At 70.2% G+C, this 55471-nt stretch carries 51 protein-coding genes and 1 tRNA gene (2 of these 52 cut by a window edge); 17 read left to right on the top strand and 35 right to left on the bottom strand.

The features are described from left to right. From KGD87_RS16245 to KGD87_RS16230, 4 genes are all read right to left on the bottom strand, one after another. Positions 1-3017 carry the 5' portion of an FAD-dependent oxidoreductase gene (locus KGD87_RS16245; RefSeq protein WP_284668318.1) on the bottom strand. The gene continues 763 nt to the left of window position 1, outside the view, so the window shows 3017 of its 3780 coding nt (coding positions 1-3017); the start codon lies at positions 3015-3017; its stop codon lies beyond the left edge, outside the window. 88 nt (positions 3018-3105) lie between these two features. Beyond that, the gene (locus KGD87_RS16240) at positions 3106-3918 is read right to left on the bottom strand and encodes a glycosyltransferase (RefSeq protein ID WP_284668317.1); all 813 of its coding nucleotides are present in this window, start codon (positions 3916-3918) and stop codon (positions 3106-3108) included. Between the two features lie 99 nt (positions 3919-4017). Then, complete coding sequence (locus KGD87_RS16235; protein ID WP_284668316.1) at positions 4018-4797, bottom strand: hypothetical protein; 780 nt, start codon at positions 4795-4797, stop codon at positions 4018-4020. Beyond that, positions 4794-7034: a glycosyltransferase family 4 protein gene (locus tag KGD87_RS16230; RefSeq protein WP_284668315.1), complete on the bottom strand. Its 2241-nt coding sequence runs from the start codon at positions 7032-7034 to the stop codon at positions 4794-4796. Before KGD87_RS16230 ends, KGD87_RS16235 begins: the two co-directional genes overlap by 4 nt. 47 nt (positions 7035-7081) lie before the next feature. On the opposite strand from KGD87_RS16230, the gene KGD87_RS16225 reads away from it, so the two are divergent. Then, entirely contained in the window at positions 7082-8167 is a 1086-nt protein-coding gene (locus KGD87_RS16225) for a glycosyltransferase family 4 protein (protein ID WP_284668644.1), read from the top strand. 8 nt (positions 8168-8175) lie between these two features. Next, on the top strand, positions 8176-8730 hold the full coding sequence (locus KGD87_RS16220; protein WP_284668314.1) for a hypothetical protein: 555 nt from the start codon (positions 8176-8178) through the stop codon (positions 8728-8730). A gap of 3 nt (positions 8731-8733) precedes the next feature. On the opposite strand, the gene ybiA is transcribed toward KGD87_RS16220, so the two are convergent. Further along, positions 8734-9255 carry a riboflavin biosynthesis intermediates N-glycosidase gene (gene ybiA, locus KGD87_RS16215; protein WP_284668313.1) on the bottom strand — a complete coding sequence of 174 codons (522 nt, stop codon included), beginning with the start codon at positions 9253-9255 and terminating at the stop codon, positions 8734-8736. Positions 9256-9339: 84 nt separating this feature from the next. Here ybiA and KGD87_RS16210 point away from each other — a divergent pair, with 84 nt between their 5' ends. Beyond that, positions 9340-10080, top strand: coding sequence for a hypothetical protein (locus KGD87_RS16210; protein ID WP_284668312.1), 741 nt, complete (start codon positions 9340-9342; stop codon positions 10078-10080). Between the two features lie 192 nt (positions 10081-10272). Here KGD87_RS16210 and KGD87_RS16205 read toward each other — a convergent pair whose 3' ends face one another. The 3 genes from KGD87_RS16205 to KGD87_RS16195 form a co-directional block, all read right to left on the bottom strand. Continuing rightward, positions 10273-10908 (bottom strand): metallophosphoesterase family protein, encoded by a 636-nt coding sequence (locus tag KGD87_RS16205; protein WP_502888028.1) that lies wholly within the window; start codon positions 10906-10908, stop codon positions 10273-10275. Positions 10909-10974: 66 nt separating this feature from the next. Continuing rightward, a complete protein-coding gene (locus KGD87_RS16200) occupies positions 10975-11766 on the bottom strand; it encodes a hypothetical protein (protein WP_284668311.1) in 792 nt (263 codons plus the stop codon). A 449-nt stretch (positions 11767-12215) separates the two neighbouring features. Then, entirely contained in the window at positions 12216-12356 is a 141-nt protein-coding gene (locus tag KGD87_RS16195; protein WP_284668310.1) for a hypothetical protein, read from the bottom strand. A 163-nt stretch (positions 12357-12519) separates the two neighbouring features. Between KGD87_RS16195 and KGD87_RS16190 the strand changes: the two genes are divergently transcribed. Next, positions 12520-12906 (top strand): antibiotic biosynthesis monooxygenase family protein, encoded by a 387-nt coding sequence (locus KGD87_RS16190; RefSeq protein ID WP_284668309.1) that lies wholly within the window; start codon positions 12520-12522, stop codon positions 12904-12906. Between the two features lie 107 nt (positions 12907-13013). Here KGD87_RS16190 and KGD87_RS16185 read toward each other — a convergent pair whose 3' ends face one another. Further along, positions 13014-13286, bottom strand: a complete 273-nt coding sequence (locus tag KGD87_RS16185) for a hypothetical protein (protein WP_284668308.1) — start codon at positions 13284-13286, stop codon at positions 13014-13016. Next, positions 13283-15124: a ribonuclease R family protein gene (locus KGD87_RS16180; RefSeq protein ID WP_284668307.1), complete on the bottom strand. Its 1842-nt coding sequence runs from the start codon at positions 15122-15124 to the stop codon at positions 13283-13285. Before KGD87_RS16180 ends, KGD87_RS16185 begins: the two co-directional genes overlap by 4 nt. A 173-nt stretch (positions 15125-15297) precedes the next feature. On the opposite strand from KGD87_RS16180, the gene KGD87_RS16175 reads away from it, so the two are divergent. Both KGD87_RS16175 and KGD87_RS16170 read left to right on the top strand, forming a co-directional pair. Next, positions 15298-15753, top strand: a complete 456-nt coding sequence (locus tag KGD87_RS16175) for a PP2C family protein-serine/threonine phosphatase (protein ID WP_284668306.1) — start codon at positions 15298-15300, stop codon at positions 15751-15753. Next, entirely contained in the window at positions 15750-16793 is a 1044-nt protein-coding gene (locus KGD87_RS16170) for a nucleoside monophosphate kinase (RefSeq protein ID WP_284668305.1), read from the top strand. The genes KGD87_RS16175 and KGD87_RS16170 overlap by 4 nt, the downstream gene beginning before the upstream one ends. A gap of 122 nt (positions 16794-16915) precedes the next feature. On the opposite strand, the gene KGD87_RS16165 is transcribed toward KGD87_RS16170, so the two are convergent. The 11 genes from KGD87_RS16165 to gmd all read right to left on the bottom strand — a co-directional run bounded on the left by KGD87_RS16165 (position 16916) and on the right by gmd (position 28262). After that, the gene (locus KGD87_RS16165) at positions 16916-17980 is read right to left on the bottom strand and encodes a glycosyltransferase family 9 protein (RefSeq protein WP_284668304.1); all 1065 of its coding nucleotides are present in this window, start codon (positions 17978-17980) and stop codon (positions 16916-16918) included. Between the two features lie 18 nt (positions 17981-17998). Further along, positions 17999-19324: an aminotransferase family protein gene (locus KGD87_RS16160; protein WP_284668303.1), complete on the bottom strand. Its 1326-nt coding sequence runs from the start codon at positions 19322-19324 to the stop codon at positions 17999-18001. 8 nt (positions 19325-19332) lie between these two features. After that, the gene (locus tag KGD87_RS16155; RefSeq protein ID WP_284668302.1) at positions 19333-19908 is read right to left on the bottom strand and encodes a P-loop nucleotide/nucleoside kinase family protein; all 576 of its coding nucleotides are present in this window, start codon (positions 19906-19908) and stop codon (positions 19333-19335) included. After that, positions 19905-20756: an inositol monophosphatase family protein gene (locus KGD87_RS16150; RefSeq protein WP_284668301.1), complete on the bottom strand. Its 852-nt coding sequence runs from the start codon at positions 20754-20756 to the stop codon at positions 19905-19907. The genes KGD87_RS16155 and KGD87_RS16150 overlap by 4 nt, the downstream gene beginning before the upstream one ends. After that, a complete protein-coding gene (locus KGD87_RS16145; protein ID WP_284668300.1) occupies positions 20746-21405 on the bottom strand; it encodes a D-sedoheptulose-7-phosphate isomerase in 660 nt (219 codons plus the stop codon). Before KGD87_RS16145 ends, KGD87_RS16150 begins: the two co-directional genes overlap by 11 nt. Continuing rightward, positions 21406-21969: a D-glycero-alpha-D-manno-heptose-1,7-bisphosphate 7-phosphatase gene (locus tag KGD87_RS16140; RefSeq protein ID WP_284668299.1), complete on the bottom strand. Its 564-nt coding sequence runs from the start codon at positions 21967-21969 to the stop codon at positions 21406-21408. Beyond that, on the bottom strand, positions 21960-23186 hold the full coding sequence (locus tag KGD87_RS16135) for an FAD-dependent oxidoreductase (protein WP_284668298.1): 1227 nt from the start codon (positions 23184-23186) through the stop codon (positions 21960-21962). The genes KGD87_RS16140 and KGD87_RS16135 overlap by 10 nt, the downstream gene beginning before the upstream one ends. Before the next feature lie 3 nt (positions 23187-23189). Next, positions 23190-24680: a bifunctional D-glycero-beta-D-manno-heptose-7-phosphate kinase/D-glycero-beta-D-manno-heptose 1-phosphate adenylyltransferase HldE gene (gene hldE / locus KGD87_RS16130; RefSeq protein WP_284668297.1), complete on the bottom strand. Its 1491-nt coding sequence runs from the start codon at positions 24678-24680 to the stop codon at positions 23190-23192. Continuing rightward, entirely contained in the window at positions 24677-26149 is a 1473-nt protein-coding gene (locus KGD87_RS16125; RefSeq protein ID WP_284668296.1) for a hypothetical protein, read from the bottom strand. Before KGD87_RS16125 ends, hldE begins: the two co-directional genes overlap by 4 nt. Positions 26150-26360: 211 nt before the next feature. Beyond that, the gene (locus KGD87_RS16120; protein WP_284668295.1) at positions 26361-27287 is read right to left on the bottom strand and encodes a GDP-mannose 4,6-dehydratase; all 927 of its coding nucleotides are present in this window, start codon (positions 27285-27287) and stop codon (positions 26361-26363) included. Next, on the bottom strand, positions 27288-28262 hold the full coding sequence (gene gmd / locus KGD87_RS16115; protein WP_284668294.1) for a GDP-mannose 4,6-dehydratase: 975 nt from the start codon (positions 28260-28262) through the stop codon (positions 27288-27290). 142 nt (positions 28263-28404) lie between these two features. Between gmd and KGD87_RS16110 the strand changes: the two genes are divergently transcribed. The 3 genes from KGD87_RS16110 (at position 28405) to KGD87_RS16100 (ending at position 32111) form a co-directional block, all read left to right on the top strand. Continuing rightward, a complete protein-coding gene (locus tag KGD87_RS16110) occupies positions 28405-29658 on the top strand; it encodes a myxosortase-dependent phytase-like phosphatase (RefSeq protein WP_284668293.1) in 1254 nt (417 codons plus the stop codon). Positions 29659-29703: 45 nt separating this feature from the next. Then, entirely contained in the window at positions 29704-31491 is a 1788-nt protein-coding gene (locus tag KGD87_RS16105; RefSeq protein ID WP_284668292.1) for a bifunctional metallophosphatase/5'-nucleotidase, read from the top strand. Positions 31492-31712: 221 nt separating this feature from the next. Further along, the gene (locus KGD87_RS16100) at positions 31713-32111 is read left to right on the top strand and encodes a hypothetical protein (RefSeq protein ID WP_284668291.1); all 399 of its coding nucleotides are present in this window, start codon (positions 31713-31715) and stop codon (positions 32109-32111) included. A gap of 74 nt (positions 32112-32185) precedes the next feature. Here KGD87_RS16100 and KGD87_RS16095 read toward each other — a convergent pair whose 3' ends face one another. The 4 genes from KGD87_RS16095 to KGD87_RS16080 form a co-directional block, all read right to left on the bottom strand. Further along, positions 32186-34963 (bottom strand): Hsp70 family protein, encoded by a 2778-nt coding sequence (locus KGD87_RS16095; protein ID WP_284668290.1) that lies wholly within the window; start codon positions 34961-34963, stop codon positions 32186-32188. A 26-nt stretch (positions 34964-34989) separates the two neighbouring features. Next, a complete protein-coding gene (locus tag KGD87_RS16090) occupies positions 34990-36852 on the bottom strand; it encodes an Hsp70 family protein (RefSeq protein ID WP_284668289.1) in 1863 nt (620 codons plus the stop codon). Between the two features lie 61 nt (positions 36853-36913). Continuing rightward, positions 36914-37540 carry a DUF2760 domain-containing protein gene (locus KGD87_RS16085; RefSeq protein WP_284668288.1) on the bottom strand — a complete coding sequence of 209 codons (627 nt, stop codon included), beginning with the start codon at positions 37538-37540 and terminating at the stop codon, positions 36914-36916. A gap of 106 nt (positions 37541-37646) precedes the next feature. Then, positions 37647-37722: transfer RNA gene (locus KGD87_RS16080), tRNA-Ala, on the bottom strand. A gap of 193 nt (positions 37723-37915) precedes the next feature. On the opposite strand from KGD87_RS16080, the gene KGD87_RS16075 reads away from it, so the two are divergent. The 5 genes from KGD87_RS16075 to KGD87_RS16055 all read left to right on the top strand — a co-directional run bounded on the left by KGD87_RS16075 (position 37916) and on the right by KGD87_RS16055 (position 44284). Then, the gene (locus KGD87_RS16075) at positions 37916-40273 is read left to right on the top strand and encodes a tetratricopeptide repeat protein (protein ID WP_284668287.1); all 2358 of its coding nucleotides are present in this window, start codon (positions 37916-37918) and stop codon (positions 40271-40273) included. 319 nt (positions 40274-40592) lie between these two features. Continuing rightward, positions 40593-41477 (top strand): heme o synthase, encoded by an 885-nt coding sequence (gene cyoE / locus KGD87_RS16070; protein WP_284668286.1) that lies wholly within the window; start codon positions 40593-40595, stop codon positions 41475-41477. 29 nt (positions 41478-41506) lie between these two features. Then, positions 41507-42499 (top strand): ABC transporter ATP-binding protein, encoded by a 993-nt coding sequence (locus KGD87_RS16065; RefSeq protein WP_284668285.1) that lies wholly within the window; start codon positions 41507-41509, stop codon positions 42497-42499. After that, a complete protein-coding gene (locus tag KGD87_RS16060) occupies positions 42496-43353 on the top strand; it encodes an ABC transporter permease (protein WP_284668284.1) in 858 nt (285 codons plus the stop codon). The genes KGD87_RS16065 and KGD87_RS16060 overlap by 4 nt, the downstream gene beginning before the upstream one ends. 100 nt (positions 43354-43453) lie before the next feature. Then, the gene (locus KGD87_RS16055) at positions 43454-44284 is read left to right on the top strand and encodes a carboxypeptidase regulatory-like domain-containing protein (protein ID WP_284668283.1); all 831 of its coding nucleotides are present in this window, start codon (positions 43454-43456) and stop codon (positions 44282-44284) included. A gap of 9 nt (positions 44285-44293) precedes the next feature. On the opposite strand, the gene KGD87_RS16050 is transcribed toward KGD87_RS16055, so the two are convergent. From KGD87_RS16050 to KGD87_RS16035, 4 genes are read right to left on the bottom strand one after another with little or no spacing between them, the layout of a single operon-like run. After that, positions 44294-45694, bottom strand: a complete 1401-nt coding sequence (locus KGD87_RS16050; RefSeq protein WP_284668282.1) for a sensor histidine kinase — start codon at positions 45692-45694, stop codon at positions 44294-44296. Then, positions 45691-46371, bottom strand: coding sequence for a response regulator transcription factor (locus KGD87_RS16045; protein ID WP_163785193.1), 681 nt, complete (start codon positions 46369-46371; stop codon positions 45691-45693). The genes KGD87_RS16050 and KGD87_RS16045 overlap by 4 nt, the downstream gene beginning before the upstream one ends. A gap of 15 nt (positions 46372-46386) precedes the next feature. Then, entirely contained in the window at positions 46387-46608 is a 222-nt protein-coding gene (locus KGD87_RS16040; protein WP_140794422.1) for a hypothetical protein, read from the bottom strand. Positions 46609-46654: 46 nt separating this feature from the next. Continuing rightward, positions 46655-47218, bottom strand: coding sequence for a periplasmic heavy metal sensor (locus KGD87_RS16035; protein WP_284668281.1), 564 nt, complete (start codon positions 47216-47218; stop codon positions 46655-46657). A gap of 351 nt (positions 47219-47569) precedes the next feature. On the opposite strand from KGD87_RS16035, the gene KGD87_RS16030 reads away from it, so the two are divergent. Continuing rightward, entirely contained in the window at positions 47570-47770 is a 201-nt protein-coding gene (locus KGD87_RS16030) for a cold-shock protein (RefSeq protein WP_163782507.1), read from the top strand. Positions 47771-47960: 190 nt separating this feature from the next. Then, positions 47961-48335, top strand: a complete 375-nt coding sequence (locus KGD87_RS16025; protein WP_163782506.1) for a cupin domain-containing protein — start codon at positions 47961-47963, stop codon at positions 48333-48335. A 44-nt stretch (positions 48336-48379) separates the two neighbouring features. Here KGD87_RS16025 and KGD87_RS16020 read toward each other — a convergent pair whose 3' ends face one another. From KGD87_RS16020 to KGD87_RS16005, 4 genes are all read right to left on the bottom strand, one after another. Next, positions 48380-48964 carry a hypothetical protein gene (locus KGD87_RS16020; protein WP_284668280.1) on the bottom strand — a complete coding sequence of 195 codons (585 nt, stop codon included), beginning with the start codon at positions 48962-48964 and terminating at the stop codon, positions 48380-48382. Between the two features lie 370 nt (positions 48965-49334). Beyond that, a complete protein-coding gene (locus KGD87_RS16015; RefSeq protein ID WP_284668279.1) occupies positions 49335-49589 on the bottom strand; it encodes a YdeI/OmpD-associated family protein in 255 nt (84 codons plus the stop codon). A 19-nt stretch (positions 49590-49608) separates the two neighbouring features. Next, positions 49609-50160, bottom strand: a complete 552-nt coding sequence (locus KGD87_RS16010) for a GNAT family N-acetyltransferase (protein ID WP_284668278.1) — start codon at positions 50158-50160, stop codon at positions 49609-49611. Positions 50161-50434: 274 nt separating this feature from the next. Continuing rightward, positions 50435-50653, bottom strand: a complete 219-nt coding sequence (locus KGD87_RS16005; protein ID WP_284668277.1) for a hypothetical protein — start codon at positions 50651-50653, stop codon at positions 50435-50437. Between the two features lie 143 nt (positions 50654-50796). Between KGD87_RS16005 and KGD87_RS16000 the strand changes: the two genes are divergently transcribed. Next, a complete protein-coding gene (locus KGD87_RS16000; RefSeq protein WP_284668276.1) occupies positions 50797-52329 on the top strand; it encodes a PKD domain-containing protein in 1533 nt (510 codons plus the stop codon). Between the two features lie 18 nt (positions 52330-52347). Here the strand turns inward: KGD87_RS16000 and KGD87_RS15995 are convergent, their stop codons facing one another. After that, positions 52348-53082, bottom strand: a complete 735-nt coding sequence (locus KGD87_RS15995; protein ID WP_284668275.1) for an endonuclease/exonuclease/phosphatase family protein — start codon at positions 53080-53082, stop codon at positions 52348-52350. 100 nt (positions 53083-53182) lie between these two features. Continuing rightward, positions 53183-55471, bottom strand: the 3' portion of a protein-coding gene (locus KGD87_RS15990) for a xanthine dehydrogenase family protein molybdopterin-binding subunit (RefSeq protein WP_284668274.1). 33 nt of this gene lie beyond the right edge of the window; the window shows 2289 of its 2322 coding nt (coding positions 34-2322); the start codon falls outside the window, past its right edge — the gene reads right to left on this strand; the stop codon is at positions 53183-53185.

Here is a 55471-nt window from a genome sequence, read left to right as displayed (position 1 = left end):
GTGCCCATCAGCCCCTTCTCCTTGTCCACCCAGGCGCCGGTGAGGGCCAGGCCCTCCATGGTGAGGCGCACGCCGTCCACCACGGGCGCGTTCCGCTCGAAGTTCTGCAGCCGGTAGAACTGGCCGGGGGAGAAGTGGCTGGCCGCGAAGGGCGCGCGCACCACCACCTCGACGATGGTCGGCGTCAGCCGGTTGACGGCCACCACCGTGGCGGTGAACGCCTCGTCCAGCTTCGCGAAGTGCGCGGCGCGGCGCGCGTCACGCGCGGCCTGGGCCACCTCGTCGGTGAAGTCGAGCGCGGCCACCTCCTTCGCGTACAGCCGCGCCACCTGCGGGTGGCCGTCCTTCGCGCTGGCCATGGCCTTCACCACGTTGCCCGCGTAGGTCGGGTGGTTGTCGCCGTAGAAGGAGATGAAGCGGCCGTCCTGCTGGTACGACGTGAAGAAGCCTGTCTTCGCCGCCGGGTCCTCCTTTGCCTTCACGGGCGCCAGCGAGAAGCCGCCTTCGGTGTCCACCAGCTCGTGGCTCTGGAAATACTCGCCGCGCGCGTCGAGCTGGAAGGTGCCCGGGTATTCCTTCTCGTACGTGACGTTGGGGGACGTGCCGGCGGCGACGCACACCGTGCGCGCGGGCAGCTCGAAGAACTGGCCGCTGCCCTTGAGCTTGCCGTCCACCGTCACCATGCGCTCGAAGCGCAGCGCGCGCACCGCGCCGGAGGCGTCCGGCAGGGCCTCCACCGGGCTCATGCGCTCGATGAAGCGGATGCCTTCCTCCAGCGCCTTCGTCACTTCCTCATGGTTGAGGCGGTAGGCAGGGGACTCGGTGAGGCCGCGGCGGTAGACGAGGCTGACGCCGCCCCACGCGCGCACCAGCTTGATGAAGTCCGGCTCACGGCCCAGGTCCTTCGCCCTCTGGCGCTCCTCGCGCACGGCGCGGCCGTGCTCCAGGAACGTCTGGTAGGTGACGCGCTCCTCCGCGTCGAGCCGGGCCAGCACGGCCTCCTCGTCCACCTGGGACACCAGCTTCTCGTGGCGGGCGAGCGCCTTCTCCACCTGCACCGGGTAGTACGCCATCAGCTCCGTGGCGGTGTCGATGCCGGTGAGGCCACCGCCGATGACGATGGCGGGCAACTGCACCTGGAGGTTCGCCAGCGAGTCCTTCTTGAACGCGCCGCTGAGCTGGAGCGCCATCAGGAAGTCACTGGCCTTGCGGATGCCCCGGATGAGGTTGTTCTTCATCCCGATGATGGTCGGGCGGCCCGCGCCGGCGGCGATGGCGATGTGGTCGAAGCCCAGCGCCCACGCGTCCTCCACCGTGAGGGTGCCACCGAAGCGCACGCCGCCGTGGATGCGGAAGCTCTCCCGGCGCGCCAGCGTGAGGTGGATGAGCGTGAGGAAGTTCTTGTCCCAGCGCACGGTGATGCCGTACTCGGACACGCCGCCGAAGCCCTCCAGGACGCGCTCGTCCAGCTCGCTGGTGAGCGCGGACCAGTCGCGGATGGGCTGGAGCGCGTGGCCGTTGCGGCCCACGAGCGCGTCGGGGAAGGGCTCAATCTTGAGGCCGTCGATGCCCGTGACGCCGAAGCCCTCATTGAGCAGGTAGTGCGACAGCGTGTAGCCGGCGGGGCCCAGGCCCACCACCAGCACGTTGCGGCCCACGTAGGGCAGCGCGTACGGGCGGCGGACGTTGAGCGGGTTCCACCGCGTGAGCAGGCCGTAGATTTCGAAGCCCCACGGCAGGTTCAGCACGTCCGTGAGCGTGGCCGTCTCCGCCAGGGGGATGTTCACCGGCTCCTGCTTCTGGAAGATGCAGGCCTTCATGCAGTCATTGCAGATGCGGTGACCGGTGCCGGGGCACATCGGGTTGTCGAGCGTCACCATGGCCAGCGCGGCCACGGAGTTGCCCTCCCGCTTGAGCAGGTGTGCCTCGGAGATGCGCTCGTCGAGCGGGCACCCGTTGAGGGGGATGCCCAGCGGGTTCTTCTTGTAGTGGTGTCCCTCGGCCACCGGGTCCTTGGCGGGGAAGCCCTTGGTGCACGAGTCCTTCTGCCGCTCGTGACAGAGCACGCAGTAGTCCACCTCGTTCATCACGTCGCGCGAGGTGCCCCGGCGGTCGGTGAGCTTGAACCCGTCGCGGTGGCGGAGGTGGTGCTCCAGGCCCTCGGTGGCCTCGGGCAGCGCGTTGTCCGGACGCTGGAGGTGGACGAGCTGGTCGAACACCAGCGGCTTGGGAATCCGGTGGGTGGGCCAGGCGTGGAAGATGTCCTTCGTCTCCGGGTGCAGCGCCCGCGCGTACGTCCAGCGGTCCGCCAGCGACAGCAGCGCGCGCACGGACTGGAGCTCCGCGGCGTCATCGCCCTGCGTGACGAGGCTGGAGCCGAAGGCGTCCTGGCCCTCGGGCGTGGACAGCAGCACCTCGCGCAGCGCGGACCAGCGGGCGCGCAGGGCCTCCGCCTCCCCCTGACGCTCGGCGGGCAGCGCGTTGGAGAACAGGCGCTCCAGGTCCATCAGCGAGAGGACGGACTCCGCCAGGCCCCGCTCCAGGTCCCCGGTGGCCAGTGCCTCCGGGAAGCCCAGCTGGAGCATCAGTCGCATGCGCGCGTCCAGCGAGGGGAACTCCGCCAGCGCCGGGCGGTCCGCGGCGCCCTTCTTGAAGACGCGGCGGGTGATGAACTCGCGCTTGAAGTCGAAGAGCGGCAGCTCGCCCTTGAGGCGGCCGGACAGGCGCTCCAGCTCCTGCTCCACGCGGAAGAGGCGCGAGACGAAGCGCGACACGTGGCGCGACACGCGGACGAGCAGGTCCGACTCCGCGGCGCCGCCGACGCTCTTGCCGCCGGACTTGCGGTACGCGTCGAAGGCCTGGAAGAGCTCGGGCTCATCCTCGGCGAGCTGCGCGTCGAAGCGCTCCGCCAGCCGGCGCAGCCCGGTGGGGCGATAGAGGTCCTCGAAGACAAAGCCCGGCAGGCCCAGGGTCAGAGGAGGGGTGGGGTCGGAGGGCAGGTCAGTCAAGGCGCGCATGTCACGAACAGTGTGGGAGGAACCTGGAGAAACGGCTTCCAGGCGGGACCTATTTCGCGGGGTGCCGTCCGGAAATCAAGCGGGCTTGTCACTGGACGTGAGGCTCGCCTTCGGGCAGCGCGTCACGGTGGGTAGGCAGGGACACACGCTCCAGGCGCTGACGCAGCTGCAGCAGTCCCCAGAACATGCGCGCCGCGTCGAGCCCCGGGATGACCTTGGAACCCCCCAGGTCCTCCCAGTCGATGGGGACCTCCAGGAAGCGCGCGCCCTGGCGCTTCAGCAGCACCAGCAGCTCCACGTCCAGCAGCCAGCGCTGCTCCTGGAGCACGTCCAGGAGGGGCCGCAGCAGGTCCGCGCGGACGAACTTCACCCCGCACTGGGTGTCGTAGAAGTGGAGCTTGAAGTTCGCATCCGTGAGCGTGGCGAAGACGCGACCCTGGAGGTGCCGGTGGAGGCTGCGCACGACGCGGCGTCCGGCCATGAGGATGCGCGAGCCGGCCAGGACGTCCACGTTCCGCGCCATCTCCGAGGCGCTCAGCTCCACCAGCCGGTGGAACTCCTCGGCGTTGATGGCGCCATCTGCGTCCAGGAAGGCCAGCCACGTGACACCCGCTGACGCGTGACGCCAGCCGAGCCGGATGGCCGAGCCCTTTCCCTGGTTGCGAGGCGCCGCCACGTAGGTGAACTGGTGCCGTGCCCCCGTGCTGGCGAGGTGGGCCTGAGCCGCCTCTACGCTGGCGCGCTGGAGTTCGGCGTGCTCGGGCGCGCTGCCATCGTCGACGACGACGAACTCCACCAGCGGGGCGCTCCGCTCGAGGAATACGCGCGTGAGCTCCGCGACGAAGCGAGGCAGCCGCTGGCCCTCGTTGTAGGCGGGGATGACGACGCTGACGGAGGGCACATGCACGCGTTCGATTGAGCACAGGTGCGGATGAGCCGTCAATGCAGGGTGTCGGCGGATTCCCGCCTCGCGCGCACCGTGCCCCTCATCGAGTGGTGCTCAGCGGGGCTTCTTGTTGCGGCGCTTCTTCTGGCCGGAGGCGTTCCGGCGCGGCGAAGGCTCCGCCGAGGGCCGTGCGGGAGCGGCCGGCGCGGCCTTCTTCGCTCGGGCCGTTTTGCTCGGGGCTAACGCACCGGCGGCGGGCACCGGTGCCTGCGCGCGCGCGGCCGGCGCACGGGGCGCCGAGGTCGAGTCCCCTTCCGGAGAAGCCGCGCCCACTGGCTGCTTCGGCCGTGCTGGCTTCCGTGGATGGGTCTGGGGGGCACGCGGCTTGGGCAGCACGGTGTCGACCGCGGTCGCCGGCCGCGCCACGGCGGATGGCGCCGCTTCGTGCTCGCGCCGCTCTGCGCGCGCCTGCTGTGGCACCGCCGCAGCGGAAACCGCGGGGGCTGGACGTGCCCGGAGCGCCTCCACCTCGCGACGCAGGCGGAGCACCTCGGCGGACAGCTGCGCGTAGGAGTCGCGCACGTGCCCATTGAACACGCGCTGCCTGCCGAGCGCTTCGTTGATGAACACCTGGCACGACTTGCGGAAGGCCCACTTGGCCAGCAGGACGACCTGCCCCACGCCACCCCGGTGGGTGTGCAGGGGGAGGGCGCGCGTGGCGTCCGCGTATTCCTCCAGCGCATGCAGGTTGAACGTCAGCGGCTCCACCCGGGGCTCCACGCCTTCGGCAGGCAACTCCACTTCCTCGGAGGTGGGGAGGCCGCGCGTGCGCAGGCGCTCCTCGATGCGGGCAATCAGCTCCCGCGCGGGGATGTCCCGTCCCAGTAACTTCATTGGCGCTTCTCCTCGAGGATGCGTTGCATTTCTTCCCGGTAGGCCGCCACCACCTGTGGCCAGCCCTGCTTCTTCACGTACGCCAGGCCCCGCTTGCCCATGGGCCCACGCTCCGAGCCCACCTCGCGCAGGCCCTGGATGAACGACTCCAGGTCCGTGTACGCGCGGCCCGCGCCGCTGCGCTCCACCTGTCCCACCAGCACGTCCGAGCGCCCGTTCACCAGCACGGGCGTGCCCTGGGCGAAGGACTCCAGCGTCAGCAGCGACAGGCTCTCGTAGCGGGACGGCACCACCACCGCCAACGCCCCCGCCAGCGCGTCGTGTTTGTCCTGCTCGTCGATGCGGCCCAGGTAGCGCACGCCCTCGCCGGACAGCGCCATGTTGGTGTCTCCCGCGAGCACCAGGTCCGGCGCGTCCTCGAACCGCTCCTTCAGGGCCTGGTGGTACTCCAGCAGCTCTGGCACGCCTTTGCCCGGCTCCTGACGGCCGATGTAGAGCAGGTAGTGTCGGTGGAGGCCGTGTTTCTCCTTGAAGCGCGCGCCATCCGCCCGAGGCCGGTCCACGCCCACGCCCACCACCCGCGTGGGCGCGTGATTCGGGAAGAGCCTCTCGATGAGCGTGTGCTCCTCAGGCGTGAGGCAGAGCAGGGCGCGCGGGCGCTCGAAGACGTCCCGGTACACACCGAAATGGATGGGGGCCTCGTCATGCGTGGTGGGCACCAGCAGGGCCCGGTCCGCCACCAGCGGCAGGCCCCACACCGTGGGGGCATAGAGGTAGGTGAAGAAGAGATAGCCGTCGTAGGCGTCGCGCTCGGTGGACAGGTGGTGCAGCAGGCCGGGGCACATGGGGCCCTGCTCGGCCACCCACTGCTCTTCGCGCAGCCGCTCGTTGCGCTGGTCGAACACCTGCCGCGACAGGCCGTTGAAGCCTCGGATGTTGCGCACCCGCGTGGACGGGAAGCGCAGCACCTTGATGCCGTCCACGACGTCGGGCCCGGGGGGGAACGCGTTGTCCCACTCGAGGTGGTTCTTCGCGCAGGTCGTCAGCACGGTGAGGTCCCAGTGCGGCGCGAGGTGTTCGGCCATCTGCGCGGCGAGCTTCTCCGCGCCGCCCGTCACCTCGCCGTAGCGCTGCACCACCATCGCCACGCGGGGACGCTCGGGGACCTTCCCGGGCTTCTTGGGCGCGGGGCGGGGCAGCACCGTCTCCAATGCCTTCGTGAAGGCGGTCTGCACGGAAGGCGCGGAGAAGTGCTCCAGCCGCCGCGTCTGTCCGGCGATGACTGGGCCTCGCAGGGCCGAGTCCTCGCTCAGGTCCACCGCCAGCTCCGCGAGGAAGGCGAAGCGCTTCTGGTCAAAGGCCACGCCCGCGCCGCCCAACGTCTCCGGCACCGCGGCGGCCGCGTAGGCCAGTACGGGGACCTCGGCGGCCATGGCCTCGATGAGGGGGACGCCGAAGCCCTCATGCTCGCTCATGGAGACGTAGACGGAAGCGGACCGGTACGCGGCCACGAGCTGCGCGTGGCTCAGGCGTCCCAGGAAGCTCACGCCGCGCAGGCCGCGCGCCTCGCGTTGGAGCATGCGGAAGTACCGGCTGCCGGGCTCGTAGCCGCCCACCATCAACAGACGCGCCTGGGGCCGCAGCCGCAGCACTTCGCGGTGGAGCGCGAGCAGGTCCTCGAAGCGCTTGTGCGGCATGACCCGGCTCACGCCGAGCAGCACGGGGCCTGGACCCTGAAGCCGCTGGAGCAGCTTCGCGTCCGCGCTGGCGCGGGAGAATCGCTCTGGTTCGATGAAGAGGGGCACCGTATGGACGTTGCGGTAGCCCGCGACGCGCAGCTCGGCGGCGTTGAAGTCCGACACGCCGATGGCCACCTCCGCGAAGGGGGTCATCGCGGCGAGCTGGGCCCGTCCCGCCACCAGCGCGTCCGCCAGCGGCAGCCCTTCGTAGAAACGTGCGGGGCTGATGTTGTGGAAGACGATGCCGCGACGGCAGGGCAGGTGCATCAACCGGCTGCTGAGCGGAGAGGCGATGCCATGGTGGTAGAGGACCAGGTCACCGGGCTCGGGACGCAGCGCGGACGCGGGGCTGGCCAGCCCTTCAAGCCCCGGGCCCACCTCGTCCGCGTACAGCGCGCCCGCGTACCCCATGCGGCGCAGCAGGAGCTGCAGGTGCAGCGCGGCCTGCCCGGTGGCGTCGCCGGGGACAAAGCTCGGTATCAACTGGTGGATCGCCATGCGGGTCCTGCCTATCACACGCTCGTGGTATGAGGCGCACCGTGTCCATGAGACCCATCGCCTTCGACGCGACACTCTGGGACGAGCCGACCACCGGCATCGGCCTGTACACCCGTTGCCTGGCCTCCGCCCTGGAGGCGCTCGGCGTCCAGCTCATCCGCATGGGGGCGCAGTCCTCTGGCGAGGCGCCTCGCGGGAAGGCCGGGCGCACCGCCTGGACGCTGGGAGGCCTGCCGCGCGTGCTCCAGGGCTCGGACGCGCCGCTGTACCACGCACACGGCAACTTCAACCTGCCCCTCCTCCGCGCGCCTGGCATGAAGTACGTGCTGACGGTGCACGACTTGATTCCGCTGCTGATGCCGGAGACGGTGTCGTCCGCGTTCCGCTGGCAGTTCCGCCTGTGGCTGTCGCGCAGCCTGCGGGTGGCGGACCAGGTGGTGTGCGTGAGCGAGCGCACGCGGCAGGACCTGCTGGCCCGCTACCCGGAAGCAGCGCCGCGCACGGTGGTGGTGCCCAATGGCGTGGACCACGTCCATGCGCCCGCCCTGGATGACACCAGCAAGGACTTCCTTCGCGCGCTCTCCCTGCCGAAGGAGTACGTGCTCTACGCGGGCTCGCTCGACGTGCGGAAGAACGTGGACCTGGTGCTGGACGCGTTGGAGCGGCTGCGACTGCGGGGGCGGCCCGTCTCGCTGGTGCTGGCGGGGCAGAGCTGGTTCGGCGCGGGTCGCGTGGAGTCGCGCATCTCCCGGATGCGCACGGAGGGGTTCGAGGTGCGCTCGCTCGGCTATCAGTCCGACGCCGTGTTCTACGAGCTGATGCGCCGCGCGGCCGTGTTCGTGTTCCCCTCTCGCTACGAGGGATTCGGGCTGCCTCCGCTGGAGGCGATGCGGCTGGGGACGCCCACCATCGTCTCCACCGCGGGCTCGCTGCCGGAGGTCTGCGGCGACGCCGCGCTGAGCGTGGGGCCCGACGATGCGAACGGGCTCGCGAGGGCGTTGGACCGGCTGCTCCATTCGCCGGAGGAACGGCGGGCGCTCGCGGAGCGTGGAAGGGCGCAGGCCGCGAAGTTCACCTGGAAGCGGACCGCCGAGGGCACCTTGGCGGCGTACGAGGCCGCGTTGCGGCGATAAGGAGACGTATGCGAAAGCTCGTCTGGAGTGGGGTGCTGTTGTGCGGACTGCTCGCGGGCTGCGCGAGCCGGCAGGAGACGGGCACGGCTTCGGTGGAACCGCCGCCCGCCGAGGCCGAAGCCAGCGCCGGAGTGGCAACGCCGGCCCCTGAGGACACGCCGGCCACGGAGACTCCGCCTGCCGAGGACGGCGAGGCGAAGGCCGCCGTCCAGCCGTTGGTGGTGAAGCCCAAGCCCGAGCCAAAGGACCTCATCAACATCCGAAGCGCCCAGGTGGACGGAGGCATCCTGTCGCTGGCCGTGATGCATGGCGGAGGCTGCGCCGAGCACACGTACACGCTGGCCTGGGACGGAACGCTTCAGCCGGGCGCGGACGGGACGCCGGTGGCGAACCTGGTGCTGGTGCATGACGGGAACAATGACGTGTGCAAGGCGCTCCTGCGGGCCACGCCTCGCTTCGACGTGTCCTCGATTTCGCAGCGCTTCGGGGCGCAGTTCGGGAAGACCTCGGGCACGGTGAACCTGGTCCTGCCGGGCCAGGCGCCCCTGCGTTACGACTTCTGAGCCCTACGCTTCAGCGGGGGACGCCTCGGTGACGCCCTCCGCCAGCAGGTCCTCACGCAGCTTCGTGAGGACCTTGCCCAGCAGATTCAGTCCTCGCCACTTCGCGGGGTGATGGATGCGCGGGTCCTCCGCACCCAACCCCACACCCCAGATGCGGTCCATGGGGCTGGCTTCCACCAACTCCGTGCCCGCGGTGTCCAGGAGCGCCTTCAGCAACTCCGGGCTCTGGGTGAACTTCGCGCGGTTGCCCTCGTAGACGATGCGCTCACGCGCCTTCTCCCAGCGCACGTTGTCGAAGTCTCGGACCTTGCGGCCCAGGGCCTTGTGCGTCTTGGGCGACCTCGATGACAGGATGCTCGCCAGCGCCTCGTTGTCACCGAAGAGCCGCGCCTTGCCCGCCATCATGTACTGCTCAGCGCACACGTAGCGCACGCCGTCCACGACGAAGTCGGAGCGGTGCCACTGCGAGAAGGGGGAGTGCGCCTGCCAGAAGAAGGTGAACCGCTGCTGTCCTGCTTCACTCATGGGCGACCTCGGGAATGGTGTTTGTTGTACACTAACGATGAGGGCCCGGCGACCTGACAAACGTCGCTACACTGCCCCACCAGCATGACGCTCTCCGACGCCCTGGCTCTGCTGGAACGCTGCTTCACCGGGCTCGCGGAAGGCGCCCCCCGGCTCCGCGAGCAGGAAGACGCCCGCTTCGCCCTCCGCCCCAGCGCCGTGTGGCTGGAGTACCGCTGGTACGTCCATGAACGAGGGATGGCGGAGGTCTTCCTCAAGTGGCCTCGCGTCTCCACCGAACAGCGTGTCGCGGCCGAGGCCACGGTGCTGCGCGTCCATGTGCTCGGCGTGTCACCCACGCTTTCCGAGCGTGCGGGGAAACTGCTGGTGGGCGGAACGCCATCGAGAGATCGCATCATGGACCTCCTCGGCGATGACGGCGTGCGCCGGGAGTGCGTCTGCGTGGGCCGGACGAACGTCACCGTGGAGCACTGGGAGCCGCTGCCCGGCCCGCGCCCGCTGCTGGACGATGCGCGCTTCACCGCACTGGCCGAGGCGCTGGAGGCACCGGACGCCACGCCCGAAGCGCGGCACGAGGCGGTGCAGCGGCTGGCTGACGAGCGAAGCCCCCGTGTCGTGGCTTCGCTGCTCGCGCTGGTGGCGCGCAAGCCCTCGCTGATGGCGCTGCGGGTGCTGTCGGAGTGGGGCGTCATCGAGGCGCGCGAGGCGCTTCAGCGGGACCTGGCCCTGGTGCGGCCCGACAATCCGGCGGACCTGTGGACCTACACGGCGCTGGAGCGGCGGCTTCAGTCCTGGGCCGCCCTTCAGGGGAATGGGGGGACCTGAAGCGTCCCTCCCGTCACCTGCCCTCTCTCAACGTCGACGAGCCAGTAGCCTTCACGGCCCGCCTGCGTGGAGGAGCCGGCGCCGAATACGTGGGGGCGCTCGGCGGTGGCTGGGTGGTGGAAGCGGTGGTGGATGTGGCCGTGCAAGATGGCGTGGCGGGGCCCTCGGAGCAGCTTGCAGAGGTCGGGGCCGTCACTCAATCCCCAGCGCCGCCGTGCCTTGGGGCTTCAAGGGCGCGTGGTGTACGACGACGAGGAGGGCCCGGCTCGCGAGCCGGACGTCGCTGACAATCGCCGCCAGTCCGTCCAACTGCGCGGGGCCAATGACACCGCGAGAGATGCCCGGCAGCGGGGGCATCCGGGCCGAGCAGAGGCCCACGATGGCGGCGTCCGCGCCCACGAGCCGGACGAAGGGAAACGCACCCTCCCGCTGGTGCTCGGGCAGGTCGCTCTCCAGCAGGTGCCCGAAGTAGCGCTCGAAGCGCCTGCTTCGCACGCTGCCCGGTGTGTACACGTCGTGGTTGCCGGGGATGAGGGTGCAGCGGCCGCGGTCCTCCGCCAGCGCTCCCAGCGCGTCCTGTGCCCCCTGGAACTCGAGGTCGAGCGCGCAGGCCGTCAGGTCTCCCGATAGAATGAGATGGTGCGCGCCGTGTGCTGGCATGGCCAGCGCGATGGCGGAGATCGTGCGAGGCGCTTCGTCGTAGGCGCGCGCCCGCCCCGCTGCCAGCAGCTCTGGCAGCGCCAGCCAGCGTCGCCAGCCCAGCCGGCGCAGGGGCAGCGCCCGGTAGTCGGCGGTGACGTGGACATCCGAGCAATGAAGAAAGCGCATGGCGGGCGCGGGAGGCGATGCCGGGACGCCGCGGGCGTTCCCCGGCACCGCCTTGTCAGCCGGTGACTAGAGCGCCTGGCAGAGGGCGTTTCCGAGGGTGCGCGTATCCCAGTAGCGGATGCCGCAGCCGTAGCCCGGGCCGTCCATGGCGCCGCCACCCGCCAGACGCGCGACGTCCCACGTCCCCAGCAGCGCGCAGACCTCGCTCTGACGGGCCTCGGCCTCGGTCGGCGCGAGCAGGGCCGTCCCCGGGGCGCACGGCTGGTCTCCCACGACCGCGACGAACGTCAGCTGCGCGCAGAGGGTCTCCCCCACCGGGCGCGTGTCGATGTCACGGATGCCGCAGCCGTAGCCCGGGCCATCCATGGAGCCGCCGCCAGCCAGCCGGACAATGTCCCAGGTGCCCAACTGCGAGCAGATGTCGCTCTGGCTGGCACGGGCGACCATCGGGCTGACCACCGTGAGCCCCGCAGGACAGGTTCCGTCGCCGGTGACCTCGGTGAACTGTTGCACCTGCTTGCAGAGACTCTCACCCATGCCGCGCGAATCCACCGTCCGAATGCCACAGCCGTAGCCCGCGCCATCCATGGAGCCGCCGTTGGCCAGGCGCACGATGTCCCACGTGCCGAGCATGGCGCACAGGGTGGATTGGTTCTCCCGTGCCTCTTCGGGAGAGGCCAGCGTGTAGCCCGTGGGGCACGCCGTGTCGCCCAGGACGTTGTAGACCTGCCCGGCGAGCGACGCCTGCGTCTCCTGGGTCGTGTCCGCGGGCGTGTCCTGCGCGGGCGTGCCGCATCCGGCGAGGGATAGCGCCAGGCCAACACCAGACAACAGGACGGAGATTCTGCGCTGATTCATGGTGACCTCGTGAAGGGTGGTTGCATGCGGAGCCCGGGGCTGTGCCTCGGGGTCCGGGGCGCCGACATGAGCAAGACTCATACCGTGGGTGTGTGGTAGTTTGTCTTGGGGGCGTGGGCCTGCGAAGTCTTGGAATGGAATGACGGGCGCGTCCGCGGGGGACGCAGTCGCGTTCTCCGGGAACGCCTCCTGTATGGGGTTTCCCGTGCAACGAAAGACAGGGTGCGCGCGCACGGTTCGTGAAGGGAAATTTCCCAGGACAGGGGGAGCGCATGCGGGTGCGGCACGTAGCCATTGGGGCGGGTCATGAGGTGTATGCATCGGGAGAGGCCGCGCTGGCGGCAGCCGTCACCCGGCGAGTGGGGGACCGATTGGCGCGGGAGCGTCAGGCGCGGCTGCCCGCGCGCTATCGCAGATGGCGGGTGTTGGAGACCACGCCCCTGCTGCGTTCAATGGAAGGCGGGCGGGTAGTTCGGATCGCCATGGTGCAGCGCGCCGTGGACGAAGACTCGCGAGCGCGAGGCCCGCTCGTCGAAGCCGTGCTCGCGGTAGGCTCGCAAGAGGACGCCGAAGTCGGCCTCGGTCGGCAACCGCCCACGCGCGCTCCGGCAGACTGCAGGTTGGCGTCGTCAACCGCGGGCGTTATGGTGCCAGGCGTTAACGCTGGGAATTCCGCAGCCTGAGGCGCAAGCAGTCGCGCAGCCAGGCCCGAGCGACGCTATCCACCCTGTCGCGATTCTACGAGACAAACACATGCAAGCAGTACCTGCGCTCGATGGCGGACCGATCACTGTCGTGATTGAACTTGAGGTCGAACCGGAGCAGCAAAGCGAGCTGCTGCGAGGGCTCGCGGACAGCGTGGACAAGTACGTCAGCCGATGTCCTGGATTCTTGTATGCCAGCTTCCATGCGAGCCTCGATGCCCGGTGGCGGTCGGTGGCAGCCTGGAAGGCATTTCTGGCATCAACCACTGAGGATGACGAAGGCCAGAAGTCCAGAGAGGCCCTCATGGCGCGCTGCGGCGCGAAGCCTGTCAGTGTCACTCCGTTCCGGGATTTTCGAACCATCAAGGGGAATGGGGGGATTGAGCAGCCGCGCTTCGTCGGCTCCTTGATGTTGCAGGCATCTAGATTCCGTTGACGCCTGCGCCTGGATTCGCCGGGCGAGCCCCTTGAAGCGGTAGAGGAGAAAGGCGATCCGGTGCAGCGACATTGACGTCTTGCCCAAGCCAGCGACGCCCTGGATGCTCAGTACCTCGGCGTCTTCGTTTCTGCGGACTCCCTGGCCGCGATCTTCTCGATGTGATCCATGTCGCCCTTGTTCTCCCGGATGTGCGCCTTCTGGTCGCCAACATCTCGGGCATAGCGACTCACTCGGCCTTCCAACTGACCGAGCGCCGCTGCGAGCTTCTGGATGCCCTTCTCGAGGTGCGCTCTCTTTGCTGCTTCCGTCCCATTGACCACCATGGAAAATCCCTGTGGAGACGACGCCCGTGCATCGTGGACCGCGCTGACGCTCATCCTCGAGACTCCGGCAAGAGCACGGCCTCGGCGGTGCGACGGGCGATCGACACGCCAGCGACGCGCAGGCGCACCTCCGCGCCCTCGGCGACGACCTTCTCGGGGTGCGGGCAGCGGACGACGACGGCCGGCGCGTCGAGTGCAACGAGCACCTGCTGCTTCATCACCCGAAGCACCGTGCCGGTGAACTCGACCCCCCTTCGCGACTGCATGAGCAGCGCCGCGTAGAGGTCCCCGATCTCGCGCTGGATGCTCCGCGCTCGCTGCTGCGTCGAGTTGACGGTCTCGGGATCGACCGAACCAGAAGCCTGCGGCTGTCCGAGCAGGGTGGCGCGGATCGCGCGATGGATCGTCAGGTCAGCGTAGCGACGGATGGGCGACGTGAAGTGCACGTAGTGCCGCGATGCGAGGGCGAAGTGATCGTATCGCCGCGCCGCGTACAGGGCGCCGGGCATGGCGTCGAGGAACATCGCAGCGAGCTCGTCCCGCACTCTGGCGTCGGGCAGATTCTTGATGACGTCCCGAAGCGCCGCTGCGTCGAGCGTCAGCGACGCGTCGAACTCGACTCCCTGACGGCGCGCAGCCTCGACGATCCGCAGGGCACGCTCGTCACTCGGTGCCGAGTGAACGCGGAAGAGCGCGTCTGCTCGGCGTTCCTTCAGCATCGCGGCCACGGTCTCGTTGGCCAGCAGCATCAGCTCCTCCACGAGCTGGTGAGCCCGCGCGAGCCCGGGGGAGGACGGTGCGCGAGCGATCTGCGTCGGCAGGCCGCTCGCGGGATCCACGTCGATCCGCACCTCGGGTGTCTCCACGGCGATAGCGCCGCGCGCGCGTCGTTGCTCACGCAGACGTTGCGCAAGCTCGTCGAGGACGAAGAGTGACTCGGCGTGTGCACGCGCCTCGGATGGGCCGCCGGCACCTCGGGTCTCGAGTACCTCGGCGGCGTCCTCGTAGGTCAGCTTCGCGCGCGACCGGATGAGCGCAGGGGCGAGGCGCGAGCCCGTCACCGCGAGCGAGGCGTCGAAGCGAACCTCGAGGACCATCGCGGCGCGGTCCACGTCGGGCAGCAGAGACGCCGCGTCGCTCGAGAGCGCGGGCGGCAGCATCGGCACGACGCGCGAGGGGAAGTAGAGCGACGTCCCGCGTCTCTGGGCCTCGCGGTCGAGGGCACTGCCCTCGTGGACGAAGGCGCTCACGTCCGCGATCGCGACGAAGGCACGAACGCTGCCGTCGCGTCCGCGGTGAGCGAATAGCGCGTCGTCATGGTCCTCGGCGGTCGCCGGATCGACGGTGACGAACGAGACGCCGCGCAGGTCGGTCCTCGCGACGTCCGCCTCGGAGTAGACGGCGGACGCTGCCGCACAAGCCTCGGCGAGCACGTCGTCGGGAAACGTCTCGGAGAGTCCCTCGCGCCAGAGGAGCGCGTCCTCCTCGACGCTCGGCGCGCCGCGCGCGCCAAACTCGCGGACCACCCGCACCTCGGGCTGCCGGGGATCAACAGCGACGAGCACCTCGACGCCCACGACGACCGACGAAGGGGAGCCCGTCGCGCCCGAAGCGTCCACGCGAAGAGGCCTCGTGATGCGCGGGTCGTCCGCGGCGAACAGGGTCTCTTCGATGACACCCGTGAGACGTCGCGCCTGACGTGCGAGCACGCGCACCACGCGTCCCTTCGGTCCGCGTTCACTGCGGCCGGTCAGCTCGACCTCGACCTGGTCCTCGTCGAGGGCAGCGCGGAGCGCGCCGGCGGCGACGAAGACGTCCTCCTCGCCAACTCGAATGAGGCCGAAGCCCGCGGGCGTGATGCGAAGCCGCCCAATTGCTCGCGTATCCCGCATTGCCGCGTTTCGGGGTTCTGCGGCTGATTCTCTTGTAGTCTCCAAAAACTTCCTTTCCGTTTGCAACCCGAAGCGGCGTGGCCGCCCGCACGGGCGCGTGGACGATGAAAGTTCGGGCGGCTCTTGTCCAGTATTACTTGACATTCATCCATAATTGCTTCACATGTGGGCGCATGTACCAGCTCGACTTCGCGGCGCAGGCGGACCGGGGATTGGTCCGCGAAAGCAACCAGGACGTCGCGGCGGCGCTCGGACACGGCCAGGCAGTGGTCGCTCGCGTGGGCGACAGCCGCTGCTACCTTGTTCGCGACGGTGCCGCGGAGTGCTTGACCCATGACCACTCCGAGGCTGCCGAGCTACGACGCCAGGGCTTGGCCGGCACGCCCGAGCAGCGCGCGGCGGCCGAGCAGTACCAGAACGTGCTCACCCGCTGCATCGACGGTGCCGCCGAGGTCGCCGTCGACGCGGAGGTGCGTTGCCTCCAGCCGGGCGACGCGCTGGTGCTCTGCTCCGTTGGCCTCTGGGGCGGCGTGGCCCCGGACGCGATCGTTCGCAGTGTCGTCGCTGCTTCGAGCGCCGACGCGCGTGCAACTCCCAACGCTGTTAATCAGAAACGAGGAGACTTATGACCGAAAACACACAGCTCGAACCCAATACACTATTCATTGAGGTGAGCGGATCCGGTCTGCCCGAAGTTGATGGTTTTTATGTGCCTTCAGAAGCCCCGCCTGCCAAGTCAGAGTCAGGCACCGTTTCCAGTCTGGGTTACTGGAATGGCAAGAAGGCCTGGGATCGCGCCGATGGCAAATCAGCCAGAAGCCCCGCCATTTCCTACTCCAATAGCTACAAGTCCTGGCGCATCTGTCGGCTCGATGGTCATCTCGCCTACGAATTCACCTGCGACGACGAACTGCCGCCCACGGACCGGGAGTGGAGTGTATACAAAAAGGGTGTCGCGCCCGCGCCCAAGGTGGTGATCCACCACGTTGATCCGAGAGAACCCTGCCCGCCACCCAATGTAGTCTATGTGCTGGGTGGCCCCGGTGCCGGCAAGGGCACCATGTGTGAACTGGCAGAGATTCAGCTGGGCTGGACGCACCTGTCCACTGGCGATCTGCTGCGCGCCGAGCAGGAAGCTGGCGGCCCGACGACTGATATCATCAAGGAGTATATCGCCGCCGGGAAGCTGGTGCCCAATGACATTGTGGTACGTCTGTTGAAAGACGCCATGGAGCGGACCACCAGAGCCACCGGCAAGAGAAACTTCCTGATCGATGGTTTTCCCCGTTCGTTGTCCAATCTGGAGGCATGGTACGAAGTCTTCGGCCGAGAAGCGGAACTTCCCACCATGCTGTACTTCGAGTGTCCGTTTGAGGTTCTTGAACAGCGTATTCTGGGCCGCGCGAAGTACTCCGGCCGGGCTGACGACAACGTCGAGGCCATGAAAGTCAGGTTCGATACCTTCAAGACCGAGACGCTGCCTACCGTCGAGCTGTTCAAGAGCAAAGGCAAATGCGTTGATATCGATACCAGTCAGGATCGCGAAACGGTCTATTCGCTGCTCCGCGCTCAGCTTGCCCAATACACCGAACCCCGGCTGATGGCGCAGCCCCTGAGCGCGAAGGCAGAAATACTGCTGGGTCTGAAGCCCTATCCGAAAGACAAGTAGGTTCTCCGCGCCGCGGAGTGCCTTTCCGGTCGGGGCCTGGGAGATCCATTCGTTTCGGGATGAGCGAACGGTGCGCAAGCGAGCGACATCGCTTCACGCACTCGCCATGGCGGGCGCCACGTTCAGACCTCTCCGACGGCGCGGAGAATCTGCTCGGGGGACAGCAGGTCCATGCAGTCACGCTGGACGCAGCCCGCATCGAAGTCCTGCTTGTAGCACATGAGGCAGGGCACCTCCGGTTCGAGCACCGTGCCCCGGCCATACATGTAGAACTCGTGCCGGTTGAACGTGTTGTTCAGCAGGACGATGCGCTTGCGCAGCCCCACTGCTGCGTGGAACGCGAACGTCACCGACGTCACCACGACGTCGGCCAGGCTCAGCAAGCCGATGAAGCCGTCGAAGGGCTGGACGCCGAAGTAACGGACGCCGGCCCGCGCCGAAATCTCCAGGTTGCGCTCATGCTCGTCGGGCCCGCCCACGAGCACGACCTCGCGGCCCGTCTCCTTCAAGCGCCTGGCCAGGGTCGCCCAGTTCGCGGCCGAGTAGAGCCGAGGCTTCCATTGGCTCCCAGCGCCCGTGTTGAGCATCACCACCTGCTTGCCCGGCTCGAGCTCCACCTGGGGCGGGGTGTAGTCGGGCAGGATGTACTCCTCGCCCTGGAAGGCGAAGCCGCAGATGTCGAACAGCTCCTGGACGTAGTGCCGGGTGTTCGCCTTCATCAAGTCGTCGAAGACGCCCGTGCGCCACTTGCGCTGACTGTCCCCGTCGAAGGGGAGGATGACGCCGTCCTTCTGCGTGAAGCCCTTCTTCACCCGGCCGTCCACGCGGTTCGCCAGCGCGCACGCCTCCACGTCCTTGTCCAGGGACAGCACGAGGTCGAAGCGCAGGTCGAGCACCGTCGTCACGCCCGCGAGGTCGTAGCGCAGCACCTTGAAGACCTCTCGCCGGGGCACCAGCTCCGGGTAGTGCGTCAGCCAGAAGATGCGCGCCCCCGGGTGCCGCTGGCGGATGGCGTGGAGCAGCGGCGTGTTGCGCACCACCTCGCCCGCGGCCTGGAGCTTGATGATGAGCACGTTGCCGGTGGCGGGCTGGTAGTCGGCGCAGCCGTCGCAGTGCGTCCCCCGCGCCTTGTGCGGGCCGCAGGGCTTGTAGCCGTTGAAGTGCTGGCAGTCGGTCCGGATGTCCATGGTGGCTCGCTCCCGGGGCTACGCGGCTTGTCGAGCCAGGGCCTGGGCGTCGGCGTCCAGCTCCGCGAACGTGTCGCGCAGCACGGCGACCATGGCGTCCAGCTCCTCGGGGGTGACGGTGTAGGGCGGCATCACCAGGATGGCGTCGCCGCTGCCGTCCGGCAGGTAGCCAATGGAGAAGTAGAAGTTGCCTCCCCTCCGCATGGCCCGTTGCAGCACCTGCTCCGCCAGCCGCGCCGTCCTGGGAAAGGCGCGGCGGGTGCGCTTGTCGGCGACGAGCTCGAGGCCGCAGAAGAGGCCCAGGCCGCGCACGTCGTCCACCCAGGAGAAGGCGGTCAGCTCCCGCAGCTTCGCGCGCAGGGCGTCACCCTGGCGTTGGACGTTGTCCAGCAATCCCTGCCGCTCGATGACGTCGAGCACCCGCAGGCCCACCGCCGCGGAGAAGGGGTGGTTGGTGAACGTGAATCCGTGGGCGAAGTTGGCGCCATCCCGATGGATGCCGTTCACGATGTCGCGGCTGGCATAGACGGCGGACAGCGGAAGCAGCCCCGCGGCCATCCCCTTTCCCTGGACGATGATGTCCGCCTGGACGCCCGAGTGCTCGGACGCGAACCACGTGCCGCAGCGGCCGAAGCCGCACATCACCTCGTCGAAGATGAGGGTGACGTCGTAACGGTCGCAGATGTCCCGGACGCGCTGGAGGTAGCCGGGTGGCGGGACGCTGACGCCCATGGAGGCGCCAATCACCGGCTCGACGATGAAGGCCAGGCAGTTCTCGGGGCCCTCTTCCAGGAGCTTCCGTTCCAGCGCTTCGGCGCAGGCCTCGCCGGACTCCGGCCGGCGGTAGGCGTCCGGCGCGGGGATGAAGCATTGCTCGCGCAGCAGCCCGTCGAACAGCAGCCGGTCGCGCGGCTTTCCCGTCACGGCCAGGGCCAGGCCGGTGGCGCCGTGGTAGCCCGGCTCGGTGGCAATCACCTTGTGCTTGCGCGGGCTCCCCGTCTTGCCCAGGTGGAACTGGTACGCGAGCTTGATGGCCGTCTCCACCGCGTCGGAGCCGCTCCCCATGAGCAGGACGTGGGAGATGTTGGCCGGGGCCAGGGCCACCAGCCGCTCGCCGTAGGTCTCCAGCTCGGGCGTGGTGAACTGCATGCCGTGCAGGTAGCTGACGTGCCGCATCGACTCGGCGGCCTGCCGCGCCAGCTCCTCCAGGCCATGTCCCAGGATGGCGACGCCCGCGCCGCCCACGGCGTCCAACCAGGCGTTGCCCTCGTCGTCGTACAACCACGCGCCGCGCCCGCGGACGATGCGCGGATAGCGGTGCTCGAAGCGTCGGTGGAAGAGCATGGCGACTCCTAGGCGTCCAGGACGTACTCGAGGGCGCGCCTGGCGCAGGCCTCAGGGGAATGGCGGAACCACGTCTCGATGACCTGGTGGGGGACGGGCGGAGGGACGAAGCGCGCCTTCACGTCGAGGTACTCCTCCAGCGTCGTGCAGCCGCCGAAGTACCCGGCGCGGGCGCGTTGACTCAGCAGCCCTTGCACGGCCTCCGGGGCATCGTCCGTGGGGCGGAGCCAGAGCACCTTGAGCCGCGTCTGCGCATGGGGCCCGAGTACGCGCAGGAGGTACTCCCAGCTCGAAGGCCGGGAGTAGGTGGTGACCGCGACGAGCGAGCGCGGGGGCCGGGCGACCTCCAGGTGGATGCGCACGGCCTGGTGGAACAGCTCGTAGGCCATGGTCATCCGGTTCAGGTTCCGCTGCCGTCCCGCCTCCGTGGCCTCCCAGTCGGGCTCCGGTGGACCGATGCCCGCTCGGGCGAGCACGTCGATGTCGATGACATGCGCTCCCAGGGGCGGACCCAGCAGGGCGGCCGTCTCGCTCTTCCCGGAGAGGGGCCAACCACACAGCACGGTGACCGTGGACGCCATCACGCCTCCCTCCGTGCCAGGCCCGCGTCCGCCAGGTGCTTCAGGAGGGGGGCGTGCAGGTGTCCATTGGAGAAGAGCAGCTCGGTGCAGCGCGTGAGCGACCAGGGCGCGCCGTCGAAGCACGTCACCTGTCCACCGGCTTCCTCGATGAGGCCGATGGCGGGCAGGTGGTCCCAGGGCTTGTTGTCGATGGCCAGGACGGCGTCGATGCTGACGGGCAGGTGATGGCCGCGCGCCAGCCGCGTCCCCGCCCAGCAGAAGGCGCCGAAGTTCCGGATGCGCGTCACCCCGGCGACCAGGGGCGGGTGGTAGAGCCGCCCCACCGTGGGCGTCGTCCCGTCGACGGCGATGGAGGCCCGCGCCAGTTGCCCCACGGAGGAGACGCGCAGTGGGATTGCCGTCTCTCCCCGGAGGATGACGAAGGCGCCCTGGCCGCGCCCGCTGACATGGAGGCCCCCTCCGCCCAGCCGCTCTTCCGTGGGCAGGAAGATGACGGCCTCCTCGACACGGCCTCCCACCACGCTGGCGAACTGCAGCCCGAAGAGGGGCGCGCCCAGGAGGAGGCTGTTGGTGCCGTCCACCAGGTCGACCACGCAGCAGTCACCCTGGGGCGGCCATGGGGACACCCCCTCTTCGTTGATGGGCAGGCCGGGGTATCGCCTGGCCAGGAACGCGGACGTGCGCTCGCGCAGCTCGTCAACGACGCCGTAGACGAGCCGGTCATCCGCGCGCGCGGTGGGCGCCCCCACCGCGCCTTCGAGCAGCCGTGTCCAGACGGGCCGCAGGTCTCCGGCCAGGAACCGCCACAACGTGCGCGTCTCCACGTGGGCGCCCGCCGCGTCACTTCTCATGGCGAGCGCTCCAGTCCGTCCCGGCATCGGCGAGGACCGCCCATTCCCGCTCCACCAGCATGCACAGGACATGGGCCAGGGTGATGTGACACTCCTGGATGTGCTGCACGTTGCCGCTGGGCACCCGGATGCAGACGTCACTCAGCCCCAGGAGCTTGCCGCCGCCGCTGCCGGTGAGCGCCAGGGTGCGGATGCCCAGCAGCCGCGCGCAGCGGAAGGCCCGGACCACGTTCTCGGACTCGCCGCTGGTGCTGATGCCGAGCAGCACGTCACCGGGGCGCCCCAGTGCCTGGACCTGACGTTCGAAGATGTGGCTGAAGCCGAAGTCGTTCGCGTGGGCGGTGATGAGCGAGGTGTCCGTCGTCAGCGCGATGGCGGCCAGCCCCGGCCGCACGAGGTCATGGCTCAGCGCGCTGACGAACTCCGCGGCCAGGTGCTGGCAGTCCGCGGCGCTACCGCCGTTGCCACAGAGCAGCACCTTGCCGCCGGATTGCAGGGCCTGCGCCAAGAGGTGTGCCGCCGCCTGGATGTCCTGCTCGCAATGCTCCAGCAGCCGCTGCTTCGTGTCGATGCTGCCCTGGACGTGCTGCCGGACGAGGCGGGTTCCCGGCTCGCTACGGTCCTCTACTGCCTTCAGCGCTGTCTCCATCTACATCCTCCCCCGCTGGTGAATGTGCCGTTGGACGAACTCCGAGGCGTGAAGCAAGTCGTCGACGACGTGGTGGGCTCGGGCGCCGGGTGCGCCCTCTTCCTCCACGCCATGGCCCGTGCGGACCAGGAAGGTTCTGGCGCCCAGGCGCAGGCCCCAGGCGATGTCGCTGCGCTTGTCCCCGATGACGAAGCTGCGCGACAGGTCGATGCCCAGCTCCGTCGCTGCCCGCAGCCCCAGCCCGGGCCTGGGCTTGCGGCACGCGCAGCCCGCGTCGGGCAGGTGGGGGCAGACGTAGATGCCGTCCAGGTGCAGGCCGTCTCGTGCCAGCCAGGCCCGAAGCCGCTCATGAATCGCGTCAAGGGCCTGCTGGTCGAAGTAGCCCCGGGCCAGTCCGGATTGATTGGTGACGAGCACCAGGCCCAGCCCCAACGCACGGAACCGGCGCAGCGCGGCCAAAGTGTTGGGGAGCAGCCGCAGCCCGTCCGGGTCGCGCAGGTAGTCCCGCTCCTCGATGAGCGTGCCGTCACGGTCCAGGAGGACGAAGGCCCGGGTCAGTGCCATGCCGTCACCTCGTCCCAGGGCGGCACGCCCACGGCTGGACGTGGCCAGCGCCTCGTATCGGGGAGGGGCTGGTGGCCGGGGCGCACGCCTCGCTGCGCGAGCCGGGCCGCCACCTGCTCCGCCACGAGCGGCGCGAAGGCCAGCTTGGTGGGCCAGAGCTGCGTGACACCGTCCGCGTGGTGGAGCACGGGCCCGTCGGGCCGGAGCCCGGCGGCTTGCCGCCCCTCGGCGCGCTCCACGTCCAGGACCGCCAGCGCGCACGCGGACAGGTCCACACCCGGAAGCAGCGTGGCCAGCGCGTCCCGTGCCGCGCGTGCGTGGGCGAGTGGCTCACAATCCAGGCCCGCTTCGGCCAGCGCGCCGCCCAGATACCAGACGGCGCGGCCCGCGCTGTCGCGGTGGCTGGTGACGGTGACGCGTGGCGTGGTGCCTGCTCCCAGCCAATGCGCGTAGAGGTCTGGCAGCGCGCCCCGGAGCATCACCATGCGCAGGGGCCGGCGCTGCATGGGGGCCGCGCCGGTGGGCATCAGCCGCCCGAGGGCCTCATTCCCAGCGCCCGCGCACAGCACGACCTGCTCACACAGGACCTCCAGCCGCTGCCCGCTGGGGCCCTGGACGTCGACGCCCGCGAAGTGCCCGGCGGCGTACCGCAGGCGGGTGGCCTCGGGGGTGATGGCCAGCAGGGCCTCCTGGTTCGCGTGGGCCAGGGCCTCGAGCACGGACGGGACGTCCACCACCGGCTCCTCGAGCTGGTAGACGGCAGGCCGCGCGGACGGGCCGAGCGCCACGGCGAGGGGCGCCGGGATTTGCTCCGCGTCGAGCGCCGCCACGCGTCCATGAAGCAGCTTGCTGGCGAAGAGCCCCGCCAGCCGCGAACCCCAACCCTGACCGGCGACCAGATACTGGTGCCGGGACAGCAGGCGGGCGCCTCGCAGGTCCGGGGCGCGCTCACCCTGGAGGGATGCGCGCCACCGGGCGGGCATGGCGGTCAGGGCCTGGCTCGCCGCGCCGAAGGCGCCGTCGAGGGCGTATTTCAGTCCTCCGTGGATGATGCCCTGCGCGCGGAGCGTCTGGCCCAGGCCCAGCTTGCCGCTCTCACACAGGATGGCGGCGTACCCCTGGGCGCGCAGGTGCGCCAGCGTCCAGAGGCCGCAGATGCCACCCCCCAGGATGGCCACGTCGGCGCGCACCTGTTCGATGGGGGCGGGGCCGGCCATGGCTCACCCTCGCTCCTGGGACGCGGGGACCGCCGTCTTCGCTCCGCCGCGCTCGTGGATGCGCGCCACCAGGGCGCTGGTGGAGCACCCCTCCATGAAGTCGAGGATGCGCACCTCTCCGCCTGCTTCGCGGACACAGCGCTGTCCGGGGACCTGCTCGGGGCGGTAGTCGCCGCCCTTCACGAGCAAGTCTGGCAGGACCCGGCAGACCAGCCGCTCCGGCGTGTCCTCGGTGAAGGGCACCACCCAGTCCACCGACGCGAGCCCGGCGAGCACCTGCATCCGCTGCTCCACGGGGTTGAGCGGCCGGGCGGGGCCCTTGAGCCGGCGCACCGAGGCGTCATCGTTGACGGCGACGATGACCCGGTCCGCCAGGTCCGCGAGCTGCGACAGGTACGTGACGTGTCCGGCGTGGAGGATGTCGAAGCACCCGAGCGTCAGCGCCACCCGCTCGCCCCGCGCCTTGGCCTCGCGGACCAGGTCCACGAGCCGTGCCTCGGTGACGACGCCGCGCGGTGGCTCAGCCGGGCCGGACAGCGCGCGTTCGAGCTCCGTCACCGACAGCGCGCAGGTGCCTCGCTTGCCAATGACGATGCCCGCGGCGGCGCTGGCCAGGGCCACGGCTTCCGGCAGCGGCACGTCCACCGCGAGCGCCGCCGCCAGCACCGCGATGACGGTGTCCCCCGCGCCCGTGACGTCCCGTACTTCCGTGGCCGACGCCGGCACGTGCAGGGGCGGGTGTCCTTCGCGCAGCAACGTCATGCCCTCGGCCCCGCGGGTGATGAGCAGGGCGTCCAGGGACAGCGCTCGCAGCATCGCGAGCCCGCGAGTGGCCAGCGTGGCGTCGTCCGCGCAGCGGCCCGCCACGGCCTCGAACTCACTCCGGTTGGGGACGAGGACGGAGGCGCCCCGGTAGCGGGTGAAGTCCGTTCCCTTTGGCGCGACCAGCGTGAGGCGGCCCGTCTCCCGGGCCCGTTCAATGAAGCGCCAGGGCTCCTTCAGCGTTCCCTTGCCGTAGTCGGACAGCACCACGACGCGCGTCTGCGCGAGCCGGGGGTGGAGCCGCTCCAGGAGCGTCTCGTCACAGCTACCCGGAAGGCCGTCCTCGAAGTCCATCCGCAGGAGCTGCTGCTGGCCTCCCAGCACCCGCAGCTTGGTGATGGTCCTCGCGCTCCGCATCCGCACCAGGTCCGCGCGCACGCCCGCTGCCGCGAGTTGTACGTCCAGCGCGGCTGCGTCCGCGTCCTCTCCGGTGACGCCGAGCAGGCTGACCGTTGCCCCCAGCGCCGCGGCATTCACGGCCACGTTGGCCGCGCCTCCCGCGCGCGACTCGTCGCGGTTCACCAGCACCACGGGGACGGGGGCCTCGGGAGACATGCGTGTGGCCTCCCCATGCCAGGAGCGGTCGAGCATCACATCCCCGGCGACCAGGACCCGGGCCTCGTGGAAGGGAGGCAACCGGCGCTCGCGGGGAGGCGCCTTCGCGGCCGTCATGACAGGCCTCCCTGGACCGCCGCCTGGAAGGTGGCGCGTCCTCGCTGGAAGCGGGGCAGGTAGACGTCGCGGAGGAAGGCCCGTGTGCCGGGGAGGTCGTCGCCCGGGGCCGGTGCCTGCTGGAAGGTGCCGTCGGCGGCGAAGTACTCCGGCACGGGCGGCGTGCCGTCATGCAGGCCTTCGTCGCGCAGGGCCTCCGTCAGCCGGCGGTTGCAGGTGGCGACCTTGTCGCGGATGAGCTCGGTCCAGTGGCGCCAGAGGGGGAGCTCGTGCCACAGCGGCTCCAGGCGGCGGGACAGCGCCAGCAGGTGCTCCGCGTGGGGATGGTAGCGGGCGAGCTTGTGGTAGCCCTCCTCACGCGTCGCGCCCTCATCGACGATGCCCTGGAGCAGTCCCCGGTAGAAGCCGAACAGGTCCTCCAGGTTGTCGCAGTCCTTGAGCACGAACGGGTCGACGGTGTCCGCCTTGAGGCACGCGCGGACGCCGAAGAACGCGGACGCGAAGTCACTGGCGTGGTCCTGGCGCAGGCCCTCACCCGGGGGCAGGGAGCCGCGTTGGCGCCGGAGGCCGTAGTGGAGCGTGCTCAGGCAGGCGCGCCCCCTGGCGCTCGCGAGGGCTCGCCACGCGGTGCGCAGGAAGACGTCCATGTAGACGCTGGAGTCCTTCGCGCCGCGCAGGTCATCCAGCCGGGACAGGCCGCGCAGCCCCGCGCGCGTGAAGCCGAGCAGGTTCGGGTCCTTCACATCGAGCGCCCGCGCGTCACCGCCGCGAGGGATGAGCGTCTCGTAATAGTTGCCGAGGAACAGCTCGGGCTGCCCGTCCGGGAAGACGCGCTGCTTCGCGCCGACGTTGAGGACGAGGTCGTGGGGCCCGAGCTCCGGCTCCATCAGCCAGGGGAAGACGTCGTAGGCGAGCACGATGTCTCCCGCCGACCAGACGAGGGTGTCCTCCGCCTGGGCGCCCAGGGCCTCCGAAGCGCCTCGGATGGAGTGGAAGAAGGAGAGATGCCTTGGGTCCTCCGGCACGTAGAGCAGGTGCTGGGCGTCCGGGAGCACCTTCGCGGACACGAGGTAGTCGCGAAGCACCTCCACCACCTGGCCGACCTCGGGCGGCCCATAGACGCTGACCTGCACGCCGCAGGTGGCGAAGTGGAGGATGGGGAAGGCGATGGCGGGGATGTTGTCGAGCAGCGGGTAGAGGAACTTGAGGTCGTCGACCCCACCTTGCAGGGTGCGCTCCATTCGCGTCGCGGCGATGCGCACGGGGGCGCGGAGCGTCCGGCCGTGATGCTGGTCGCGCATCCGGCGGTGGGCCACGACGCGCTTCTCGACGATGCACGCCAGCGCGGCTTCTTCGGAGGGGAACAGCTCGTGGCTCGCCGAGATGGCGACGTGGCGCGCGGGACGGGAATGGCCGGCGCTCGCGCGCACGCGGGCGCGCGGGAGGCTCCACGACTTCTGCGAGGACATGGCGCACTTTCCGGGAGGTGGGTGGCGTGCCGCGAGGACGCCCCAACGGGCGCCCCCCACGGCACTTCAGCAACCCCGGTGCCACTGTCCGGAAGGCGACCGCGCCTTCAAGTTTCGAGCACTTGCGCGCGGAGTCCTTGCGCACTCGCACTCATGGCGTCATTTCGCGACGCGCGCGCGTCCTGGGGATACGCGCGCGCCGCCGCTCCACTCACGCCGCGCCGGGCACGCGGGGGCCGAGCACGTCGCGCAGCGCGTCCGTCACGGTCAGCTTCGGGGCCCAGCCCAGCGCCTTCAGCTTGTCGGGGTCGCCGACGAGGCTGGGGATGTCGGAGGGCCGCAGGCGCGCGGGGTCCAGCTCGATGCGCGCGTCGACGCCCGCCAGCGACAGCATCTCCTCCAGCAGGCTGCGGATGGTGCGGCCCTCGCCGCTGCCAATGTTGTACGCCTGCCCCGGCTCGCCCTTGTCGAGCAACAGCCGGTAGGCCTCCACCACGTCGCGGACGTGGGAGAAGTCGCGCACCGCGTCCAGGTTGCCCGTGCGCAGCACCGGGTCCACCGTGCCCAGTCCAATGGCGCGAATCTGCGCCGCGAACGAGGGCACCACGAAGGTGGGGTCTTGCCCCGCGCCCAGGTGGTTGAAGGGCCGCGCCATGACGACCTCCAGCCCGTAGCTGCGGTGGAACTGCACCGCGGCCAGCTCCGCCGCGGACTTGGAGGCCGCGTAGGGGCTCAGGGGCACCGCCGGGGTGTCCTCGGTGGCGCGCGTGCCCTCGGGCACCGGGCCGTACACCTCGCCGGAGCCCACCAGCACCACGCGCGCCTTCGGGACGCTCTCGCGCACCGCGGTCAGCAGGTGCACCACGCCCATGGTGTTCACCGCGAACACCCGGGACGGGTTGTGGTGGCTCTTCGCGACCGAGCTGAAGCCCGCCAGGTGGATGACACCCTCGGGCTTCACCTCGGCCAGCGCCGCCTTCACCGAGGCCTCGTTGGCCACGTCGAAGTGCAGGGCGTTGCTGTTGATGCCCTCGCCGCGCGGCCCGTGGGCCTCCACCACCTCGTCACCAGCGGCGCGCAGCAGGGCGCACAGGTGCCGACCGACGAAGCCATCCGCGCCTGTTACCAGGATGCGCATCTACCGCTGCCCCGCCTTCACGCGCTCCAGGTCCGCGTCCACCATCATCTCCACCAGCTCCTTGAAGCGCACCTTGGGCTCCCAGCCCAGCTTCGTCTTCGCCTTGGCCGGGTCACCGATGAGCAGGTCCACCTCCGCGGGGCGCACGAAGGCCGGGTCGATGAAGACGTGCTTCTCCCAGTCCAGGCCCACGCGGCCAAAGGCAATCTCCACCAGCTCGCGCACGGTGTGCGTCTCGTTGGTGGCCACCACGTAGTCCTCGGCCTGCGGCTGCTGGAGCATCCGCCACATGGCGTCCACGTAGTCGCCCGCGAAGCCCCAGTCGCGCTTGGCGTCCAGGTTGCCCATGGGCAGCTTCTCCTGGAGGCCCAGCTTGATGCGCGCCACGTTGTAGGTGACTTTGCGCGTGACGAACTCCAGGCCCCGGCGCGGCGACTCGTGGTTGAAGAGGATGCCGCTCACCGCGAACAGGTTGAAGGACTCGCGGTAGTTCACCGTGATGTGGTGGCCGTAGGCCTTGGCCACACCGTACGGGCTGCGCGGATAGAAGGGCGTGTCCTCCGTCTGCGGAACCTCCAGCACCTTGCCGAACATCTCGCTGGACGACGCCTGGTAGAAGCGCGCCTCCGGGCGGGTGTGGCGGATGGCCTCCAGCATCTTCGTCACGCCCAGCGCGGTGAACTCACCGGTGAGCACCGGCTGGTTCCAACTGGTGGGGACGAAGGACTGCGCCGCCAGGTTGTAGACCTCATCGGGCTTCGTCAGGCTCAGCAGCGCCGCCAGCGAGAACTGGTCCAGCAGGTCGCCCTGGTGGAGCTGAATCTTCCCGTGCAGGTGCTGGATGCGCTCGAACTTCTCTTCCGAAGAGCGGCGCACCATGCCGTGCACCTCATAGCCCTTCGAAAGGAGCAGCTCCGCGAGATAGCTGCCGTCCTGCCCCGTGATGCCGGTGATGAGTGCGCGCTTAATCGCCATGTTCTCTTCTGTGTTGGCTGGAGGACGCACTTTCTAGCCGACGCTGTCACCCGTCGCCAACCGTTCCCGGAGGCTTCCCACTTGAAAGCCTGACGCCTCGTGCCAAGTTAGGACGTTCCAATCGCTCAACCTCGAGGCGGTCATGCGCAACCCAACCCCCCTGGCCCTGGCGGCGTTGCTGCTGGGCACTCCGGTGTCCGCGCAGGTCGTCGTGCCGCCGACGTCGCAGTCGGAGCCCGACCCGTCCATCACTGGCGGAGTGCTCCAGGACGTGGCCCTCTGGGTGAGTCCCGGCGCTCCCGGCAGCAGCCTGTTCCTCACCGCCTACAACAGCCCCAACTCGGGCCTCGTCACCTTCGGCGTGGGGGGCGAGCAACTGGATGCGGAGCTCCCGGATGGCCCGATGTCCGCCGTGGCCGTGCACGACGGCTTCCCGCTATCCGGGGTGCAGCAGACCCTGGCGGTGGCGGCCAGCATCAACCTCAACGGGCTGGTGGCCTACACGGTGGACCCCGACCGCGCGGACCGGGTGGTGCGCGTCGGAGCAGGCGCCTTCGTGACGGGGACGCAGTTCTCCGCCGTGGCGCTCCATCAAGACGAGGACTCGGGCCGGTTCCATGTCTTCGCGGGCACGTCCACGGGCGTGCTCCAGCAGTACGAGCTGGCCGGGGACACGGGGAGCGTGACGGCGACCCTGGTCCGCACGCTCACCACGACGGGGCCCATCGCGGGCCTGGCGGTGGACGAGGCGTCGGACTCCCTGTTCGTCACCCAGCAGGGGCAGGGCCTGTGGCGCTACGCGGCGGCCGCCGACGCGGACGTCACCGGGCAGCAGCTCGCCATCCAGGGCACGGGCGGGCTCTCCAACAATGTGGGCCGGGTGGCGCTGTACCGCGCGCGCGGCGGGGAGGGGTACCTCCTGGTCGCGGACACGGGCGCGGATGCGTTCGCCGTGTACGAGCGGCGCGCGAGGACCTTCGTGGGCGCGTTCCGGCTGGCGGACGACGATGGGGGCGTCATCCGGGCGAATGACCCGGTGGCCCTCGCCGTCTCCGCGTCGCCGCTGGGCACGGCCTACCCCGAAGGGCTCTTCGTGGGCAGTGATGCGTTCTCCAGCCCCCAGCGCTTCCTGTATGCGCGCTGGCCGGCGGTCGCCGAGGCCTTCGACCCCGCGCTGCGAATCGACACGCGGTCCGACTCGGATGGCGGGACGGACGGCGGCACGGACGCGGGTACGGACGGCGGAGGTGGCACGGGTGGTCCGGGGCCGCTGCCTCCACCGGGGGTTTCGCCTCCGGGTGACTCCGGCTGCTCGTGTGCTTCGGCCTCCGTGCCGGCCACCGCGGCGTTCGCGTTGCTCGCGCTGGTGCGGGTGGGGCGCCGCCGCCGCGACTGAAGCGCGTTGCCAGCGGGCGCGCGCCGCGCTGAAGTGCGCGCCATCATGCGTTCCTTTCGACTCATCGCCCTCGCGTGGGTGTGCGGCGCCTCCCTCGCGTGCGCTGGCGCCCGGCCTCGCGCCGCGCCTCCGGAGCCCATCCGCATCACCCTGGTGGGCATCAACGACTTCCACGGACAGGTGGAGCCCCACCGCACGCCGTTGAAGGACGGCCAGGTGGTGGAGGAGGGCGGCGCCGCCACGCTCGCGGCCTACGTGGCGCGGCTGCGCGCGGACAACCCGGGGGGCGTGGTGCTGCTGGACGCGGGCGACATGTTCCAGGGCACGCTGCCTTCCAACCTCACGGAGGGGGCCGTCGTCATCGACGTGTACAACCACCTGGGGGTGGACGCGGCCGCCATTGGCAACCACGAGTTCGACTATGGCCCCGTGGGGCCGGGCTCCATGGCGCGGCGGCCCGGGGATGATGCGCTGGGGGCGCTCAAGGCGCGCATCGCCCAGGCGCGCTTCCCCCTGTTGTCGGCGAACCTCCGCGACGCCGCCACCGGCGCGCCCCCCGCCTGGACGGGCAATGACGGCACGTCCCTGCTGGAGGTGAAGGGCGTGAAGGTGGGCCTCATCGGGCTCTCCACGGAGGACACCCCCAAGGTCACCAACCCCGCCAACGTGACGTCCCTGCGCTTCCTGCCCCTGGCGCCCGCCGCGCTGGAGGCGTCCCGCTCCCTGCGCGCGCGCGGCGCGGAGGTGGTGGTGGCGGTGGCGCACGCGGGCGGCAAGTGCGCGGACTTGAGCAACCCCCGCGACACGTCGAGCTGCGACCTGGGCGACGCGGAGATTCTGTCGATGCTGGAGCGTCTGCCGCCGGGCACGCTCGACGCCGTCGTGGCGGGGCACACCCACCAGACGATGGGCCACTTCTTCGCCCAGGTGCCCATCATCGAGACGACGGGGCTGGCGCGCTCCCTGGGCGTGGTGGAGCTGTTCGTGGACCCGGCCAGCCGCCGCGTCCTGCCCGAGCGCACCCGCATCCAGGCCGCCATTCCCCTCTGCGCGAAGGTGGACGCCACCCGGGGAACCTGCGACGGCCGTCGCCTGCGCGACGCGCCCCAGGTGCGCCTGGAGCCCGCGTCGTTCATGGCCGAGCCGGTGGTGCCCGACGCGCAGGTGGCGCCGCTGCTGGCGCCGGCGCTGGCGCTGGCGCGGGAGGCCCAGCATCGACAGGTGGGGCTCATGGCGGCCACGCCCCTGGTCCGCGGCTACACGGAGGAGGGCGCGCTGGGCAACCTGGTGGCGGACGTGCTGCGTGCGTCGGCCAACGCGGACGTGGGGCTGATGAACCCGGGCGGTGTCCGCGCGAACCTCCCCGCGGGGCCGCTCACGTTCGGTCAGGTGTTCGAGGCGCTGCCCTTCGACAACACGGTGGCCGTCATCTCCCTGACGGGCCCCGAGCTGTCGCGGCTGCTGTCGCTGGCCTATGGCAATGACCTGGGCTCCATCTTCGCCGTCTCCGGCCTCGAGGTGACGCTGGAGCGCTGCCCGGGGCACGAGCGGTTCTCGGGAGTCGCCCTCGCCGGCGGTCAGCCGCTCGTGTCCGACGACCGGACGCTGTACCGGGTGGCCCTCCCGGACTTCCTGGCGCGGGGCGGTGACGGGCTGGAACCCCTCCTGCGCACCGTGCCGCCGGAGCGCATCGAGATGGCCCCCGTCAACGGGCTCGACCTGCGCGAAGCGCTCATCGCCTACGGGAAGGCCCGAGGCGGCACGCTGGACGCCCCGGCGCTGGGGCGGGTTCACTACAAGGGTGTAGCAAAGTGTCAGCCAGTGGCGCGCTGAGAGAGTCCCGGCTGAAAATTCGGACGACGGCTGATCCGCTGGGGTTGAACGAAATGACCCAACCCAGCGGAAGGACACTGAAATCGCGCCGGGGGCCGATTTTTCGGCCTGGGATCAGTTTCCAACGGGAAGCGGAGGTCCTACTCTAGTCCCTGCGAGTGTCCACTCCGAGGTGGCCCAGGGCCTGCGTGGGTGGACTCCCGTGAGCTGGAGGAACCGACATGCTCTACAAAGTGACCCCGATGATGGCGCCGCCTGCGCCTGACAAGGCGAAGCAGCGTGAACCGGGGCAGGGCCAGCCGCGCAAGCGTCGCAAATCCGCCGTCTACGACGCGGATGGTCAAGAGGTGCTCATCTCGCTGATGTGCATCAAGTGCAGGACGCTGAAGCCGCTGGCGCAGTTCGGCCTGCGGAAGATGGCGGATGGCGCCATCCGGAATCAGCCTTGGTGCCGCACGTGCCGCTCGGGCGCGGGCAGCAAGAAGCCCAAGGCGGGCAAGGACACCGCCGCCGCCGCGCCGGTGGAAGAGGCGGCCCCGGTGCTCCAGGTGGTGCCGGCCGCGGCGCGGCCCGAAGCGGGTGAAGCCCCCGCCGAGCCTGTCGCCGCCGTGCAGGGCTGATCCACCGCCCGCTGTCCCGGCCCCGGGGGCTGGACCTTCCTGGTCCAACTCCCGCGGGAGCGTTCCTCCCAGACCTACGAGAGCCGCAGCCCGGCGGGGAGCGTATCCCCGAGCGCGCGAGCCTCGTCCGCGGCTTCCAGCGCCACCACTTCGCGCACCATGCGCACCCACGTTTCGGAGGCCTTCGCCGCCAGCAGGGCCTGGGCCGTGCGCTCGCGCAGCTCCGGGTCCAGGTCGCGCGTGCGGTCTCCAGTGAGCCGCGCGAGCTGCGCCGCCGCGAAGGACGCGCCGTCAAGCTTCCGCAAGTCCAGCTCCAGCAGCAGCGTGAGCCAGGCCTCGGCCGTGTCCACGTCCACCACCTTGTGGCTGCTGCCGTACAGGGGCACGCGCGCGCCCAGCCGTCCCAGGGACCAGGCCCAGGGGCCACCGGACTTCGCCTCGGCCTTCAGCCGCGCGGCAATCCACCGGCCCAGCTCCGCCTTGTCACCCGGTGGCAGGTGCTCCAGCGAGGCCGCGGTGCGGACCATCTCCTCCAGGCCCTCGGGCTGGATGCCCTTGAGCTTCCCCGGCGGCGGCGCGTCCGGTGGCACCTTCCGCGCCAGGTGGGGCTGGAGGTACGCGTACAGCTTCTGCTGCCGCGACTCGTCCAGTCCGCCCGCGATGCGGCGCCACATCACCCAGAACTCCGTCCACACCGCCTTGTCCGTGTGGTGCTGCACCAGCGCGTCGAAGAGGCCGAAGGTCTGCTCCGCGCGCCAGCCGTCCAGCGGGTAGCCGAAGCCCGGCCGCAGGCTGAAGCCGGTGAGGCTGTAGAAGACGCGCTCGTGGTCGTCCGAGCGCCGGCGCTTGCTCGCGCCCGCGAAGAGGGTGCTCCACATCTCCCGCAGCACCGGCACGCGCCACGTCTCACGCGCGCCCAGCGCCTTCTCCAGCGTGCGCCCGAGCTGCTTCACGTCCTTGGGGCCAATGGGCAGCGGCTTGTTGCCGTAGACGCGCTCGATGTTGTCCTTCGCCTCGACGAAGCGCGCGGGCATGGACTCGGTGACCGTCAACTCGTGCGAGCCGCCGGTGCCGCGCAGCTCGAACTCCAGGCGCCACCGCTCGTCCGCGACGTTGGACACGCAGTACAGCTCCAGCGTGCCAATCTCCGTCAGCGCCGCCTGGAGGTGCACGGGCACCTCGGCCACCTTGTTGGAGGCGCCCTTGAGCAGCGTGTGGATGGGCGGCAGGGGCTTGAGGTCCTCCACCAGCGGCACCAAATCCCCGGGCTTGTCGATGCGGTCGCTGGTGGTGGAGTAGAGCTGGAACTGCACCGGCCGACCCAGGGTGAGCGAGAAGGGGCGCTCGCCCAGGTCCACCTTCTGGCCTTCCTCGAAGCCGCGGGGGATGAGGCACAGCGCGGGCTGCTCGGCGCTGTCCGCCGCGCGCTGCAGGCCCACGTAGTAGGCCCGCGCCGCGCCGCCGCCAATGCGCAGGCCGTGGCCGCGCCGCACCAGGCCGTAGTACGCGGCGCCTCGGGCCACCGCGAGCTCCAGGGACTCGTGCCGCAGCAGGGGAATGCGCGGCGCGTCTGGCCACCACGCGGAGAGGGCCTCCACCAGCCGCTCGGAAAGCTGGGGCGAGTTGAACACGCCGCCGTTGAGCAGGATGGCGTCCGGCCGGGGCAGGGCGCCCTCCGCCGGCGTCGTCTCGCCCAGCGCCGCGAAGCCCGCCGCCGCGTGCTGCGCGAGGAAGGCCGCCAGGTGCCGCGTCACCGCCGCGTCCTGCACATAGGGCAGGCCCAGCTCCTGGAGCGCCATGCGCGCGGCGCGGCGCGGCCTGTCGGTGGGTGCGGTGAGGGGGAAGAAGCCGTCCAGCACCAGCGCCTGCGCCTCGTCACGCGACAGGTCCGTGGACAGGGTGCCGCCCAGCAGCTTGCTGCCGCCACTCACCAGCGACACGCCGTGCTTCTCCGGCGGGGCGAGCCCGAGCAGCGCCTCCTTCGCGGTGCGCGCGGCCTGGATGGCCTGCGTCCACTGCGTGGCGGACAGGCGGCGGCCGTCCGTGGAGAGCTTCTCCTCCACCCGGCGCGCCAGCGCGGCGTCCATGTTGTCGCCGCCCAGCATCAGGTGGTCGCCCACGGCCAGCCGCCGCAGCATGGGGCCTTCGGGTGACACGCCCGCATGCACCAGCGTGAAGTCCGTGGTGCCGCCGCCCACGTCCACCACCAGCACCAGCCGGACGTGGGAGAGCGTCTGCTCCAGGTCCGCCCGGTGGCGCGCGGTGTAGTCGTAGAAGGCCGCCTGCGGCTCCTCCAGCAGGGTGAACTTCTCCAGCCCGGCCTTGCGCGCCGCGCTCACCGTGAGGGCGCGGGCCGCTTCGTCGAAGGATGCGGGGACGGTAATCACCACCTCCTGCTTCGACAGGGGCGCGTCCGGGTGCGCGGAATCCCACGCGCGGGCCATGTGCGTCAGCAGCAGGGCGCTGGCGTCCACCGGGGACAGCTTCTGGACGTCCGCGGGCGCGCCCCAAGGGAGGATGGGCGCGGAGCGGTCCACGCCCGGGTGGCACAGCCAGCTCTTGGCGCTGGCCACCAGCCGCCCCGGCACGCGCGCGCCCTGCCAGCGCGCCAGCTCCCCCACCACCCACGGACCGCCGTCATCCCCCCAGGGCAGCGTGAGCGAACCCTCCGCCAGCTCGTGGCCGGCGGGCACGTACACGGTGGAGGGCAACAGGGCCCGCGGGGCCACCTCGCCCTGGCGGACGAGCTGCGGAACGGCGAAGTCCTCCACGGGGGCACCCGCGCCCCGCGAAGGGTCCACGGATGCCACGGCGCAATGGGTGGTGCCCAGGTCGATGCCAACGATTCGCATGCCGCCTCCGATTGACGGATGGCTTTCTACTCCTTCATGCGGACGTTGAGCTCCAGCTTCCAGCGTCCGGGGCCTTCCTTCTCCAGGCACCGGAGCTCCAGTGTGCCCACCTCCGTCACCGCCGCTTGGAGGTTGACGGGCGTCAAGTCACTGAAGGTGGAGGGCTGGCCGGGCATGGTCGTCTCGATGGGGGCCAGCTCCTCCAGCCCGCCGATGGCCAGCTCGGTGTCGACGTCCTCCAGCATGACGCCCACCTTGTCGTCGCGCCGCAGGGACGAGGAGAAGAAGCGGAAGCTGGTGGGCTCACCGGTGACGAGCCCGAACTCCTGGGGCGGGACGTCCGCCTGCGTGCCTTCCTCCATGCCGAAGGGGGCCACGCAGAGCGCCTTCACGGGCGGCTCCATGCCGGGCACCGCGGGCATCGCCGTCTCCACGCCCACGTAGTAGGCGCGGGCCGTGCCGCCGCGGATGCGCAGGCCGTGGCCCTGGCGCACCCAACCGTAATAGGCGGCGCCGCGCGCCACCGCGAGGTCCAGGTCCGCGCCCTCCAGCTCCTTGGCGGGCTCGCCGCCATCCGCCGTGAGCCAGCCGTTGAGGACCTCCATGACGCGCGCCTTCAGCGGGCCGGCCTTGAAGACGCCGCCGTTGAAGAGCACCGCCGTGGGGTGGAGGAAGGCCTTGCCGCTGACGTCCACCGGCGCGTCCGGGCTGGTCGCCAGCGCCTGCGCCTGCCGTGTGAGGAAGGCCGCCAGGTGCCGGGACACGCCGGCGTCCTGGGCGTAGGGCAGCGCCATCTGCGCCAGGCCGGTGCGGCGCGCGGTGCGCGGCAGCTCGGTGACGGGCGTCACGGGGAAGAAGCCGTCGGTGAGGACGCGCTCCAGCTCCTCGCGCGTCAGCTCCGTGCGCAGCGTGCCGCCGATGAGCGACGAGCCCCGGCCGGGGATGGAGATGGGCGCGCGCTCCATGGACGGGTCGGCGTAGAGCGCCTCCTTCGCCTGACGGCAGCCGTAGGTGAGGGCGTTGAACTGCCAGGCGTCCAGCTTCTTGCCCTCGGCCGTCATCCGCTGGTTCAGCGTGTGCGCCAGCGCCAGGTCCATGTTGTCGCCACCCAGCAGGATGTGGTCGCCCACGGCCACGCGCAGCAGCTCCAAATCCCCGGCGCTGTCGCGCACGGTGATGACGGAGAAGTCGGAGGTGCCGCCGCCCACGTCCACCACGAGGATGACCTCGCCGGGCTGCACCTGCCTGCGGAAGTTCTCCCCCATGGCCTCCAGCCACGCGTAGAGCGCGGCCTGGGGCTCCTCCAGGAGGGTGATGTTGGGGATGCCCGCGGCCTTGGCGGCCTCCAGCGTCAAGTCGCGCGCCGCCGCGTCGAAGGAGGCGGGGACGGTGACGATGACGTCCTGTTCGGACAGGGCGTTGCCGGACTCCTCGCGCTCGCGGGCGAAGGTGTGGTCCCACGCCTCCTTGAGGTGGCGGAGGTAGCGCGCGGACGCGTCCAGCGGCGACACCCGCTGCACCTCTTCAGGGGCCTGCCACGGCAGCAGCGCCGCGCGCCGGTCCACGCCGGGGTGGGACAGCCAGCTCTTGGCGGAGGACACCAGCCGGGTGGGCACCTTGGCGCCGTGCGTGCGGGCGAACTCACCCAGGAGGATGCTGGCCTCCGGCTTCCAAGGCAGCGCCAGGCTGCCCGCGGGGAACTCCTGCGCGGAGGGCAGATAGAGGAAGGAGGGGAGCAGCGGGCGGGCCTCGACGGTGCCGGGCGCGGTCAACTGGGGGACGGGCAGCATGGACTGCGCGCCGCCGCGAGCCTTGCCCTCCTCCAGGTTGAAGTAGGACACCGCGGAGTGCGTGGTGCCCAGGTCGATGCCAATGGAATAGCGGGCCATATCGGACGAGAACTCCTGGAAGACGCGGGTTTGTTCGCGCTGTGAGGCCGTAGTGGCCGGCTCAGGAAAGCTCGACCTCCGCGGGAGCAAGCACGCGCGGGTCGATGGCCGGGCTGACGGTGGGCAGCTTCACCGCCGTCGTCATCCAGCCGTGGTGACGCAGGACTCCGTTGTAGGGCGGCTGGCCCGCCACGTTGCCGGTGAGGCGGATGCGCTGGGCGTCGAACCCGACGGGCACCGGCACCGAGTCTCCTTCCGACTGGGGCAGCACCCGCTCCAGCGTCAGGTACGTCTGGGCCACCTTGCGGCAGCCCTCATGGACGATGCGCGCCGCGGCGCCCACCTCCGCGTCGGAGAAGGCGGAGACGTTCTCCTGCAGGAAGTCCACGAAGCGGCCCTCGCGCTGGAGCATGCCCAGCAGGGACAGGGCGCTGGCGTGCTCGCGCTCGGGGGGAAGGGCAGGGGGCGGCTCGGGCGCACGGGGCGTGGGCCGGACTTCTTCCTGCTTGGGAAGCGGGGTGGGGGCGGGGCCGCCCGAAGGAAGCTGGGCGAGCTGGCCAGCGTCGTAGGCCTTGCTCGTGGGCAGCACGGCCTGCGCGAACTCGCGGGACACGAGGCAGCGCCAGAAGCACAGCCAGGCGAGCCAGAAGCGGGCGAAGAACGACAGAGAGGCGGGCTGGTCGGTCATCGGCACCGGATAACAAAGCCCGGATGCTTTGCAATTCGGCAGTTCGCCGGGATGCCCCAAATGCAAAGGGCCTCACGGTTTCCCGTGAGGCCCTTCGTTTGTTGCATGGTGGAGGTGGACGGGATCGAACCGACGACCTTCGCATTGCGAACGCGACGCTCTCCCAACTGAGCTACACCCCCATGACGGGACTGCTTGCTGCGCCTCCGCGGTTTGGGGCCGCCGAAGTGGGATGGGCTAGTACCGGAGGCCCTTCACGGTGTCAAGCGCAAGCTGCCAACATGGATTCCGGCGATTGACGTGCTGCGTACCGGGTGCCATAAAAACCCCCCTTGTCAGGCGTATCCTTCCCGCCCGTTAAGCTGCCCCCCGTTAATGTCTATCTCCCCTGCGAAGACGTTGAGCCCAGCCGAGCTCGCGAAGCTTGAACACGCTTTCGCCTCCGACCCGTCGTCGGCGGCCTACAAGCCCCTCGCTGAAGCGTACCTGAGCATGGGCCGCTTCATGGAGGCGATGGTCGTCTGCAAGAAGGGGGTGAAGGCCCACCCGAATGCGGCGGACCCCCGCCTCCTGCTTGCCCGCGTCTATGCGGAGCAGGGCAAGGACAAGAAGGCGCTGGAAGAGGCGCTCGGCGCCCTTCAGGTGCAGCCCGACGACAAGGCCGCGTTGCGCATGGCCGGCGCGCTGCAGCTGAAGACGGGTGAAGCGGAGCCCGGCAAGGCGAACCTCCTCAAGGCCTACACCGTGGATCCGGGCGACCCGGACACCGTCACGCTGCTCCAGCAGCACAAGATTGAACCGCCGCGGCCCGCCGCGCCGGCTCCGGTCGCCGCTCCGGTTGCGCCCGCGACGCCGGGCCCGTCCGCCACCCAGCAGTCCGCCGCCGCGCTCTCCAATGTCGCGTCCACGGCGGGCACGCAGTCGCCGGCGGCGAAGCCCGCGGCCACCCAGGCCGCGAAGCCCGCGCCCTCCGCGCGCGCGGAGGCCCCCGCGCCGCGTTCCGCGCCCCCTCAGCGCCGGCCCCAGGTCGTCGTGGAAGAGGTGGATGAGGACGAGGACGACGAGCCGGTGTCCCGCCGCCGCGCCTCGTCGGGTGGCAGTGGCGGCAGCAAGATGGTGACGCTGGGCCTGCTGGTGGCCATCCCGCTGTTCGCCATCGGCTATGGCTGGTACTCGGCCAACGCCCGCACGAAGTCCCGCGAGCTGAAGAAGAGCCTGGATGCGGCCAGCGAGTTGCTCAAGCACGACTCCTTCGACAGCTACAAGAAGGCCGTCGAGGCGGCGGACCTGGCGCTGGAGGTGGACGCCGATTCCGCCGTGGCGCACGGCTACCTCGCCTACGCCTGGGCCATCCGCTGGGGTGAGCACGGCGGCGGTGATGATGCTCGCCGCCAGGCCGAGGAGCACCTGGCCGCGGGCAAGGAGAGCGGCGAGCTCAGCTCGCACCTCATCGCGTCCGAGGCGCTCATCCAGACCTACAGCGGCAAGGGCAAGGACGCGCTGGGGCAGTTGGAGGAGAAGGTGAAGGGCCTGGACGCGCAGGGCCGCTCCAGCTCGCTGCTGTACCTCACGCTGGGCCTCATCCAGATGAACGCGGGCGACCTGGACCGGAGCCGCGACAGCCTGGACCGCGCGCAGGGCCTGTCTCCGGATGACCCGCGCACCTACGCGAGCCTGGGCGCGGTGTACCGCCGCCTGGGCCAGGACGCCGCAGCCTGGCGGAACTACGACTCCGCCCTCCGGTACGAGAAGGACCACCCGGAGTCGCTGCTGGGCCGCTCCCTGCTGATGCTGGAGCAGGACTCGCCCAACTTCGGGCTGGCCCACACCATGCTCAAGAAGCTGCTGGAGTCCGACCCGCCGCCGTCTCCGCGGCAGCTGGCCGCGGCGCACCTGGCGCGCTCGCTGCTCATCAGCCGCGTGTCGGCGGCCATGACGGACCTGAAGCCGGACATGCAGCAGAAGCTGGCCGAGGCCACCGCCGTCCCTCAGGACAAGGACAAGGCCCGCTCGGAGATGCTCAAGAGCGAGGAGACCGGCTTCTCGCTCGACAAGCAGAACCCGGAGCTGCACCTCATCAAGGGCCGCCGCCTGCTGGCGGAGGGCAACTACGACGCGGCCGTCGAGGAGATTCGCAAGGCCATCCGCATGGACGCCTCGCGCGCCCAGTTCTACGTCGAGCTGGCCAAGGCGCTCATGGGCAAGCAGGGCGGCGAGAAGGAAGCCGCCGAGTCGCTCCAGACGGCCCTCAAGACGATGGGTGACAGCCCGAAGCTGGTGGTGATGCTGGGCAACGCGTACCGCCGTCAGGGCAAGCTGGATGAGGCCCTGGCCCAGTACCAGCGCGCGGTGAAGGACCCGAAGGCGAAGAACCCGGAGGCCCGGCTGGCCATGGGCGCCATCTACCGCGAGCGGTCCAAGTGGGACCTGGCGCAGGAGCAGTTGGAGAAGGCGAGCCAGGAGTTCCTGGGGCAGTCGGACCGCGCGGCCATGGCGCTCACCGAGCTGGGGCGCGTGTTCCAGAGCAAGGGTGACGCGGCGAAGGCGGACGAGACGTACCAGCGCGCCCTCAACGCGGACGAGGCGTACTCGCCCGCCTACTTCCACTACGCCACGTTGCTGGCGAAGGACTCGAAGCAGGGCGCCAAGGCGAAGATGCTTGCCCAGGAGTACCTGAAGCGCGACCCGAGCGGCGAGCACGCGTCCGCGGCCCGCTCGCTGGCGGGCGGCTGAAGCACCGCGGCGGCCTTCCAGGCGCCGGACAAGCGGGGCTGATGCGCGCGGGCAGTTGAACGCGCGGTCAGCCCCGTTGTCGTGGTTGCCGCCCCCTCCACCCTGACGCTATGCCGGAGGCGTTTGTCTCCCCCCGCCGCACCTGGGTGGGTGGCGGGAGTCCGGTGTCGCCCTGTGACTCACGGGGGCCAGCCGGGCGTCCGTCCGCCGGAGCCTCCCAGGGGCGCCGTGTCCTTGCCCACCCCCGGGTGGTGCCTGTATGGGGAAGGCCGTTACCGCGCCGGCAGCGTGTCTGTCGTGCCTACCTCTTGGAGTCTGTGTGAACGCGCGTGCCGAGTCCTTGCCGACAGTCGCGTCCGACCTGATCTCCCTCACCAAGCCGCGCCTCTCCACCCTGGTGCTCGTCACCGCGGCGGGCGGCATGTGGCTGGCGCCCGGCCACCTGGGCGCCGTCAACGCGCTGGTGACGCTGCTGGCCACGGCGGGAACCGTGGGCGCGGCCAATGCCCTCAACTGCTACTGGGAGCGGCACAGCGACCAGTTCATGGACCGCACCCGCAACCGGCCGCTGCCCTCCGGGCGCATGGAGCCGGCGGTGGCGCTGTGGTTCGGCATCTCCCTGGCGGCCGTGTCGCTTCCGGCGCTGGCCCTGGGCGCCAACGTGCTCACCGCCGCGCTGGGCCTGGTGGCGCTGCTGAGCTACGTGCTGGCCTACACGCCGCTGAAGGCGCGCACGTCCGCGGCCATGCTGGTGGGCGCGGTGCCCGGCGCGCTGCCTCCGCTCATGGGCTGGACGGCGGTGACCCACCAGCTGGACGCGGGGGGCTTCTCGCTCTTCGCCATCATGTTCCTGTGGCAGATGCCGCACTTCATCGCCATCGCGCTCTTCCGCAAGGAGGAGTACCGGGCGGCGGGCCTCAAGTCGGTGCCGCTGGAGCGGGGTGACGAGTCCAGCCGCGCGCAGGTGGTGCTCTACCTGGTGGCGCTGATTCCGATGACGCTCCTGCCCTTCCAGCTCCACATCGCCGGCGCGTGGTACCTGGCCGCGGCGGTGCTCCTGGGCCTGGGCTTCCTCGGCCTGGGGGCGTGGGGCTTCTTCCGGCGGCTGGGAAACACCTGGGCCCGCCAGACGTTCTTCTTCTCACTCATCTACGTCACTGGCCTGTTCGCCGCGCTGGCGCTGGACCGAGTTCCTCGCGAATAGCGTCCGGGGCGCACGGGGGACGCCCGCTCATGCCCGAAGTCCTGGTTTCCACTGCCACCTCTCAACCGCTGCTCCAGCTGGAGGGGCTCACGCGCCGCTTCAAGGGGCGCACGGCCGTGGACGGCCTGTCCCTGTCGGTGCGCCCGGGGGAGATTCTGGGCCTGCTGGGCCCCAACGGCGCGGGCAAGTCCACCACGTTCCAGGTGCTGGCCGGGCTGCTGTCGCCCGACGCGGGGCTCGTCCGCTTCGAGGGACGGGAGCTGTCGCTGAGCGACCCGTCGCTGCGCCGGCAGATGGGCATCATCTTCCAGCGCAGCAGCCTGGATGACCTGCTGACCGCGCGGGAGAACCTGCTGCTCGGCGCCCGGCTGTATGGCCTGGGCGGAGAGCGGGCCCGCGAGCGGGTGGAGGCGATGCTGTCGCTCATCGGCCTGGCCGACCGAGGCGACGAGCGGGTGTCCACGTGGTCCGGGGGCATGCGCCGGCGCCTGGAGCTGGCGCGGGCCCTGGTGCACCAGCCGCGCGTGCTGCTCATGGACGAGCCCACGCAGGGCCTGGACGAGGCGGCCTTCCGCGCCTTCTGGGCGCACCTGAAGCGGCTGCGCGACAGCGAGGGCCTCACGGTGCTGCTCACCACGCACCGCGCGGACGAGGCCGACGTCTGCGACCGGCTGGCGGTGCTGGACGCGGGCAAGCTGGTGGCGTGTGACACGCCGCGGGCGCTGGCCTCGCGCATGGGCGGAGACATCCTCTCCGTGGAGGCGCCCGAGCCGGAGGCGCTGGCGGCCGAGCTGCGCGAGCGCCTGAAGCTGGACGCGAAGGTGGTGGAGGGCCGGGTGCAGGTGGAGGCGCCGCAGGGCCACGCGCTGGTGCCCCGGCTGGTGGAGGCCTTCCCCGCCGGGCGGCTGACCTCCGTGGCGCTGCGCCGGCCCACGCTGGCGGACGTGTTCCTCCAATTGACGGGGCGCGCGCTGGGCGCGGACGTGCCCACCGCAGACCCCGCGCCGAGGAGACGTCGATGAGCGCCGAGCTGTCCGCCGCCCCCGAACCGATGAACGCCGGGGCTCCGGCCGTGTCGTCTCCGCCCGGAGCGCTCGCGCTCCAGTGGGCGACGGTGCGGGTTTTGATGATGCGCGACATCGTCCGCTTCTTCCGCCAGCCCTCCCGGGTGGTGGGGGCGCTCGCGCAGCCCGTCCTCTTCTGGTTCGTCATCGGCTCCGGCTTCGCGGGCTCCTTCCGCGTGGAGGGGGCGCAGGGCCTGGGCTACCAGCAGTTCTTCTTCCCGGGCGTCGTCACCATGGTGCTGCTGTTCAGCGCCATCTTCGCGACGATTACCGTCATCGAGGACCGCAAGGAGGGCTTCCTCCAGGCGGTGCTCGCCGGGCCGGGCTCGCGGCTGGCGGTGGTGCTGGGCAAGTCGCTGGGCTCGTCCGCCATCGCGTTGCTGCAGGCGTCGCTGTTCCTGCTGCTGGCGCCGCTGGCGGGGGTGAGCGCGGCCACGCTGAACGTGCCATTGCTGCTGGCCGTCATGGTGCTGACGGCGCTGGCGCTGACGGGCATGGGCATGTCGCTGGCGTGGTGGGTGCGCTCCAGTGCGGGCTACCACGCGGTGATGAGCATCGCCCTGCTGCCCATGTGGGTGCTGTCCGGCGCCGTGTTCCCGCTCAAGGGCGCGGACACCTGGCTGGCCTGGGTGATGCGGCTCAACCCGATGCGCTACTCCGTGGAGGGCGTGCGGCGGGCGCTGTACGGCGCGGAGGCGTCGGTGGCGCTGGGCGCGTCGTCGTCCTCGGCGGGGCTGGAAGTGCCGGTGCTGGTGGCGTTCGCCGCGGTGTTCGTCGGGCTGGCGGCCTTCAGCGTGAGCCGCCGGGAGTAGACCGCAGCCGTTCGCGGTGTCCCGGTGGGTTGGACATGCGCTGCCCCTTTCGCTACGAGGTGGGCAGACGCATCACCTGACTTCCCGAGGAGATTGCACGATGACGCTGCGCACGCTCGGCCTGACGCTGCTGGGGACCGCGGGGCTGCTGTCCCTTTCTGCCTGCAAGAAGGAGGAGCCGGCCTCCGCGCCGCCCGTCGCCGCGCCCGCGGCGAAGAAGGAGCCGCACGCCGCCTCGCCCATCCAGGCGCCGGAAGGTGCCGCCGCCGCGCCCGGGGCTCCAGCGGGCAAGGGCGTGGTGAAGGGTACGGTGAAGTTCACCGGCACGCCGCCCGAGGCCGCCGACATCCCCGCGAGCAATGACCCGGCGTGTGAGGGCATGGCGACGAAGGATGCGTCGGTCGTGGTGAAGGACGGCAACCTCCAGAACGTGCTGGTGCGCGTGAAGGGCCAGGTGCCCGGCGCGCCTCCCGCGCCCGCCACGCCGGTGGTGGTGGACCAGTCGAAGTGCACCTACGTTCCGCGCGTGCAGGGCGCGATGGCGGGGCAGCAGGTGGCGTTCAAGAACAGCGACGGCACGCTGCACAACGTGCGCGGCATCGTGGGCACCAGGCCCGCGTTCAACGTCGCGCAGCCGCCGTCCGGCGCCCCGGTGGAGCGGCCGTTGCCCGCGGACGCGGACGTGCTGAAGCTCAAGTGTGACGTGCACCCGTGGATGTCCGCCTTCGTCGTCAGCAATGAGAATCCGTACTTCGTGACGACGGGCGCGGACGGTGCATTCGCAATCGAAGGCCTGCCCGCGGGCACGTACACGGTGGAGGCCTGGCACGAGACGCTGGGCACGAAGACGGCCGAAGTCACGGTGAAGGACGACGCGCCGGCCGAGGCCGCGTTCTCCTTCTCCACGGAGGACGCGTCCGCGCGGAAGTGACGGAAGGCGCTACGCGGCGGGGCGGCTCTCTGACTCCGGAGGGCCGTTCTTCCGCACGGTGAAGCCTACCCGTGCGCCGCCGCCGGGGCGGTTCTCCGCGAAGACGTCTCCGCCGTGGGCGTGCGCGATGCGCTGGACCAGGGCCAGCCCCAGGCCCAGGGAGCCCGCCTCGCGCGCCTCGGTGCCGTGGTCCTTCCGGTAGAAGGGCCGGAAGATGCGCTCGTCCTCGCCGGGCTGAAGCCCGGGGCCCCGGTCATCCACGCAGAAGGCCAGGTGCTCGCCTCGCTCCTGGATGCGCAGGGCCTCGGCGCCAGTGCCGTGCTTGCGCGCATTCTCCAGGAGGTTGGCCAGGGCGCGGCCCAGCAGCGTCGCGTCTCCCACGAGCCCCGCGTGCTCCACCTCCACGTCCAGCAGGGCGTTCGCCAGGCCCGCGCGCTCCAGGGCCTGCGTGGCCAGCGCCTGGCCATCGAGGACCCGCGGGGTGAGCTGGCCGAAGTCCAGCCGGGAGCTGGCCAGCAGCTCACCCACCAGCGCATCCAGCTCCACCACCTCTCGGTCCACCTGGTCCAGCGTCTTCGGGTTGCCGCCTCCGTCGCGGAGCAGCTCCGTCAGCACGCGCATCCGGGCCAGCGGGGTGCGCAGCTCATGGGACACGGCGGCGAGCAGCTCGCGCTGGTCCGCCACCTGCTTCTCGATGCGCCCCGCCATGTCATTGAAGGCATCCGCCAGCACGGCGAACTCCCCCGTGACGTGCGGCGCGATGTCCGCGCGCGAGTCCAGCCGGCCCGAGCCCAGCGCACGCGTGGCCCGCACCAGCTCATCCATGGGCCGCGCGAGCCGCCGCGCGAGCTTCCCCGCGGCCAGCCACAGCACCATGCACGACAGCACCAGGGGCAGCACCATCCGCAGGGGGCTCTTCGGACGGAAGCTGGCGTAGCACGCGCGCACCGAGCCCAGGGTGATGCCATCGCGAATCACGGGCAGGTTGAACTCGGGCCTCCGGCACGGCTCCTCGGTCCGCGCCAGCACCGCGCCGGATGCGTCCCGCAGCTCCACGCCCACCTGCAAGTCCTTCTCGATGGACGCCACCAGCGCGTCCCGCCGGGCGGGCTCGTCCCAGACCTCCTCGAAGCGGTGGCCCACGAAGGTGCGCACGCGCTCGCCTTCCTGTTTCCAGGTGCCTCCGCCCACCAGGCTCATCACCGTGGCCACCACGGCGCCGGTGGCGAGGATGGACAGGCCGAACCACATGAACAGGCGCCGGTGCAGCCGGGCGCGCACGAAGCTGCCCAGCCGGCCCATGTGCCAGTAGCGGTGCGGCGGATGCCGGTGTCCCCAGGGGCTGCAATCATGCGCGTCGCCCCACGCGCCCCAGCCGCGCTTGTGGCCCCAGGGCCCGCCGCGCTTCACGGGCCCTCCTTGGCGAACACGTAGCCCACGCCGCGCACCGTCTTGATGAGGCGGGTGCCCACGTCACCGAGCTTCTGCCGCAGATGGGAGATGTGCACGTCCACGGTGCGCTCGCCCACCACCGTGTCACTGCGGCCCGCCTCGCCCAGCAAAGCGTCGCGCGGAATGACGCGTCCGGCCCTGCGCACCAGCGCGACGAGCAAGTCGAACTCCAGGCCCGTCAACTCCACGGCGCGCTCCTCCACGCGCACCTCGCGCCCGGCCACGTCGATGGACACGCCGCCCGACTCCAGCCGGTCCGCCACCACCGAGGGCTGCGAGCGGCGGAGCACGGCCCGCAGCCGCGCCAGCAGCTCGCGGGGACTGAAGGGCTTGGGGAGGTAGTCGTCCGCGCCCAGCTCCAGGCCCACCACGCGGTCCGTTTCGTCGCCCTTCGCGGTGAGCATGATGACGGGGATGCGGCTCTTGCCGCGGATGCGCTTGCAGACCTCCAGGCCGTCCATGCCGGGCATCATCACGTCGAGCAGCACCGCGTCGAAGGCGCTGGCCTCCAGCGCCGCCAGCCCCCGGCCGCCATCCGCCGCGTGGGTGACGCTGAGGCCGTTCTGCCCGAGGTACTGCTCGAGCAGCTCGTACATCCGGGTGTCATCGTCGATGAGCAGGACGCGCGTGGACATGAACCGCCTTCTACTTCAGGGGGAGGCCGTGTGGATGGACACGCGGGTCGCCGGCGGGGGAGTCACCCCTCGCTGGCCGGAAGGCTCCCACCTGCCGTGGGGGCTCCAGCCGTGCTCCCAGGCGCCGTGGTGACAGTGGCGCAGGTGATGGCGGTGGCGGGCCACGCTGGCGAAGCCGGAGGCATAGCCTCCGACGGTGCCCAGGGCGAGCAGGACGATAAGCAGACGGCGGCGCATGGAATCGCTCCTTCAAGGACGACGAAGAGGGGTGTCGGTTCGGGGCTCACACGCCACGCGCGTCATCGCGTCCCCAGGGGCTGTCCCCGTGGCGATGGCCGCCGCCGTGGCCGAAGGCGCCGCCTCGCCAGCCGCCGTGGCCGCAGCAGCGGCGATGCCAGCCGCCAGGGCCTCCGTGCCAGCCATGGGCGGAGCCGAAGCCGTGCTCGAGGAGGTCCGCGAGCTCGCGGCGCTGCCGCGAGTCCAGCGCTTCATGGACCTGGGCGAGCGAGCCCTGCACCGTGCGGCGCACGTTGTCGATGGCGACATCGTGGCGGGCGAAGAGCTCACGCAGCGCGGCGCCGTCGAAGTGCTCACCGCGCAGCGCGGTGGCCAGGGCGGTGCGGCTGGGGCCTACCTCGTCACGCGCCTTGGCGAAGGACTCCAGGACCTCGTCGGCGGCCTTGAGGAGGACCTTCTCCTGGCCGGGCGACGTGTCCAGCCGCTCGAAGAGCCAGCGGAGGCGACCGCGTGAGCTCCAGCGGCCTCCGCGGTGGTGCCCGTGGCGCCCGCCACGGACCGTGTAGATGAGCCCGGCGAGGCAGGCGGTTCCGAAGAAAAACCCGAACATGGTTCCACGCTCCCAATGTGGCCGTCCCCTGAGGGGTCGGCGCTGGTGGTGACGAGCGGGAAGGTAGAGGGCGGGTATGAAGGCCACGCCCGCGCGCGGTGAAGAAGTGTGAAGGCGGCCTCAGGGGAAGGGTGGGGGAGTGAGGGGACGACGACGGCTCGCGGCCCTGGCGGGATGCGCGGGGGCGCGTGGAGTGTCGGCTGGCGGACGGCTGCCCGCCCGGAAGGCGGTTGCCCGGTGGACAGGAGGCGCCAGGAAGTCTGTCGTTAGGAGGCCGGGGCGGCGTCCGCTCCGCACACGTCGATCGGGCAGCCCTTGGCGGCGGCCTCGAAGCAGAAGGAAGAAGGTCACATGGCAATCGGTACCGTGAAGTGGTTCAACGACGCCAAGGGGTTCGGCTTCATCGCGCAGGACAACGGTGAGGACGTGTTCTGCCACCACTCCGCCATCAACATGGATGGCTTCCGCACCCTCCAGGAGGGGCAGCAGGTGGAGTTCGAGGTCACGCGTGGCCCCAAGGGCCTGCAGGCGCAGAACGTCCGCGCCGTCTGAAGCACCCGCAGGCCACCCTGGAGTGTGCCCGAGGCCCGGTCTCCCAGCAGGGAGGCGGGGCCTTCGCATGTCTGGCCCCTGGTGCGCCGGGCTGGCGGTCCGTGCTGGGTGCTCGTCGGCACCTGGAGGCCTTCCTTACCTTCTCGGCAGACGCGCGGCACATCCGCCGCCATCCAACGGAGACGAAGGCATGGGCGACACCAGCGTGAAGAAGGTGGAGAGTCGGCACTCTCCCAAGGGCGAGATGGGGCAGAAGTACCTGGCGTCTGGCGTCCGCCTGGCGATGCGGCTGTGGGAGGACGAACCGCCTGGAGAGCCGGCGCCCGCCACCATGAGGGACTACGAAACGGTGGGCTTCGTCCTGAAGGGCCGCGCGGAGCTGCACCTCGAGGGACAGGTCATCCTGCTCAACCCGGGTGACTCGTGGTTGGTGCCGCGTGGCTCCAGCCACACGTACAAGGTGCTGGAGACCTTCTCCGCCGTGGAAGCCACGAGTCCGCCCGCGGCCGTGCACGGCCGGGATGAAGGGAAGGACGCGGGGACGAAACCGCCCGCGAAGGCGTGAGGTGCGTTTCAAGGCTCGGCGCGTTCATCTGTGGGCGCTGGTGCTCATTCCGCCTGCGTTGGGTTCGGGGCCTTCTGGACGGTGCAGGCGTATCTGGACGCGTGTCCTGCTTCGGGCCGGCAGACCAGCAGCGGTGACGTCGGTGCGTTCTCTGGGAGAGGGCGCCGGGTGCCGGTGAAGGTGCAACGGGCCTGGTCGGGGGTTCGCCAATGGCACTGGTCCGCGGAGAGCGCTTCTGGTGGCTCCCACTTCGACACGCACTTCTTGTTTTCTGCGCACGGCTCGCTGGACACGGACTCGCGCTGGACCACGGCGGGAATGAAAGGGAGCTTCCCCGTGGTGAGCCAGACCCACTCCGCATCATCCAGTGAGGGCATCGGACGGGTGCGGGAGCAGCGCCAGATCAACCTGGGGTCCTTGGGTTCTGCGTAGATGAGATACACCGCGTCGCCCTGGTACCGGACACGGCAATCGCCACCGCCACCCTGGGGGAGCTTGAACTTCTCGCCCGTGACGACGGGGCCCTTGATGACCTCCAGGACCTCGACGTCCACCGTTCCCAGGTAGGGACCCCTGGGGACCGGAATGACGCGAGCCCGGTAGATGGCGCTCGCGCGCTCACGCGCCACCTTGAGGTCATGGTGAAGGTTACCCCCGCCCGCGACGCAAACACATGCCTCCGCTGTCGTCGGCCACAGGCAGAGCGCGATTGCCGCGACGAGTATCGTGGAGAGGGCTCTCATGACCGTCAGTCTACCGATGTCTGCCGTTGCCGGAAGCACGTTGCGCGGTCTTCAAGGGGCAACCGAGGCCACTCCAAGGAGAAGCGCGAGTCGAGGCCTCATTCCAGGCAGCCTATCAAATCGGGTTCAGCGGATCTTCCAGGTGACCTGACCCAGACAATGGGCGCATCCGCATTCCCCGATGCCATGCGAGCCGTTCAGACACGTTGGGGCTCGCCAGAGGCCCGCTCGAAGGACGCGGTGGCGAACCCCAGCTCTACTTCCGCCCGCCAGACCACGCCATGTTCATGTACTTCGTCCCGCCGTCCAGTTCATCCAGCATCTGGTCGAGCCGCTTCTGCCGCGTCGCCTCGAGCCTGGCCCGCGCAATCCATCCGAGATAGTCGTTCTGCTGGTACGGAGGCCTCGCTTTGTAGGCCTCCATGAGCCCGCGCTTCACCAGCGCTGCCCGGACACTCGCGGGCATCGGCTGGATGGCGCGCTTGAGCGTCGGGTGCTTCGTGGTGGCCATGGTCATGTCTCCCCGTGAATCACCGAGCCCCCAGCTTCACCGGTGCCAGGCGCTCGAACATGAGCGAGGGCTCTCCCTTGTAGCTCCCCTGTCCCGTCTGCCGGAAGCCGCACTTGCCGGCGACGCGGATGGACGCCGCATTCTCGGGCGCGATGATGCACACCACGCGCTCAGGGCTGAGCCGGGCATCCGCCCAGGCCAGGGCCGCGCGGACCGCCTCGGTGGCGTACCCCTTGCCATGGAACCCGGGGGCGAGCACCCAGCCTGCCTCGGGCCCGGCGCCCAGGGGCGGCTGCATGTCGCGGTGGAAGTCGCCCAGGCCCACCTCGCCCACGAGGCGACCCGTCGCCTTCTCACGCACCACCCAGAAGCCAAAGCCCAGCAGGTCCCAATGGCCCACGTAACGCAGGAGCCGCGACCACATCTCTTCGCGTGTGGACGGCTTGCCGCTGATGTAGCGCACCACCGCGGAGTCACTCCACATCGCGAGGCACTCCTCGTAGTCCTCGAGGCTGTGACCCTTCATCACGAGGCGCTCGGTCTCAACGGTGGGGATGGTCGCTGCGGGCACGGATGCTCCTCCTGGGGGCTGGTGCCGCGCCTTCCACACGATGTGGTGGCGCGACGTTGGAACGCTCGGCTGATTTCCGGATGGGCATGTTCGCTGGAGGCCGCCAGCGTCAGGCCCGCTGTCGCGGCACTCTGCACGCGGCATGGCCCATGATGACGTCGCCGTCGACGGTGCTCGTCGGCGTCGGCGCCCAGCCGGATGCAAGCCGGGCGTCGAGGAGTTCATCTGCGCTGGGTCGGTGGTCCCACACGGAGACCGAAGTGACTCCGCCCAGTCAAGTCGTGTCGAAGACCAGGTAGCTGCCTTCCATCCACGGCATCACCACGTCGTGGGTGAACTCGTCCTGGACGATGACCTCCGTGACATCGCGCGGCGGTGAGCTCGCGAAGCCCCAGCGCACCACGTCCTGGAGCAGCGTGAGGGACGCCAGCTCCTTTTCCAGGGCGGAGCGCGCTTCCTGGGGCAGCGAAGTCCGGTCGGTCAGCGGAACCATGGTGTCAGCCTACCTCGGAATCGAAGCGTCGGGACGTCACACCGGGGCGGTCGCGGCGCATGATAAAGCGGTTTTTCTAGTTTTGCATGAAATGACGTCTCCATGCTGTCACACTCGGCGTCCCTCTCAACGGAAGGTGAGTCATGCGCTGGAGTCTCCGCACCCTGACGGAAGCCCTGTGCTTCCTATCCTTGTCACTCGCTGTTCCCGCCCAGGCGCAAGCGACCAACGTCGCCCTTGGAAAGCCTTCATCGGCGTCTTCGATACACGCCATCGGCTATCCCACGCAGTTTGGGCCGGAGAAGGCCTTCAACGGCATCATCAACACGTCGGACCGTTGGTCCTCGGCGGTCTCGCCCCTTCCCTCGAATCCTGAGTGGATTGAGGTGGACCTTCAGGCCGTGCATGGCGTGCAGAGCATCACCCTGTACGTCAGCCGGGATAGCAATTACGGGCGGATGGTCGACTTCGACGTGATGTCCCGGACGAGCAACACCGCGAGCCATCAGGTCGTCCCGGGTGGCGCCATCACCGGGAACACCGAGAACGTCCGGACGCTCACCTTCGCGCAACCCGTGAATGCCCGGTACGTGCGGCTTCAGTGCAAGCTCGCGATGAATGACAACCTGTGCCGCGTCCGTGAGATTCAGGTCTTCGGCTCCGTGCTCTCGAACCAGCCTCCCTGGGTCTTCGCGGGCAACGAAACGACCATTGCGCTGCCCGCCAGCTCGGTGCCGCTCCAGGGCTCGGCCAGCGATGGCGATGGCACCGTCACCCACTACCTCTGGGACCAGGTCTCGGGGCCGTCTCCGGCCACGCTGACGGGCGCCACCTCGCCCTCGGCCACCGCCAGCAACCTGGTCGCGGGGGTGTACGTCTTCCGGCTCACCGCCACGGACAATCAGGGGGCGACCGGCTCGGACATCGTGCGCGTCATCGTTCACCCGGAGAGCGCGCCACCGGACCCGCGCGCGGGGAAGCTGCACGTGTGGAATCGCGGCGGGCGTTATGACACCGCCGTCTTCCTGCCCAAGGACTACGGCACCAGGCCCGGCAAGAAGTATCCCCTCGTGCTCTCCCTGCATGGCCGAGGCGGCTCCACGCTCAACGGAGACCACACCCAGGTGGGCGCGAATCCAGAGGGCTTCATCCGGCAGCTCACGCCCGGCAAGCCGCTGGTCGACACGTTCCCTGGCGTCGTCATCGCGCCCAACGGCCCTCGCGTGGGCGCCCCGCTGGACACCTGGTGGCAGGTGGACGCCACGCACACCCTCGTCCAGCAGGCGCTGAGCGAGTACGAAATCGACCCGGACCGGGTGACGATGACGGGCTTGTCCTCGGGCGGGAGCGGAGTGAATGATCAGATGAAGAAGTATCGCTCGACGTATGCCGGGGGGATGCCCATTGCCTACTTCCCGCCCACGCCCGCGGACGTGTGCGAGCTCGATGACTTCCCCATGTGGGCCTCTGGCAATGCGGACGATGGCACCTTCTCCGTCCACCGGTGGACCAATGCCACCACGGGGTTCCAGACGCTGCTGCGGCAGTGCCCTGGTTACAGCGGCGAGTTCCTCCTCACCGTGAATCCCAGCGGCGGGCACAGCGGCTGGGATTCGTTCTGGAGCCGCTCCGACGCGCAGAACTGGCTCGTGAGCCAGCAGCGCAAGGCGCCTTGACGCGGCCGTGAGCGGGGCTCAGAACTGCACGGTCGCGGTGTAGGCGAAGTGGTCGGAGCCGTACTTCTCCAGGCGCTCGGCGGGGCCGGTGCCGATGCCCAGGCTGACGTATATCTGGTCAATGGGCACGCCAGCGACGCCCGCCGTGCGCAGGTGATTCATCCCGGGGATGTCCTGCGACAGCTGGCGGTTGAAGTCTCCCAGCAGGACGACTGGGAGGCCTCGGCCGCGGAGCTCGGCGACGACCTCGCGCACCACGGTGTTGTGGGTGCGCCAGCGCTCCTGACGGTCCGGATGACTGCCGTTCCACGCGCCGGAGATGTAGTGGGTGTTGATGAACGCCAGCTTCGCTCCGGTCGTCTTGTGCTTCAGGACGACCCAGTTCACGAAGCGCGCGGGCGTCTCCCCCGCCGAACCTCCGTGCGTCATCCGAGAGCCATCACCCGTCTTCTCGAACTTGTTCTTGCGCCAGGAGATGGCGATGGAGTTCCGCGCGGCCACCCGCTCCGCGCCCGGCCGGAAGTGGCTGTAGTTCTCGAGCGTCTCGAGCTTGTTGTGCGCTACCGCGTTCTCCACCTCCTGCCAGCCGATGATGTCCGCCAGCGGCCTGAAGGTCGCCTGCCCACGCAGGGTGTTGTGGGTCGCGACGGTGACGGTCGTGGCCGCGAGCGCCTCCGTCTCGGACGCGTTGTCGGGGAGAATCCCCAGGGTGACCAACAGGCCGAGAACCGCCGACGACAAGAGCTTGAGCATGCTTCCCTCGAATCGGGCGCCGGGTGAGTCCCGACGAACCGAGGGAAGTTAGCAAGTCGTGTAATTCATTGAAATGTCGTGACATCGCGCCAAGGAGGCGTCAGTCCCGCTCCATCAACGCGCGCAGCACGCGCTCTGCCGTGGCGGGGAGCTGTCGGACCTGCGCTCCGGTGGCATGCCGGATGGCGTTGCAGATGGCGGGGGCCACGCCCACCAGGCCCACCTCGCCAACGCCTTTGGCTCCGAACGGCCCTGGACCGAAGGGTTGCTCCAGCAGCACGGCGTGGAGGGCCACGGGCACGTCCAGCACGCCGGGGACCTTGTAGTCCCCCATGGTGGGATTGACGAGCTGGCCCTCGTTCCACACCAGCTCCTCGGTCAACGCGTAGCCCAGGCCCTGGACGAAGCCACCCTGGACCTGTCCCTCCGTCGCCGCGGGGTTGATGACCCGGCCCACGTCGTGGACGCTCCACGCCTCCAGCACCTCGACGTGGCCTGTCAGTTCGTCCACCTCGACCTCGGCCACCTGCGCCGCGAACACGAAGAAGCCGTTGCCCATGAAGGGCAGCCCTTCGACCTGGGTCCGGTTCGTGTCGAGCTGCCACGCGGGATACAGGTAGCGGGCGGACGCGATGATGGGCCCGCCTTCGACGTAGAGCGCGCGCCCGGCGATGGCGGCGAAGGAGACCGACGTTCCGGGCTCGTCCCGGACGCCGACGAAGCCGCCGGGCCTCAGCTCCAAGCGCGGCACCGGACGCTGGAGCAGCGCGCTGGCGTGCGCGAAGAGCTGCGCACGCACCTGCTCGCAGGCCTGGGTGATGACGCGGCCCACGGTGAAGGTCGTCCGCGTGCCCCCGCTGCACCAGTCATACGGAGACGTGTCCGTGTCCGGGCGGCTGAAGTTGAGCTGCTCCATGGACAGCCCCAGCGCGCCCGCCGCGACCTGCGTGAGGGCCACGTCGGAGCCCTGGCCCGTGTCCACCGCACCGGTGTTCACGGTGACGGTGCCGTCCTCGTTGAGCCGAACGGTGGCGCTCGAGCCCAGCAGGCCAGACACATGGCTCACCGCCGCCACGCCGATGCCCCGCTGCTTTCCAGGGGCCGTGGGTGTCCGCTCCCGCCGTCGGGCCCAGTCCGAGACGTCCCGGGCCCGCTCCAGACAGGCCCGCAGCGTCCCGCTCTCCACCGGCGCGCCGCCCAGCCACTTCTCGCCCGTCTCCAGTGCGTTGCGGAGCCGTAGCGCGATGGGGTCCATCCCCAAGGCCTCGGCGAGCCGGTCCACCTGCACTTCACTGGCGAAGTGGATCTGCGGATTGCCGAAGCCGCGGAACGCTCCTGCGCGGAGCTTGTTGGTGTAGACGCACCAGCACTCCACGTCGACATGGGGAATCCGGTACGGCCCGCGCGCGAAGTAGCTGCCGATGTTCGCCACGAAGGGGCCGTCATCCGCGTAGGCCCCGGTGTCGAAGTGGATCCGCACCTGCCGGGCGAGGATGCGGCCGTCCCGCGTTGCCCCCGTGCGCATGAAGATGCGGGCGCCATGGCGCGAGCGCATCATCTTCATGTCGTCCGTGCGTGAGAAGGTCAGCCGGACCGGTGCGCCAGCCGCCATCGCCAGCGCCGCGGTGATGGGCTGGTTGGTGGATTCCACCTTGCCGCCGAACGCGCCTCCCACGCGCGGCACCAGCACGCGCACGCGGGACATGGGCATGCCCAGCGCCTCCGCGGTGACGGCCTGGACCCGGAACCCGGACTGGGTGGACGTGTGGAGGGTGATTTTCCCACTGTCGGGGTCCACCTCCGCGAGCGTCGAGCACGGCTCCAGGTAGATGTGCTGCTGCGCGGGCGTCTCGTACACGTCCTCGACGACGACGTGACACCGCGCCCACACCGAGTCCGGCGTGCCCTCGACCAGCCGGATGTACGACGCGGCGTTGGGATGACCGGGGCCTCGCGGCGCATGCAGCACGGGCGCGTCCGGGCGCAGCGCTTCCTCCGCGTCGAACACGGCGGGAAGGACCTCGTACTGGATGTCGATGAGCCCGAGCGCCCTGCGCGCCGTCGGGAGGTCGACCGCGGCGACGGCGGCCACGGGCTCGCCTGCGTAGCGCACCTTGCCTCGCGCGAGCACTGGCTGGTCCTTGATGGCGGGCCCGATGTCGTGAGCAGGCAGGTCCTCCGCCGTGAGCACGGCGCGCACGCCCGGCAAGGCCCGCGCGCGCGAGGTGTCATAGGACAGGATGCGCGCGTGGGGATGCGGGCTGCCCAGCAGGGCGCCATGCAGCATGCCGGGGACGCACAGGTCCTCCGTGTAGACAGCGCGCCCCGTCACCTTCTCGCGTGCATCCGGCTTCGGTACGGATTGTCCCAGGACTTCGCCCACGGGGCG

This window comes from Myxococcus sp. SDU36, from assembly GCF_030168875.1.
In the GTDB taxonomy this organism is placed as follows: domain Bacteria; phylum Myxococcota; class Myxococcia; order Myxococcales; family Myxococcaceae; genus Myxococcus; species Myxococcus vastator.
The sequence above is the reverse complement of the archived record's forward strand: the minus strand, read 5'-3'. Positions and strand labels throughout refer to the sequence as shown.

Excerpts from the sequence above, each read along its gene's own strand:
- KGD87_RS16235 (WP_284668316.1), bottom strand. The coding sequence starts at position 4,797 with ATGAAGTTACTGGGACGGGACATCCCCGCGCGGGAGCTGATTGCCCGC.
- KGD87_RS16230 (WP_284668315.1), bottom strand. The coding sequence starts at position 7,034 with ATGGCGATCCACCAGTTGATACCGAGCTTTGTCCCCGGCGACGCCACC.
- KGD87_RS16225 (WP_284668644.1), top strand. The coding sequence starts at position 7,082 with ATGAGACCCATCGCCTTCGACGCGACACTCTGGGACGAGCCGACCACC.
- KGD87_RS16220 (WP_284668314.1), top strand. The coding sequence starts at position 8,176 with ATGCGAAAGCTCGTCTGGAGTGGGGTGCTGTTGTGCGGACTGCTCGCG.
- ybiA (WP_284668313.1), bottom strand. The coding sequence starts at position 9,255 with ATGAGTGAAGCAGGACAGCAGCGGTTCACCTTCTTCTGGCAGGCGCAC.
- KGD87_RS16210 (WP_284668312.1), top strand. The coding sequence starts at position 9,340 with ATGACGCTCTCCGACGCCCTGGCTCTGCTGGAACGCTGCTTCACCGGG.
- KGD87_RS16205 (WP_502888028.1), bottom strand. The coding sequence starts at position 10,908 with ATGCGCTTTCTTCATTGCTCGGATGTCCACGTCACCGCCGACTACCGG.
- KGD87_RS16200 (WP_284668311.1), bottom strand. The coding sequence starts at position 11,766 with ATGAATCAGCGCAGAATCTCCGTCCTGTTGTCTGGTGTTGGCCTGGCG.
- KGD87_RS16190 (WP_284668309.1), top strand. The coding sequence starts at position 12,520 with ATGCAAGCAGTACCTGCGCTCGATGGCGGACCGATCACTGTCGTGATT.
- KGD87_RS16185 (WP_284668308.1), bottom strand. The coding sequence starts at position 13,286 with ATGAGCGTCAGCGCGGTCCACGATGCACGGGCGTCGTCTCCACAGGGA.
- KGD87_RS16180 (WP_284668307.1), bottom strand. The coding sequence starts at position 15,124 with ATGCGGGATACGCGAGCAATTGGGCGGCTTCGCATCACGCCCGCGGGC.
- KGD87_RS16175 (WP_284668306.1), top strand. The coding sequence starts at position 15,298 with ATGTACCAGCTCGACTTCGCGGCGCAGGCGGACCGGGGATTGGTCCGC.
- KGD87_RS16170 (WP_284668305.1), top strand. The coding sequence starts at position 15,750 with ATGACCGAAAACACACAGCTCGAACCCAATACACTATTCATTGAGGTG.
- KGD87_RS16165 (WP_284668304.1), bottom strand. The coding sequence starts at position 17,980 with ATGGACATCCGGACCGACTGCCAGCACTTCAACGGCTACAAGCCCTGC.
- KGD87_RS16160 (WP_284668303.1), bottom strand. The coding sequence starts at position 19,324 with ATGCTCTTCCACCGACGCTTCGAGCACCGCTATCCGCGCATCGTCCGC.
- KGD87_RS16150 (WP_284668301.1), bottom strand. The coding sequence starts at position 20,756 with ATGAGAAGTGACGCGGCGGGCGCCCACGTGGAGACGCGCACGTTGTGG.
- KGD87_RS16145 (WP_284668300.1), bottom strand. The coding sequence starts at position 21,405 with ATGGAGACAGCGCTGAAGGCAGTAGAGGACCGTAGCGAGCCGGGAACC.
- KGD87_RS16140 (WP_284668299.1), bottom strand. The coding sequence starts at position 21,969 with ATGGCACTGACCCGGGCCTTCGTCCTCCTGGACCGTGACGGCACGCTC.
- KGD87_RS16135 (WP_284668298.1), bottom strand. The coding sequence starts at position 23,186 with ATGGCCGGCCCCGCCCCCATCGAACAGGTGCGCGCCGACGTGGCCATC.
- hldE (WP_284668297.1), bottom strand. The coding sequence starts at position 24,680 with ATGACGGCCGCGAAGGCGCCTCCCCGCGAGCGCCGGTTGCCTCCCTTC.
- KGD87_RS16125 (WP_284668296.1), bottom strand. The coding sequence starts at position 26,149 with ATGTCCTCGCAGAAGTCGTGGAGCCTCCCGCGCGCCCGCGTGCGCGCG.
- KGD87_RS16120 (WP_284668295.1), bottom strand. The coding sequence starts at position 27,287 with ATGCGCATCCTGGTAACAGGCGCGGATGGCTTCGTCGGTCGGCACCTG.
- gmd (WP_284668294.1), bottom strand. The coding sequence starts at position 28,262 with ATGGCGATTAAGCGCGCACTCATCACCGGCATCACGGGGCAGGACGGC.
- KGD87_RS16110 (WP_284668293.1), top strand. The coding sequence starts at position 28,405 with ATGCGCAACCCAACCCCCCTGGCCCTGGCGGCGTTGCTGCTGGGCACT.
- KGD87_RS16105 (WP_284668292.1), top strand. The coding sequence starts at position 29,704 with ATGCGTTCCTTTCGACTCATCGCCCTCGCGTGGGTGTGCGGCGCCTCC.
- KGD87_RS16100 (WP_284668291.1), top strand. The coding sequence starts at position 31,713 with ATGCTCTACAAAGTGACCCCGATGATGGCGCCGCCTGCGCCTGACAAG.
- KGD87_RS16095 (WP_284668290.1), bottom strand. The coding sequence starts at position 34,963 with ATGCGAATCGTTGGCATCGACCTGGGCACCACCCATTGCGCCGTGGCA.
- KGD87_RS16090 (WP_284668289.1), bottom strand. The coding sequence starts at position 36,852 with ATGGCCCGCTATTCCATTGGCATCGACCTGGGCACCACGCACTCCGCG.
- KGD87_RS16085 (WP_284668288.1), bottom strand. The coding sequence starts at position 37,540 with ATGACCGACCAGCCCGCCTCTCTGTCGTTCTTCGCCCGCTTCTGGCTC.
- KGD87_RS16075 (WP_284668287.1), top strand. The coding sequence starts at position 37,916 with ATGTCTATCTCCCCTGCGAAGACGTTGAGCCCAGCCGAGCTCGCGAAG.
- KGD87_RS16065 (WP_284668285.1), top strand. The coding sequence starts at position 41,507 with ATGCCCGAAGTCCTGGTTTCCACTGCCACCTCTCAACCGCTGCTCCAG.
- KGD87_RS16060 (WP_284668284.1), top strand. The coding sequence starts at position 42,496 with ATGAGCGCCGAGCTGTCCGCCGCCCCCGAACCGATGAACGCCGGGGCT.
- KGD87_RS16055 (WP_284668283.1), top strand. The coding sequence starts at position 43,454 with ATGACGCTGCGCACGCTCGGCCTGACGCTGCTGGGGACCGCGGGGCTG.
- KGD87_RS16045 (WP_163785193.1), bottom strand. The coding sequence starts at position 46,371 with ATGTCCACGCGCGTCCTGCTCATCGACGATGACACCCGGATGTACGAG.
- KGD87_RS16040 (WP_140794422.1), bottom strand. The coding sequence starts at position 46,608 with ATGCGCCGCCGTCTGCTTATCGTCCTGCTCGCCCTGGGCACCGTCGGA.
- KGD87_RS16035 (WP_284668281.1), bottom strand. The coding sequence starts at position 47,218 with ATGTTCGGGTTTTTCTTCGGAACCGCCTGCCTCGCCGGGCTCATCTAC.
- KGD87_RS16030 (WP_163782507.1), top strand. The coding sequence starts at position 47,570 with ATGGCAATCGGTACCGTGAAGTGGTTCAACGACGCCAAGGGGTTCGGC.
- KGD87_RS16025 (WP_163782506.1), top strand. The coding sequence starts at position 47,961 with ATGGGCGACACCAGCGTGAAGAAGGTGGAGAGTCGGCACTCTCCCAAG.
- KGD87_RS16015 (WP_284668279.1), bottom strand. The coding sequence starts at position 49,589 with ATGGCCACCACGAAGCACCCGACGCTCAAGCGCGCCATCCAGCCGATG.
- KGD87_RS16005 (WP_284668277.1), bottom strand. The coding sequence starts at position 50,653 with ATGGTTCCGCTGACCGACCGGACTTCGCTGCCCCAGGAAGCGCGCTCC.
- KGD87_RS16000 (WP_284668276.1), top strand. The coding sequence starts at position 50,797 with ATGCGCTGGAGTCTCCGCACCCTGACGGAAGCCCTGTGCTTCCTATCC.
- KGD87_RS15995 (WP_284668275.1), bottom strand. The coding sequence starts at position 53,082 with ATGCTCAAGCTCTTGTCGTCGGCGGTTCTCGGCCTGTTGGTCACCCTG.